General features: G+C 60.3%; 53 protein-coding genes and 1 CRISPR repeat array (2 of these 54 cut by a window edge). Of the genes, 18 read left to right on the top strand and 35 right to left on the bottom strand.

Annotation, left to right across the window (positions count from 1 at the left end; translation table 11 throughout):
• Both Thiofri_RS10960 and Thiofri_RS10955 read left to right on the top strand, forming a co-directional pair.
• Positions 1-74: the 3' end of a DUF294 nucleotidyltransferase-like domain-containing protein gene (locus Thiofri_RS10960; RefSeq protein ID WP_009151442.1), read on the top strand. 1,831 nt of this gene lie to the left of the window's left edge; the window shows 74 of its 1,905 coding nt (coding positions 1,832-1,905); its start codon lies off the left edge, out of view; its stop codon occupies positions 72-74.
• A 5-nt stretch (positions 75-79) separates the two neighbouring features.
• A complete protein-coding gene (locus Thiofri_RS10955; protein ID WP_009151441.1) occupies positions 80-802 on the top strand; it encodes a 3'-5' exonuclease in 723 nt (240 codons plus the stop codon).
• Positions 803-836: 34 nt separating this feature from the next.
• Here Thiofri_RS10955 and Thiofri_RS10950 read toward each other — a convergent pair whose 3' ends face one another.
• Both Thiofri_RS10950 and Thiofri_RS10945 read right to left on the bottom strand, forming a co-directional pair.
• Positions 837-2,534, bottom strand: a complete 1,698-nt coding sequence (locus Thiofri_RS10950) for a BCCT family transporter (protein WP_009151440.1) — start codon at positions 2,532-2,534, stop codon at positions 837-839.
• 64 nt (positions 2,535-2,598) lie between these two features.
• Complete coding sequence (locus tag Thiofri_RS10945; RefSeq protein ID WP_009151439.1) at positions 2,599-3,030, bottom strand: universal stress protein; 432 nt, start codon at positions 3,028-3,030, stop codon at positions 2,599-2,601.
• A gap of 492 nt (positions 3,031-3,522) precedes the next feature.
• Here Thiofri_RS10945 and Thiofri_RS10940 point away from each other — a divergent pair, with 492 nt between their 5' ends.
• Both Thiofri_RS10940 and Thiofri_RS10935 read left to right on the top strand, forming a co-directional pair.
• Positions 3,523-4,422 (top strand): DUF2887 domain-containing protein, encoded by a 900-nt coding sequence (locus Thiofri_RS10940; protein ID WP_323706139.1) that lies wholly within the window; start codon positions 3,523-3,525, stop codon positions 4,420-4,422.
• A gap of 193 nt (positions 4,423-4,615) precedes the next feature.
• Complete coding sequence (locus Thiofri_RS10935; protein ID WP_009146704.1) at positions 4,616-6,130, top strand: ISKra4-like element ISThio1 family transposase; 1,515 nt, start codon at positions 4,616-4,618, stop codon at positions 6,128-6,130.
• Here the strand turns inward: Thiofri_RS10935 and Thiofri_RS10930 are convergent.
• Positions 6,020-6,751, bottom strand: a complete 732-nt coding sequence (locus Thiofri_RS10930) for a hypothetical protein (RefSeq protein WP_323706137.1) — start codon at positions 6,749-6,751, stop codon at positions 6,020-6,022. The two genes, Thiofri_RS10935 and Thiofri_RS10930, sit on opposite strands and share 111 nt — an antisense overlap.
• A 416-nt stretch (positions 6,752-7,167) precedes the next feature.
• Between Thiofri_RS10930 and Thiofri_RS10925 the strand changes: the two genes are divergently transcribed.
• Positions 7,168-8,043, top strand: a complete 876-nt coding sequence (locus Thiofri_RS10925; RefSeq protein WP_009151438.1) for a DUF2887 domain-containing protein — start codon at positions 7,168-7,170, stop codon at positions 8,041-8,043.
• 37 nt (positions 8,044-8,080) lie between these two features.
• On the opposite strand, the gene Thiofri_RS10920 is transcribed toward Thiofri_RS10925, so the two are convergent.
• The 3 genes from Thiofri_RS10920 to Thiofri_RS10910 all read right to left on the bottom strand — a co-directional run bounded on the left by Thiofri_RS10920 (position 8,081) and on the right by Thiofri_RS10910 (position 11,641).
• Complete coding sequence (locus Thiofri_RS10920; RefSeq protein ID WP_009151437.1) at positions 8,081-8,608, bottom strand: hypothetical protein; 528 nt, start codon at positions 8,606-8,608, stop codon at positions 8,081-8,083.
• Positions 8,609-9,181: 573 nt separating this feature from the next.
• The gene (locus tag Thiofri_RS10915; RefSeq protein ID WP_009151435.1) at positions 9,182-10,612 is read right to left on the bottom strand and encodes a metal-dependent hydrolase family protein; all 1,431 of its coding nucleotides are present in this window, start codon (positions 10,610-10,612) and stop codon (positions 9,182-9,184) included.
• Between the two features lie 663 nt (positions 10,613-11,275).
• Positions 11,276-11,641 (bottom strand): hypothetical protein, encoded by a 366-nt coding sequence (locus tag Thiofri_RS10910; RefSeq protein ID WP_009151433.1) that lies wholly within the window; start codon positions 11,639-11,641, stop codon positions 11,276-11,278.
• A 702-nt stretch (positions 11,642-12,343) separates the two neighbouring features.
• Between Thiofri_RS10910 and idi the strand changes: the two genes are divergently transcribed.
• Both idi and ubiT read left to right on the top strand, forming a co-directional pair.
• On the top strand, positions 12,344-12,970 hold the full coding sequence (gene idi, locus Thiofri_RS10905; protein WP_051024000.1) for an isopentenyl-diphosphate Delta-isomerase: 627 nt from the start codon (positions 12,344-12,346) through the stop codon (positions 12,968-12,970).
• A gap of 38 nt (positions 12,971-13,008) precedes the next feature.
• Positions 13,009-13,503: a ubiquinone anaerobic biosynthesis accessory factor UbiT gene (gene ubiT, locus Thiofri_RS10900; protein ID WP_009151431.1), complete on the top strand. Its 495-nt coding sequence runs from the start codon at positions 13,009-13,011 to the stop codon at positions 13,501-13,503.
• A 63-nt stretch (positions 13,504-13,566) separates the two neighbouring features.
• Here ubiT and ubiV read toward each other — a convergent pair whose 3' ends face one another.
• From ubiV to Thiofri_RS10885, 3 genes are all read right to left on the bottom strand, one after another.
• Positions 13,567-14,496 (bottom strand): ubiquinone anaerobic biosynthesis protein UbiV, encoded by a 930-nt coding sequence (ubiV, locus tag Thiofri_RS10895; protein ID WP_009151430.1) that lies wholly within the window; start codon positions 14,494-14,496, stop codon positions 13,567-13,569.
• 94 nt (positions 14,497-14,590) lie between these two features.
• Entirely contained in the window at positions 14,591-15,586 is a 996-nt protein-coding gene (gene ubiU / locus Thiofri_RS10890; protein WP_009151429.1) for a ubiquinone anaerobic biosynthesis protein UbiU, read from the bottom strand.
• 194 nt (positions 15,587-15,780) lie between these two features.
• Positions 15,781-16,728 carry a TIGR01212 family radical SAM protein gene (locus Thiofri_RS10885; protein WP_009151428.1) on the bottom strand — a complete coding sequence of 316 codons (948 nt, stop codon included), beginning with the start codon at positions 16,726-16,728 and terminating at the stop codon, positions 15,781-15,783.
• A gap of 283 nt (positions 16,729-17,011) precedes the next feature.
• On the opposite strand from Thiofri_RS10885, the gene Thiofri_RS10880 reads away from it, so the two are divergent.
• On the top strand, positions 17,012-17,944 hold the full coding sequence (locus Thiofri_RS10880; protein WP_009151427.1) for a DnaJ C-terminal domain-containing protein: 933 nt from the start codon (positions 17,012-17,014) through the stop codon (positions 17,942-17,944).
• A 2-nt stretch (positions 17,945-17,946) separates the two neighbouring features.
• Positions 17,947-18,306 carry a chaperone modulator CbpM gene (locus Thiofri_RS10875; RefSeq protein ID WP_009151426.1) on the top strand — a complete coding sequence of 120 codons (360 nt, stop codon included), beginning with the start codon at positions 17,947-17,949 and terminating at the stop codon, positions 18,304-18,306.
• 99 nt (positions 18,307-18,405) lie between these two features.
• On the opposite strand, the gene nadC is transcribed toward Thiofri_RS10875, so the two are convergent.
• Positions 18,406-19,293 (bottom strand): carboxylating nicotinate-nucleotide diphosphorylase, encoded by an 888-nt coding sequence (gene nadC / locus Thiofri_RS10870; RefSeq protein WP_009151425.1) that lies wholly within the window; start codon positions 19,291-19,293, stop codon positions 18,406-18,408.
• Between the two features lie 322 nt (positions 19,294-19,615).
• On the opposite strand from nadC, the gene Thiofri_RS10865 reads away from it, so the two are divergent.
• Positions 19,616-21,481, top strand: a complete 1,866-nt coding sequence (locus Thiofri_RS10865) for a bifunctional diguanylate cyclase/phosphodiesterase (protein ID WP_009151424.1) — start codon at positions 19,616-19,618, stop codon at positions 21,479-21,481.
• A 75-nt stretch (positions 21,482-21,556) separates the two neighbouring features.
• Here Thiofri_RS10865 and Thiofri_RS10860 read toward each other — a convergent pair whose 3' ends face one another.
• From Thiofri_RS10860 to pstS, 5 genes are all read right to left on the bottom strand, one after another.
• Complete coding sequence (locus Thiofri_RS10860; RefSeq protein ID WP_009151423.1) at positions 21,557-22,216, bottom strand: hypothetical protein; 660 nt, start codon at positions 22,214-22,216, stop codon at positions 21,557-21,559.
• Between the two features lie 147 nt (positions 22,217-22,363).
• Positions 22,364-23,239 carry a phosphate ABC transporter ATP-binding protein PstB gene (pstB, locus tag Thiofri_RS10855; protein WP_453889304.1) on the bottom strand — a complete coding sequence of 292 codons (876 nt, stop codon included), beginning with the start codon at positions 23,237-23,239 and terminating at the stop codon, positions 22,364-22,366.
• A gap of 51 nt (positions 23,240-23,290) precedes the next feature.
• Positions 23,291-24,199, bottom strand: a complete 909-nt coding sequence (gene pstA / locus Thiofri_RS10850) for a phosphate ABC transporter permease PstA (RefSeq protein WP_009151421.1) — start codon at positions 24,197-24,199, stop codon at positions 23,291-23,293.
• The gene (gene pstC / locus Thiofri_RS10845; RefSeq protein WP_009151420.1) at positions 24,196-25,167 is read right to left on the bottom strand and encodes a phosphate ABC transporter permease subunit PstC; all 972 of its coding nucleotides are present in this window, start codon (positions 25,165-25,167) and stop codon (positions 24,196-24,198) included. Before pstC ends, pstA begins: the two co-directional genes overlap by 4 nt.
• Positions 25,168-25,339: 172 nt before the next feature.
• On the bottom strand, positions 25,340-26,410 hold the full coding sequence (gene pstS, locus Thiofri_RS10840) for a phosphate ABC transporter substrate-binding protein PstS (RefSeq protein WP_009151419.1): 1,071 nt from the start codon (positions 26,408-26,410) through the stop codon (positions 25,340-25,342).
• A gap of 133 nt (positions 26,411-26,543) precedes the next feature.
• Between pstS and mfd the strand changes: the two genes are divergently transcribed.
• The gene (gene mfd / locus Thiofri_RS10835; protein WP_009151418.1) at positions 26,544-30,185 is read left to right on the top strand and encodes a transcription-repair coupling factor; all 3,642 of its coding nucleotides are present in this window, start codon (positions 26,544-26,546) and stop codon (positions 30,183-30,185) included.
• A 56-nt stretch (positions 30,186-30,241) separates the two neighbouring features.
• Here mfd and Thiofri_RS10830 read toward each other — a convergent pair whose 3' ends face one another.
• The 8 genes from Thiofri_RS10830 to uvrD form a co-directional block, all read right to left on the bottom strand.
• Positions 30,242-30,502, bottom strand: coding sequence for a Txe/YoeB family addiction module toxin (locus tag Thiofri_RS10830; RefSeq protein ID WP_009151417.1), 261 nt, complete (start codon positions 30,500-30,502; stop codon positions 30,242-30,244).
• Positions 30,499-30,759, bottom strand: a complete 261-nt coding sequence (locus Thiofri_RS10825) for a type II toxin-antitoxin system Phd/YefM family antitoxin (protein WP_009151416.1) — start codon at positions 30,757-30,759, stop codon at positions 30,499-30,501. The genes Thiofri_RS10830 and Thiofri_RS10825 overlap by 4 nt, the downstream gene beginning before the upstream one ends.
• 113 nt (positions 30,760-30,872) lie before the next feature.
• Positions 30,873-31,046 carry a hypothetical protein gene (locus tag Thiofri_RS10820; RefSeq protein WP_190275877.1) on the bottom strand — a complete coding sequence of 58 codons (174 nt, stop codon included), beginning with the start codon at positions 31,044-31,046 and terminating at the stop codon, positions 30,873-30,875.
• A gap of 49 nt (positions 31,047-31,095) precedes the next feature.
• Complete coding sequence (locus Thiofri_RS10815; protein WP_009151414.1) at positions 31,096-31,482, bottom strand: type II toxin-antitoxin system VapC family toxin; 387 nt, start codon at positions 31,480-31,482, stop codon at positions 31,096-31,098.
• A complete protein-coding gene (locus Thiofri_RS10810) occupies positions 31,479-31,724 on the bottom strand; it encodes a hypothetical protein (RefSeq protein ID WP_009151413.1) in 246 nt (81 codons plus the stop codon). The genes Thiofri_RS10815 and Thiofri_RS10810 overlap by 4 nt, the downstream gene beginning before the upstream one ends.
• Positions 31,725-31,840: 116 nt before the next feature.
• Positions 31,841-33,067 carry a radical SAM family heme chaperone HemW gene (gene hemW, locus Thiofri_RS10805; protein WP_009151412.1) on the bottom strand — a complete coding sequence of 409 codons (1,227 nt, stop codon included), beginning with the start codon at positions 33,065-33,067 and terminating at the stop codon, positions 31,841-31,843.
• Between the two features lie 7 nt (positions 33,068-33,074).
• Positions 33,075-34,163 (bottom strand): TRAP transporter substrate-binding protein, encoded by a 1,089-nt coding sequence (locus Thiofri_RS10800; protein WP_009151411.1) that lies wholly within the window; start codon positions 34,161-34,163, stop codon positions 33,075-33,077.
• A 288-nt stretch (positions 34,164-34,451) separates the two neighbouring features.
• Entirely contained in the window at positions 34,452-36,611 is a 2,160-nt protein-coding gene (gene uvrD / locus Thiofri_RS10795; protein ID WP_009151410.1) for a DNA helicase II, read from the bottom strand.
• Between the two features lie 280 nt (positions 36,612-36,891).
• Between uvrD and hemE the strand changes: the two genes are divergently transcribed.
• Positions 36,892-37,956: a uroporphyrinogen decarboxylase gene (gene hemE / locus Thiofri_RS10790; RefSeq protein ID WP_040858474.1), complete on the top strand. Its 1,065-nt coding sequence runs from the start codon at positions 36,892-36,894 to the stop codon at positions 37,954-37,956.
• Between the two features lie 133 nt (positions 37,957-38,089).
• Here hemE and Thiofri_RS10785 read toward each other — a convergent pair whose 3' ends face one another.
• The 5 genes from Thiofri_RS10785 to rpsF form a co-directional block, all read right to left on the bottom strand.
• Positions 38,090-38,389, bottom strand: a complete 300-nt coding sequence (locus Thiofri_RS10785) for a hypothetical protein (RefSeq protein WP_009151408.1) — start codon at positions 38,387-38,389, stop codon at positions 38,090-38,092.
• Between the two features lie 122 nt (positions 38,390-38,511).
• Positions 38,512-39,213: a metal-dependent hydrolase gene (locus Thiofri_RS10780; protein WP_009151407.1), complete on the bottom strand. Its 702-nt coding sequence runs from the start codon at positions 39,211-39,213 to the stop codon at positions 38,512-38,514.
• 197 nt (positions 39,214-39,410) lie between these two features.
• Entirely contained in the window at positions 39,411-39,863 is a 453-nt protein-coding gene (gene rplI, locus Thiofri_RS10775) for a 50S ribosomal protein L9 (protein WP_009151406.1), read from the bottom strand.
• A gap of 72 nt (positions 39,864-39,935) precedes the next feature.
• A complete protein-coding gene (gene rpsR, locus Thiofri_RS10770) occupies positions 39,936-40,160 on the bottom strand; it encodes a 30S ribosomal protein S18 (protein WP_009151405.1) in 225 nt (74 codons plus the stop codon).
• Between the two features lie 213 nt (positions 40,161-40,373).
• Positions 40,374-40,787: a 30S ribosomal protein S6 gene (gene rpsF / locus Thiofri_RS10765; RefSeq protein WP_009151404.1), complete on the bottom strand. Its 414-nt coding sequence runs from the start codon at positions 40,785-40,787 to the stop codon at positions 40,374-40,376.
• Positions 40,788-41,135: 348 nt separating this feature from the next.
• Here rpsF and Thiofri_RS10760 point away from each other — a divergent pair, with 348 nt between their 5' ends.
• Positions 41,136-41,639, top strand: coding sequence for a hypothetical protein (locus tag Thiofri_RS10760; protein WP_040857655.1), 504 nt, complete (start codon positions 41,136-41,138; stop codon positions 41,637-41,639).
• A gap of 34 nt (positions 41,640-41,673) precedes the next feature.
• Here the strand turns inward: Thiofri_RS10760 and Thiofri_RS10755 are convergent, their stop codons facing one another.
• The 5 genes from Thiofri_RS10755 to aroA form a co-directional block, all read right to left on the bottom strand.
• Complete coding sequence (locus Thiofri_RS10755) at positions 41,674-42,807, bottom strand: NAD(P)/FAD-dependent oxidoreductase (RefSeq protein ID WP_009151402.1); 1,134 nt, start codon at positions 42,805-42,807, stop codon at positions 41,674-41,676.
• Positions 42,808-42,831: 24 nt separating this feature from the next.
• Complete coding sequence (gene ihfB, locus Thiofri_RS10750; RefSeq protein ID WP_009151401.1) at positions 42,832-43,146, bottom strand: integration host factor subunit beta; 315 nt, start codon at positions 43,144-43,146, stop codon at positions 42,832-42,834.
• A gap of 87 nt (positions 43,147-43,233) precedes the next feature.
• On the bottom strand, positions 43,234-44,913 hold the full coding sequence (rpsA, locus tag Thiofri_RS10745) for a 30S ribosomal protein S1 (RefSeq protein ID WP_009151400.1): 1,680 nt from the start codon (positions 44,911-44,913) through the stop codon (positions 43,234-43,236).
• Positions 44,914-45,115: 202 nt separating this feature from the next.
• The gene (gene cmk / locus Thiofri_RS10740) at positions 45,116-45,808 is read right to left on the bottom strand and encodes a (d)CMP kinase (RefSeq protein WP_009151399.1); all 693 of its coding nucleotides are present in this window, start codon (positions 45,806-45,808) and stop codon (positions 45,116-45,118) included.
• The gene (gene aroA / locus Thiofri_RS10735; protein ID WP_009151398.1) at positions 45,808-47,130 is read right to left on the bottom strand and encodes a 3-phosphoshikimate 1-carboxyvinyltransferase; all 1,323 of its coding nucleotides are present in this window, start codon (positions 47,128-47,130) and stop codon (positions 45,808-45,810) included. The genes cmk and aroA overlap by 1 nt, the downstream gene beginning before the upstream one ends.
• Before the next feature lie 480 nt (positions 47,131-47,610).
• Between aroA and Thiofri_RS10730 the strand changes: the two genes are divergently transcribed.
• Positions 47,611-48,090 (top strand): hypothetical protein, encoded by a 480-nt coding sequence (locus Thiofri_RS10730; protein ID WP_009151397.1) that lies wholly within the window; start codon positions 47,611-47,613, stop codon positions 48,088-48,090.
• Between the two features lie 21 nt (positions 48,091-48,111).
• A complete protein-coding gene (gene rnt, locus Thiofri_RS10725; RefSeq protein WP_009151396.1) occupies positions 48,112-48,747 on the top strand; it encodes a ribonuclease T in 636 nt (211 codons plus the stop codon).
• A 120-nt stretch (positions 48,748-48,867) separates the two neighbouring features.
• Here rnt and grxD read toward each other — a convergent pair whose 3' ends face one another.
• The gene (grxD, locus tag Thiofri_RS10720; protein ID WP_009151395.1) at positions 48,868-49,200 is read right to left on the bottom strand and encodes a Grx4 family monothiol glutaredoxin; all 333 of its coding nucleotides are present in this window, start codon (positions 49,198-49,200) and stop codon (positions 48,868-48,870) included.
• 465 nt (positions 49,201-49,665) lie between these two features.
• On the opposite strand from grxD, the gene Thiofri_RS10715 reads away from it, so the two are divergent.
• The 3 genes from Thiofri_RS10715 to Thiofri_RS10705 all read left to right on the top strand — a co-directional run bounded on the left by Thiofri_RS10715 (position 49,666) and on the right by Thiofri_RS10705 (position 53,002).
• Positions 49,666-51,210, top strand: coding sequence for a tetratricopeptide repeat protein (locus Thiofri_RS10715; protein WP_223296844.1), 1,545 nt, complete (start codon positions 49,666-49,668; stop codon positions 51,208-51,210).
• A gap of 94 nt (positions 51,211-51,304) precedes the next feature.
• Positions 51,305-52,315 (top strand): hypothetical protein, encoded by a 1,011-nt coding sequence (locus Thiofri_RS10710; RefSeq protein WP_009151393.1) that lies wholly within the window; start codon positions 51,305-51,307, stop codon positions 52,313-52,315.
• Positions 52,316-52,381: 66 nt separating this feature from the next.
• On the top strand, positions 52,382-53,002 hold the full coding sequence (locus Thiofri_RS10705) for a hypothetical protein (RefSeq protein ID WP_009151392.1): 621 nt from the start codon (positions 52,382-52,384) through the stop codon (positions 53,000-53,002).
• Between the two features lie 205 nt (positions 53,003-53,207).
• Positions 53,208-56,955: a CRISPR direct-repeat array (repeat unit 28 nt; unit sequence CTTCTAAACCGCCTACCCGGCGGAATAC).
• A gap of 97 nt (positions 56,956-57,052) precedes the next feature.
• Here the strand turns inward: Thiofri_RS10705 and cas1f are convergent.
• Positions 57,053-57,090, bottom strand: partial view of a type I-F CRISPR-associated endonuclease Cas1f gene (gene cas1f, locus Thiofri_RS10700; protein WP_009151391.1) — the 3' portion only. Its footprint extends 922 nt past the window's final position; only the last 38 of its 960 coding nucleotides appear in the window; the start codon falls outside the window, past its right edge; the stop codon is at positions 57,053-57,055.

Here is a 57,090-nt window from a genome sequence, read left to right as displayed (position 1 = left end):
TCAAGGAAGCGTTTCAGATCCTGAGCAACGCCCAAAGCTTCCTGCGCTTCCGCTACCCCAGCCCGGGCCGCTGATCGCCGTGTTGTTAAGGAGAAAAACGCGCCAGGCCGCCCCAAGTTGGGCGGACTATTTCGCCCGCCAGACTCAAGCCTGCAAGACCCCGGCGCTCAAGCACTTGTATGCGGCGGGGCTGCCAACGGAGGATAGCCCGATCGGAGAGGTTCCGCTGGTGGCCTTGGATTTCGAGACCACGGGTCTGAACCCCCGCGAGCACGCCATTGTCAGCATTGGCCTGGTGCCCTTCGACCTGCGGGTCATCCGCCCGGCGGCGGGTCGTTACTGGGTGGTTAAGCCGCCCCGGCCACTACGGGCGGAGTCCATCGCCATCCATCGCATCACCCACTCGGAAGTGGAGCACGCGCCCCCCATCACCGCGATCCTCGACGAGCTGCTGGCCGCGCTCGCCGGCCGCCTGGTGGTGGTTCACTACCGCAACATCGAGCGCCCCTTCCTCGAGGCCGCCGTGCTGGCCAATCGCGGTGAACGCTGCCTGTTTCCCGTCATCGACACCATGGAGCTGGAGGCGCGCTGGGAGCGCCAGGGGCGCCTGGCGGGGCTCAAGCGCCTGTTCGGCCGCCAGCCGCCCTCCATCCGGCTAGCCGCCAGCCGCGCCCGCTACGGCCTGCCCCATTATTCGTCGCATCACGCCAAGGTGGATGCCATCGCCACGGCCGAGCTGTTCCAGGCCCAGATGGCCCGGCACTTCCGGCCGGACACACCGGTTTCAGATCTTTGGATCTAGGCGCTGAATGATCAAGGAATAACCGCAGCCGCCATCAAGCAGCCGCCGGTTTCACCGGTTTGGCGGGCTTGGCGATGCGGGGCTCGCTCAGCAGTCCTCTGACGATCGCGTAACAGCCCGCCAGCAGCAGGAAGGTAAAGGGCAGACCAGCGGACACCGCCACCGCCTGCAGGGCGGCCAGCCCCCCCCCCAAGAGCAGCGCGATGGCGACAGCCCCCTCGGTGATGCCCCAGAACACCCGCTGAGGCTTGGGCGCATCGATCTTGCCGCCGGCGGCGATGGTGTCGATCACCAGGGAGCCGGAGTCTGATGAGGTAATGAAGAACACGAGCACCAGCACGATACCGATGAACGAGGTGATGTCGGTCAGCGGCAGCTCGCTCAGCATCATGAACAGCTGTAACGGCAGCTCTGCCGAGACCGCGCCATCAAAGCCGTTTCGCACCTGATCAATGGCCGTGGTGCCGAAGGCGGTAAACCAGAAGATCGATACCGTGGTGGGAATGAGCAGCACGGAGATCAGGAACTCCCGCACCGAGCGCCCCCGGCTCACCCGCGCGATGAACATGCCCACGAAGGGCGACCAGCTGATCCACCAGCCCCAATAGAAGGTGGTCCAGCCCTGACTGTAGTTGACATCCTTGCGCGCGAAGGGGTTGGACAGGAAGGGCAGCTCACCCAGGTAGCTGACAATATTCTGGAAAAAGCTTTTAAAGATCAGCAGGCTCGGCCCCACCACCACCACAAACATCAGCAGCAGGAATGCCAGGACCATGTTGACCTCGGACAGGCGCTTCACGCCCTTGTCCACACCGGCCACGATGGACCCCAGGGCCACCGCCGTAATGCCGGTGATCAGCAGCACCAGGGTCACATCCCCGTCACCGAACCCGAACAGATAGTGCAGCCCCGAGGCCGCCTGCTCAGCACCAAACCCAAGCGACGTGGCCAGCCCGAACAGGGTGGCGAACACCGCCAGGATATCGACGATATGACCCGGCCAGCCCCAGATGCGCTCACCCAGAATCGGATAGAAGATGGACCGCACCGTCATGGGCAGGCCCTTGTTGTAGGAGAAGATCGCCAAGGCTAAAGCCACGATGGCGTACATCGCCCAGGGATGCAGGCTCCAGTGGAGCAAGGTTGCGGCCATACCCAGGCGGGTGGCGGCCGCCTCATCGCCGCCAGCTCCCCGGAGAGGCGCCCAGTCCGTGCGCACGCCGTCCTCCCCAACGGCGATGCCTTCCAGAGAGGTGCCGTAGTGAGTCAAGGGCTCGGCCACGCCATAGAACATCAGACCGATGCCCATTCCCGCCGCGAACAGCATGGCGAACCAGGAGATCCGCGAGAAATCCGGCGTCGCATCGGCGCCACCGATGCGAACGCGTCCCAGGGGCGAGACGATCAGGCCGAGACACAGCAACACAAAGACATTGGCCGACAGCAAGTAGAACCAGGTCGCATTGGCGTTGATCCAGTTCTTCGCCCCGTTAAAGATGGCGGTGGCCTGCTCGGGCAGGGCCAGGGTTAGCACCACGAAGCCAAGGATCATCAGAGCCGACACGGCAAAGACGGAGCTGTGGATGTCTATACTCACCCCGAGAGGACTGGCCTGGTAGTTGTCCTGACCGATCTGGTAATCGGTATCGATCAGATTGGCCGCTCCCTGCGGGGCCGGTATGCCGACCGACTCGAGCGGGATGTCCGGCGCTTGTGCAGGTTTTTCTTCCATGGGATTCTCCCTTGACTGCCTGAATTCGAATGGGGGGCTTGCGCGGTGGTCGTGAAGCGCCGTTTTATTCGGCGGAAAGATCCCGCCGCACGAGAAACACGGATGCCTTGGTGTGCTGGGCGATCTTGGCCCCGTTGGCGGGCATGATGGCATCGAGATGGGTGGGCAGATGCGTCGCCATGACCACCAGGTCGGCACCGACATCAGCAGTGGCCTGGACGAGGATTTTGTCCAGGTCGGCAGCCGGATCATGGCTGTTATAGACGCGCGCCGTCGGCTCATGGCCGCTGTCGGGGGCATGTTCCTCGGCAAAAGCCCTGAGCTTGACCTCATACTCCTCGGGCGTGCGGGCCACCGCACTGGGCTGGGAAGTGGTCACGCCGACGTAGCACAGAGCCGCCCCGTAGTGGAGCGAGAGATCCGCCGCCACCGTCAGAGCCTTCTCCAGCGCACCCAAGTGCGCAAGGTCTACCGGCACCATAATCGTCTTAAACATAACACTGTGCCTCCTAGGATTAGGCGGGGATTAGGTGGGATTAGGTGGGATTAGGCGGGGATTAGGCGAGCAGGTGCCGCGAGGAATCATCCTGCACGGTGGGTTGGCACTCTAACCATGACAACCTCAAGGAACCATGACAACCTCAAGGATAATCCGTCACTTTGACCCAGGAAGGTCTCACCCCAAGTGAAGCAGATGCGATGGACAGCGCCGCCGCGCGGCGCGAGAATTGACGCCGCTAGAAAGATCTTCGGTCGCTTGGTCGGGGAAGAATCCGATCACCGCGATAGCTTAACATGAGCTTCGCACCGATCCCCGCCGAAGGCGGTTTAGTTCAACGCCAGCATCGGGCGGCGCGCTATTCGCGCGCTCGGCTGCATGCCATCGTTTGGCAATCTAGTAGGTTTAATTGCATTCCTGACAATTAAATCTGGTCGCCAAGCGGCTAAACTTCCCTCATCGCCAACCGGCAAACGCTCTCCCGCCGCCATGAAAACCGATCATCCGATCTACCTGTACCTACGCAGCGGCTCCGAAGCCTTCCGGGTTCTCTCGGGTGGCTTGGTGCTGGAAGGCCCCTACAAAGCCTGCTCGCTGACCATCAAAGACATCGAGCGCCGACTCGATGGCTTGGTCGAACCCGACGGTCATTCAGGTCCGACCTTTGTGCTTGAATTCCAGGCCCAGCCGTCGGCCAAGTCGCTGTACAATCTCAACACCAAGGTCGGCCTCTACGGAGAGGAACACCCGGATCGGGAGGTGCTGGGCATTGCGGTGTTTCTGCGCGCGGTCGATATTCCCGAGCGCCCAAGCTGGGTCCATCAGAATGGCTCGCCAATTCGTTGCGTGGCGCTGGAACCCGTATTGCAGGAGCTGCTCGCGCGCGAGCCGGACAACCCCTTCGTTGCGGTCTTTGCACCGCTGATCATTGCCAGCGATGCCGAGTTGAGTGAACGCGCCCCGGCGCTATGGCAGAGCATCCAACAAGCGCCGCTTGCACAAGACATCCGCGAGACGCTGTCGAATGTGCTGGAATTTTGGTTGTTTGAACGCTACAAAGACAAGACCGAAGAGGAGATTTGGGCCATGTTAAATCTGGTGACTCCAATCCAAGAGACGAAGGCGTATCAGTCGATTTATGCTAAGGGTGAGGCAGCAGGTGAGGCAAGGGGCGAGGCAAGGGGCGAAGCAAGGGGCGAAGCAAGGGGCGAAACAAGGGGTAAAGTGATCACCCTGCACCGCCAGCTCACCCGCCGCTTTGGCCCATTGCCCCCTTGGGCCGAGCAGCGCATTGCCGCCGCACCCAAGGCGCAGCTTGAGACCTGGCTAGACGGTATTTTCGATGCCACGAGCGTTGAGGATTTACTCGGGGGCGAAGAGCGGCACTGACAACAAATTAAGAAATTAAGAATCAAAGGGGCTCGAATTAATTTGGGTGCGGCTCCTTTAGAACGACGCTCAGCGACTAGAAAACAACAGCTTAACCAGCTAGAAACCTGAGGACAGGGAAGACAGGGCCTCCACTCGGGTGCGAAACTGAAGGGACGAAACTTTTGTCACGGACCCTGAGGAGACCCTGTCGATGCCATGCTACACGATTTCTTTGCCAAGCCTCGATTGCTACGAGGGGGCGATCGCGCAGTTCGTCCAACTGCTTGAGACGCTGAGCGGGGAGCAAGCCCAACATGCCACGCACGGGGAAATCGAAGCGCTGGTGCAACAGGGCGGCATGAAGCTGCTGTGTGAGATGGTCCAGTCGCACCTGGAACAAAGAGCGCGAGAGGAACCGCGGTATGCGTCCGTGATTGGCGCCGATGGTTATCCCCGGACCCATCATCGCGCCGGCTGTACCCGACTTCTGGAGACCCGCTTTGGGGAAGTGACCGTCACGCGCCGGGGCTACGGTGCGCGGGGACTCCAGAGCGTCTTCCCCTTGGATGCTGAGCTGAATCTGCCCCCGGGCAGGTATTCCCATGGCCTGTGCGAGGTGCTGGCCGGTGAGGTCGTGAACAACTCCTTCGACGCCGCGCTTGCGGCACTCGAACAAGCCGGCGGCGGGACGCTGGCCAAGCGCCAAGCCGAGGAGGTGGCCGTGCATCTGAGCCAGGACTTCGACGCCTTCTACGCCCAACCCTTTGTCCCCCAGGAGCCGAATGAAGCGAGCGAACGCCTCCTGATCATCAGTGCTGACGGCAAGGGCATCGTGATGCGCCCCAGCGATTTGCGCGAGGCCACCCGCAAGGCGCGCGAGCGCCAAGCGCACAAGCAACAGACCCGGCTGAGTCCTGGGGAGAAAAAGCAGCGCAAACGCATGGCCACCGTCGCCTCGGTCTATGAGGTCGAGCCCTACCCACGCACCCCAGAGCAGATCCTTGATCCCAAACAAGCCCCCGCGGGCAAACGTCCCGAAGTCCAGAACAAACGCACCTGGGCACGCGTGGAGGCCGATCAGCGCACCGTCATCGAGCAGGCGTTTGAGGAGGCCATGCGCCGCGACCCGGATCAGCACCGCCGCTGGGTGGTGCTCTGTGACGGTCAGGAAGATCTGCTGCGCCAAGTCACAGCCGCGGCCGAGCGCTACAAGGTCGAGGTGGTGGTGATCCAGGACTTCATCCATGTGCTGGAATATCTGTGGAAAGCCGCGCATGCGCTCTTTCCCGAGACCCCCGCGGAGCGCGAGCAGTGGGTGATGGAGCGCGCCATGGCCATCCTCGAAGGTCGCGCCCACGACGTGGCCGTGGGACTGCGCCGCGCGGCAACGCGCAAGCAACTCGGCGAGACGGCGCGCAAACCCATCGATAAGGCGGCCGACTATATCGACAACAACCGCGAGCGCCTCGAATACGACCAAGCGCTTGCGCTGGGGCTGCCAATCGCCACTGGTGTGATCGAAGGCGCCTGTCGCCATCTCGTCAAAGATCGCATGGATCTCACCGGGGCGCGTTGGGGGCTGGCCCGCGCCGAGGCGATCCTGAAACTGCGCTCACTAAAGATCAGTGGGGACTTGCCGGCCTATCTTGCGTTTCACTTCGACGCTGAGCACCGACGCCACTATCCAGGACCACCGATCCCGCTGGACTTGCCCGTGGCGGCATGATGTCTCACTTGCGCCATCACCATCGACCGGAAACGTCGCCCGCAACCGCTGGATTCTGCGGCGCTTGGCGTCGTTCCAAAAGAGCCGCACCCAATTAATTTCGAGTCCCCCCGGGCAAGGACGCCCAACCCCTGACTGACCGCTCGGCTGCGGATAGACCGATTGGTTCTCCTCCGTGTCAGCCATGGTCATGGTCGCACCATCGACCAGGCGCACCGGGTGATTCCACGTATGCCACCAGTTCGGTGTGCCCGCACCGATCATGCCTCCCACCTGGCGCACCAGCGTCGAGACCACCTCTGCCGGCAAGCGTGCGCGCGCCTGGCAGTAAGCACTGGTGCTCGCCGCGCAGCGCGGCAGACCGCCAATGATGCGCTTGATCGCCGCGTCGTCGACCGCCTGCTGGCAGCTGCCATCGTCGGCGAGTACCTGCGCCAGAAACATCGACAATGTCTCCGTCGGCGAAAACACGCGTTCGCGATGCGCTGGCAAGAGTGCCTCGACTCCGTCGAGCAGTTGCGAACTGGTCAACAGGTTGAAGAACGCGTAGGAGTCGGTCTCCTCGGCGCGACGCTGAATCTGTTTCTGTTGCTCCAAGCCCGGGCGATGGTTAGCATGCATGAAGGCTGGCTCCTCGGGTGGTTGGTTTGATTTGGCGATTTCACCGTATCACCCTAGCTGCTAGCCTTCCCCAATTGTTTTCAAGCCCTTGCGCTTATCTTAGTGCCATTCGACCCAGGCCCGTTTTATCACTTGGAATTAAATCGAACCTGCCCCGTTTGGTTTCACCACCCCAACACAGTACCAACGCCAGCAGCAGCTGAGGTTGTCGCGCCGCCATGGAGCCAGCAGTGCATCGCCTCCCCTGGCGCCGAGCCCGACTAAAGATAGCCCCAGAGGGTGAGCTTCGAGGGAAGGACGGTGAAACCTGAGATCAGGTCGAATAGGTAAGGTAACTGGGCGCCATTGGTCGGCTGGCTCGAAAATTAATTCGAGCACGGCCCCTTTTATTAACCGGCAAACGCTCTCCCGCCGCCATGAAAACCGATCATCCGATCTACCTGTACCTACGCAGCGGCTCCGAAGCCTTCCGGGTTCTCTCGGGTGGCTTGGTGCTGGAAGGCCCCTACAAAGCCTGCTCGCTGACCATCAAAGACATCGAGCGCCGACTCGATGGCTTGGTCGAACCCGACGGTCATTCAGGTCCGACCTTTGTGCTTGAATTCCAGGCCCAGCCGTCGGCCAAGTCGCTGTACAATCTCAACACCAAGGTCGGCCTCTACGGAGAGGAACACCCGGATCGGGAGGTGCTGGGCATTGCGGTGTTTCTGCGCGCGGTCGATATTCCCGAGCGCCCAAGCTGGGTCCATCAGAATGGCTCGCCAATTCGTTGCGTGGCGCTGGAACCCGTATTGCAGGAGCTGCTCGCGCGCGAGCCGGACAACCCCTTCGTTGCGGTCTTTGCACCGCTGATCATTGCCAGCGATGCCGAGTTGAGTGAACGCGCCCCGGCGCTATGGCAGAGCATCCAACAAGCGCCGCTTGCACAAGACATCCGCGAGACGCTGTCGAATGTGCTGGAATTTTGGTTGTTTGAACGCTACAAAGACAAGACCGAAGAGGAGATTTGGGCCATGTTAAATCTGGTGACTCCAATCCAAGAGACGAAGGCGTATCAGTCGATTTATGCTAAGGGTGAGGCAGCAGGTGAGGCAAGGGGCGAGGCAAGGGGCGAAGCAAGGGGTAAAGTGATCACCCTGCACCGCCAGCTCACCCGCCGCTTTGGCCCATTGCCCCCTTGGGCCGAGCAGCGCATTGCCGCCGCACCCAAGGCGCAGCTTGAGACCTGGCTAGACGGTATTTTCGATGCCACGAGCGTTGAGGATTTACTCGGGGGCGAAGAGCGGCACTGACAACAAATTAAGAAATCAAGAATCAAAGGGGCTCGAATTAATTTTCGAGTCCCCCCAGGCAAGGACGCCCAACCCCTGACTGACTGCTCGGCTGCGGATAGACCGCTTGGTTCTCCTCCGTGTCAGCCATGGTCATGGTCGCACCATCGACCAGGCGCACCGGGCGATTCCACGTATGCCACCAGTTCGGTGTGCCCGCACCGATCATGCCTCCCACCTGGCGCACCAGCGTCGAGACCACCTCTGCCGGCAAGCGTGCGCGCGCCTGGCAGTAAGCACTGGTGCTCGCCGCGCAGCGCGGCAGACCGCCAATGATGCGCTTGATCGCCGCGTCGTCGACCGCCTGCTGGCAACTGCCATCGTCGGCGAGTACCTGCGCCAGAAACATCGACAATGTCTCCGTCGGCGGAAACACCCGTTCGCGATGCGCTGGCAAGAGTGCCTCGACTCCGTCGAGCAGTTGCAAACTGGTCAACAGGTTGAAGAACGCGTAGGAGTCGGTCTCCTCGGCGCGACGCTGAATCTGTTTCTGTTGCTCCAAGCCCGGGCGATGGTTAGCATGCATGAAGGCTGGCTCCTCGGGTGGTTGGTTTGATTTGGCGATTTCACCGTATCACCCTAGCTGCCAGCCTTCCTCAATTGTTTTCAAGCCCTTGCGCTTATCTTAGTGCCATTCGAGCGAGGCCCGTTTTATCACTTGGAATTAAATCGAACCTGCCCCGTTTGGTTTCACCACCCCAACACACTACCAACGCCAGCAGCAGCTGGGGCTTGTCGCGCCGCCATGGGGCCAGCAGTGCATCGCCTCCCGTGGCGCCGAGCCCGACTAAAGATAGCCCCAGAGGGTGAGCTTCGAGGGAAGGACGGTGAAACCTGAGATCAGGTCGAATAGGTAAGGTAACTGGACGCCATTGGTCGGCTGGCTCGAAAATTAATTCGAGCACGGCCCCTTTTATTTCAGGTCTGGCTGCCAGCCTGTTTGCCGGTGTCCTTACCCTCGAGCACGAAACAGCCGCGCCGGTAAAGATCGAGCGCGCGGGGTGGTGCTGCCATCGGGAAGGCGCTCGGTGACGGAGCGCTCGAAGACGTAGGCATTGCGGCTGGTGTCCGCGCTCGGCGGCCCACGGTCGGCCAGTGGCTAGTCTGCGGCCAGGCTGTTTTTGTAGATCTGGCCGTCCTTCATGATCACCAGAAAGTTGTTGGCCGCGTCGGCCACCAGGGAGAGATCCTCCAGTGGATTGCCGTCGACCAGCAGCAGATCGGCCAGCGCGCCGGTCTCGACCACGCCAAGCGGTCCTTGGTAGGGACTGCGCGGCCCTGAGAGCGCGAGCAGCTCGGCGTTGCCCGAGGTGGCCATGCGCAATGCCTCGGCCGGGGTGAACCAGCGCTCCATCACCGCCAGTTTGTGACCCTGGCGGGGTGCGTTCTTGGCGCTGAACAGAATGTCGGTGCCCCAGGCGGTCTTGATGTCGAACTGCTTGGCCAGCCGGTAGGCGCGATCCGTGCCGGCGTACATCGCCAGTTGCTTGACGCGGTTGGCGGACCCTTCCGGATAAGGCGAGGGCTGATCGTCGATGAAGGGCTGCAGGCTCCACCAGAGATCATGCTCCGCGATCAAGCGCGCGGTGTCCTCGTCGAGCAGCTGACCATGGTCGATGCATTGCACGCCGGCCTCGATCGCCTGGCGCACGGCGCGAGGGGTGTAGGCATGCACGGTCACATAGGTCCCCCAGTTCTCCGCCGCCTCGACCGCCGCGCGCAGCTCCGCGACTGTGTATTGGGTGACATCCAGCGGGTCGTAGATGGAGGCCACACCGCCGCCGGCCATGAGCTTGATTTGCGAAGCGCCGAGCGCCAATTGCTCGCGGGCGCGCTTGCGCACGGCGTCCGGGCTGTCCGCAATGACGGCGGCGCCGACCTTCTCGCTGTAGGAGAAGGCACTGGGCGCGGCGGGTAGCTCGTTCGGCAGCCGGAAGTCGCCGTGGCCACCGCTCTGGGAGATGAAGGCTCCAGCCGGCCAGATGCGGGGCCCTAGGACCAGCCCGGCGTCGATCCCGCGCTTGAGCCCGAACACCGGGCCGCCGAGATCGCGAATGCTGGTGAAGCCACGCATCAGCATGTCGTAAGCCGCGCGCGTGGCCGCGATATTGAGAAAGCCGATGTCGCTGGTGAGCAATGTTTGCTGCGACAGGGTGGCGTACATCACATGGGTGTGGGCATCGATCAGCCCAGGCATTAGGGTGCGGCCCTCGCCGTCGATGCGCGTCAGGGCAGCGCCTTCCGGCGGTTCCAGCGGCGCTTTCGAGATCGCCTCGATGCGATTGCCGACCACAAGGATCCACATCGGCTCGGTGAGTTGCTCGGCGCGCCCATCGAAAATGCGTACCTGCTCGAAAAGCACAGCCTTGGACGGTTCTGCCTTTGACGGTGATTGGGGCTGAGCGGTCGCGGGGGATTGGGCCGCAGGCTGGGTCGGAGTTTGGTCTGGGGTCTCGGCTGGAGTCATCATGGGTGCGGCTAGCAAGTTGAGCGCGAGGAGCGACTTGAGAATACGGGGAAACATGGGCATGGCTTGGTCAGCGACGTGAAATTATTAAATTGGGCATCGCCCCCGTGATCGGACGGGTGCTCTAGCGTTCTTTGGCCTGGCGACACGCTTCTGTTGTGAGACCGGAACTCTTCAGGCTCAGGGGGCGGGGCTCGGGTCCGTCTTGAGTATCGCCACTGTTTGACCCGAGGCATCAACCAACTCGAGCGCGGTGCCGCGCAAGCGCATGGATCGGATTTCCTGCAGGGCGAGCATCACTGCAAGCCAATCTGTGCCCAATCAGACCTTAGAAGCGCTCGATCTCTTGTTTCAGGGCCTGCGCGACGCGATCCACATCGCGCGCGGTCTCCGCGGTGGCGTCGCTGGTGGTGTTGGTCTGCTCGATCATCAAGGCGATCTGCTGAACCCGCTTGGAAATCGCAGTGCTGGCAAGGCTTTGCGCAGTTGCAGGGACAGGAGCAGGATGCGGCGCGCCGCCGTCAGGAGCTCTCGCAGTTGCGCATTGAGCTGCAAAAACCAGCAACGCCGCGCAGCCAATCTGCGTCGCGACTATGAGCGCGATGCCCGGGTAGAGGCGAAAACAGCAGGTGCCTGGCTGAAATCAAATCCAACCCTTTTCACTATTGAGCCTTTTCACTTTTGTGGAGATACCTCAGCCCTGGACCATTTTTCACTGCAGCTTGCTCAGAACGACAACCAAACCAGGGCGTCATCCTTGGATGTGAAGCACTGAATGCGAATCCCGCGATTGCTGCCGGTGATGTGAAGAAACTGCTCGGGCTCGCCCACGCACGCAAAAAGAACGGCGAATTTTGCCGCACTGAGCACCTCATTAGCAGCAACCTGCTCATTGTGCTCCTGAATTAGGACCAGCCCGGGAAAGGACGGAAGTGCCGAGGCATCGATCAGCACCCTCGACCTGTTGGTGCTGGAGATTGCATTGGCTACGTCTTCCCTATCCCGCGCCCATTCCCAGTCGCCAATGGCCTCGGCCCCGTAAACGACTTCAAGAATGTTGTTCTCCGCGGGCGCTGATATGCGGATGGCCATGCCGTCTTCTCCCGCCAAAACCTGGGCTTAAGGTGATGTTGCCATATTCATCCCGCCGATGCCAATAATGCAAGCCCTGGAAGGAACTTCCTGTCACATTTCGCCAGATCTTGAGCCTTGAGGATGTCGATCCTAGGAAACAATTGTCCAATATCTTTAATTCTGCCTAGCACCGTAAGGCAGCCTTGCACAGCGCAATCTTGCCCACTCCAAACCCTATGACACTGCTTACCGCCCATTTCGCCACACCGTATCCCGGCAGGAAATAGACGGAAGCTGTCACCGGCAACGTCCCCGCCTTCTCAACAAGCCAGCCGGGAGCCTTGGGTTTTGGGTCGGGTGACGGGCGCGGGGGTCTCGGCGGCAGGACGCCGCCGTGAAGCCTCCAGGGATGGATTTACGGCGTCCCCCGCGCCCGTCACCCGACCCAAAACAGCCCCAGAACTCGAAGCGCTAACCATCCCCACCAACACGCTGTCCATGCTTACGAAGTTTAGTACATGAGCAGTGGTTTCGTCCACAGTCAATTCGACTCGGGATACAATTTGCGGATACTGGATATCGCATCAAACCCAACGACCCTTCCTGTGGTTCAGTACCCTCGGCGGTGCGGCGCTGGAATCGAGATGTTCGGCGCCGGCGGACCGCTCGGCCCGGAAATGATCCGGACAGTCCTCCCGTTCGCCGCGATCATGCGGCATAATGACCAGCCGTCGCGGTCTTGATGAGGAGATGACATCCTTGAGCACCCATGCCACTGTGTCCTTCGACGATGAGCCACTGATTCTGGTGGACTCGGACGACACCGTCACCGGCTACCAGAACAAAGCCCAGGCGCATGAGGGCGGCGGCGTCCTGCATCGCGCATTTTCGATTTTTCTGTTCAACCCGCGCGGGGAAGTGCTGCTGCAACAGCGCAGCGGCGAGAAACCCCTATGGCCGTTGTTCTGGTCCAACAGCTGCTGCAGCCATCCGCGCCGGGGCGAGAGTTATCAGGAGGCCACCCATCGCCGCCTGAGAGAAGAGCTTGCCGTGGATACCGAGCTTGATTTCATTTATCGCTTCGAGTACCACGCACCATTCCAAGACATCGGCTCGGAACGCGAGCTTTGTTCCGTCTATATTGGCCGCCTGGATGACACCCAGGCCATCGACGTCAACCCAAGCGAGATCGCCGACTGGCGCTGGCTGAGCCTGACCGATACCGACGCCCTGGTCGCCACCCACGGGCAGGCCGAGCCACCGGAGCGGATCACACCCTGGTTTGTAATGGAATGGCAGCGCCTGCGCAGTGATTTCCCCGAGCGCATCGTACAGCTTGCGCTTTAGCGACCAATTTTTGATTCCCAATCCACCAAGACACAAAGATGCCTCTACCCGTGCAAGTCAACTCGCCTAAAAAAACCCCCACCATCCCGCGCCTGTTCACCTGGCCCTTGGGCTTCGTCCCCGCGAAGCTGCAAACCGGCGCGCTGACGCAAATTCTCAACCGCGTCTTCGCCCCAGAGCTGAGCGACGGCGAGCTGGATTTTCTTGACGAGAAAGTTATGCGCATTCGGGTCGAGGATGTCGGCCTCGAATACCGGCTGACGCTGACCAACGGCAAGCTCCGGGCCGCCCAACCCGGACAGGCCGAAGACCTGAGCATCGAAGGCAACGCTTACGAATTTCTGCTGCTCGCCACCCGTCAGGAAGACCCGGACACACTGTTCTTCAACCGCCGCCTGCGCCTCGGCGGCAGCACCGAGCTGGGCCTTTATGTGAAGAACTTTCTCGACGGGCTGGAGCTTGAGCCGCGCCTAGGGCCACTACTTCCGGTGATGAAAGGCGCCACGTCCCTGATGGGCCGCCTGGCGCGCTAGCGGTAAGCGCGACTTACCTTAAAACAGCCGCTTCTCCTCCGAGGTGGTGCCTCACCAGGAGCCTTAGGCCGCTCCCTGGAGCGCCATGCCTGCACCACCATGCCAATAGCCATCGCAAGCGCCCGAGGGCGTTAGCTCCGTTGCTTTGGCGCCGGCATCGGCCGGGGTCAGTTCCCCGCGCAAGGCCTGGTCGAACAGCCGGATGATCTCATCGGTATGCTCCGCCTGCGGGCTGATGCGCAGAATATCGACATTGAGTTCCCGCATGCGTGGCAGTTCGGCCAGCAGATTGGCTGTGCGGGCGGACAGGGTCTGAATGCCATTGAGCGCCAGAAAGCTCTGATCATCCTGGGTCGCGACCACCAGGCCGTCGGGATAATCGATACAACAATATTGGCAGTCGTCCTTGGGCAAATTGCGCGCGCGCGCGGTGAAGCAGCGCGCCGAATACGCCAAGGGCAAGCGCCCGTAGGCCAGCACCTCGGTTTCCACCCCGTTTGGGCGCTGGCGCTGCATGTCGGCCAGGGTCTCGGCGGTTAGCTCCACCGGTAACACCCAGCGTTTGAGCCCTTGCCGAGCCAGCAGCGCCAGGCTGCGGTCGTTGTAAATGTTGACGCTGTGCCCAACCACAAAAGGCTTGCCCTGGAGCAAATTTACCGCGCCCATGTCGTTGGCCTCGACCAGAAAGCGACCGTTGTCGCAGATGGAACGCAGGCGAATGAGTTCTGACTCAGCCTCCAGCAGGCTGAGCGTGGACAGCACCACTTCCTTGCCCGACTCGACTAGGCGCTCGCCAATGGCTAGCCAGTCCTCAAACTTCAGCTCCTTGTGCTTGGAGCAGAGGGTTTCGCCGAGGTAGACGATATCCACCGGGAGTTGCGCCACCTGGGCATAGAAGGCGTCGACCGTCTCTTTTGGCCAGTAATAACCAATCGGGCCAAGTGACAGGCGCGGGCCGGGACGAGAAGCAGCTTGTGTTTCAGCTGGGGTCATAGTTGTCTCAATCTCTGGGAATCAATCATGCACGGCGTGCCAGCCTGAGGGGCCTTGGCGCAGCTTGCCGAGCTTTGGGGACTTGGGTGGAAACTTACTGCCATGGCCGATGATAAGCACCCAGGGTGGTCTGCGCCCCCTCGGACACCTTGCCAAGCTCAGCGGTCCATTCCGGTCGGGGCGTGAAGTGCTCGGGGTCGCGCGCGAAGGCATCGAGCGCCTGGCGCCACACCTTGGTGACCTGCCCGACATAGACCGGACTGCGCTGCCGTCCCTCGATCTTGACCGCCTTAACACCAGCCGCAGCCAGCTCCGGCAGCAGTTCCATGGCATTGAGACTGGTGGGTTCTTCAATTGCATGATAGGTGTGGTCACCCACCCGGAAGGTACCCTTACACAAAGTTGGGTAGCCGACGTTCTCCCCCTTGGGGTGGCGCTGAATGAGCACGCCGCCTAGGCGCGTATCGAGCCCCTCGGGCGTTTCAATCCACTCCACATGACTGGCCGGAGAGCAGGCGCCGTAGGTGTTGGGTGAACGTCCAGTGGCGTAAGAGGACAGAATGCAACGCCCCTCGACCATCACGCACAAGCTGCCAAAGGCGAAGACTTCAATTTCCAGCGGGCTGTTCTCCACCACATGGCGAATCTGGCTCATCGACAGCACCCGCGGCAGCACCGCGCGGCGCACGCCGAAGTGCTCGTGATAAAAGCGCAGCGCCTCGTAATTGGTCGCCGAACCCTGCACCGACAGATGCAAGGCCAGCTCGGGATGCTTAGAGCTTGCGTAATCCAACACCCCAAGATCCGCCGCGATGAGTGCGTCCACGCCAAGATCGGCTGCGCGGTCCACCGCCTCTTGCCAGCGACTGAAGCCATCGGGTCGCGGATAGGTATTGAGCGCAATAAACACCCGCACCCCACGCCGGCGGGCATACTCCACCCCCTCGGCCATCTTGTTGGGCGCAAAATTCAGCCCGGCGAAATGCCGTGCGTTGGTATCGTCGCGAAAGCCAAAATAAACCGCGTTTGCGCCATGATCGACAGCGGTTTTTAGCGACGGCAGATTGCCAGCGGGACAGACCAGTTCCATGAGAACATCCGGAGGTTTATAAGGTTGGAAGTAAGACGTTAAACTTGTTGGTTTTCAGCGCTCAGCTAGCGCGGGCCGATGATTGAAGACCGGCTGCCAACCTGGCGCTCATGGTCCCGGCCACCCCGGAGAATGCATCCATGAGATTCAGGCTAACGACCATTGCACGCTTCATTTCACACGTCAGGCTTCAATCAAGCCGCGTCAAGTGCATCTGCCAGTGGCTCTCCCAGGCGCGCGCCCTGTTGGGTTCCACGCCGATGCAATGCCTGCTCGATGCCGTTCAACACCGCCCACTTTTTGCTGCACCACTCGGGTGCCAGCAAAATATCGCGCGAGGCCGTGCCCGTCACGCGATGAAAAACCACCTCTGGCGGCGTGCGTTCGATCAGATCCGCCGCGATGTCAATGTAAGCACCCAGCGTCAGTGGATGATAATCGCCTCGCCGCCAGTGATTGGCCATATCTGTGTTTCGCACCACGTGCAGCGGGTGCAGCTTGAGCCCGTCTACACCCTGCTCCAGCACGCGTTCCAGGGATGCGAGCGCGTGCTCACGCCCCTCTCCCGGCAACCCGATGATCAGATGCGTGCAGACCGGTAGCCCCCGCAGTTGCGCCTGCTCGAGTGCACGGCAATAGTCGCCGAACCCATGCCCACGATTCACCCGCGCCAGGGTTGCATCGAAGGCCGATTGCAGCCCCAGCTCAAGCCAAACCTCATGCCCCTGATCGCGCAACTCGGCAAGTAGATCGAGCACCGGCGCCGGCACCGCATCGGGGCGGGTGCCGACCGACAGCCCGATGACGTCAGGCTCGGCCAGCGCCGCGCGGTAGAGCGCTTCTAGCCGCTCCGCATCCGCGTAGGTGTTGGTATAGGCCTGAAAATAAGCGAGAAATCGCACCGCGCCAGTGCGCTTGCGCAGCACCGCGCGACCTGCCGCAATCTGCTCCGCGACGCCCGGCTCGCGCTGCGAATGCGGGCTGAAGGAGGCATTATTGCAGAAGGTGCAACCGCCCCGCCCCTTGCTGCCATCCCGATTGGGGCAGGTAAAGCCCGCATGAATCGCAACTTTGTGCACCCGCGTCCCGTAGCGGCGCAAGAGGTCAGTCCCGAAAGTGTGAACAACATCAGATAGCGCCATGCGCCCGCCCAAAATTCATCGTCCCCGCCCGCCAGCCCGGAGCCTAAAGCTGTTGTTGCAAGCTAGCATTCCCGCAAAGGCCAGAGACGGCAAACCTTAGAGAGTCCCACAAAGCTCCACTCACGGCAATGACGCCAGTCAAGGCGACCCTGCCCGTGAGCGTTAGGCGAAGGGACGATTTTCTATTAAAGTAAGCGGCAACCTTGTCAAGTCCGCACGATTCCCTCACTTCAGCCAGGTAATGCAGCTAACCAACCGGGCATAGACCACCAACCACAGCACCATGGAATACAAGGACTACTACAAAATCCTTGGGCTCCCGCGGGATGCCACTCAGGATCAGATCAAGAGCGCCTACCGCAAGCTCGCGCGCAAGTACCATCCGGACGTGAGCAAGGAGCCTCAGGCCGAACAGCGCTTCAAGGAGGTCAACGAGGCCAATGAAGTTCTGAAAGACCCGGACAAACGCGCCGCCTACGATGCCCTCGGCAACAACTGGCACGCCGGGCAGGACTTCCGCCCGCCACCAGGCGGTGCGGGTGGTTTCGACGGCTTCAAGCGCGAATTTAACGCCGAGGACATTGATCAGTTCAGCGACTTTTTCGCCAGCGTTTTCGGCAGCGGCTTTCGCCGCGAACGCCCCCAGCCACGGCAGCGCGGTATGGACCAGAACACCCGCATCCAGATTTCGCTAGAAGACGCCCACCAGGGCACAACCAAAAAGATCCGCATTGACGAACCGCGCCAGCGCCCAGATGTCGGCGGGGTCCCCAACAGCCGCACGCTCAATGTGCGCATTCCGGCCGGGGTCACCCAGGGCCAGCAGATTCGCCTCGCCGGCCAGGGCTCGCCCGGCTCCGGCGGCAATGGCGACCTGTTTCTGGAAGTCGACTTCGCCCCGCACCCCATTTACCGCGCCGAGGGCAAAGACATCCACCTCAACCTGCCTATCGCGCCCTGGGAGGCGGCACTGGGAGCCACAGTGCCAATTCCCACCCTGGGCGGCACCGTCAGCCTGCGCATCCCGCCCGGCTCGCAGAGCAATCAGCGTCTGCGTCTGAAGGGCCGAGGTCTGCCCGGCAAGACAGCGGGCGACGCCTTCGTGCAGCTTGAAATTGTCAACCCATCTGCGGACAGCGACAAGGCCCAGAAAGCCTATCGCAAGCTCGCTGAACACTTTGGCGACTTCAACCCGCGCGCCAAATTGGGGGTGTGATCATGGCACAGAGAGCAACAGGCACGCAGACAACCCTCAGCATTGAAGGCACTGTGCTCGACGAAGGCACAGTGGTGACAGTGACCGAGTTGACCGAGGTCTGCCATCTGAGCTTCGCCCAGATCGAAAAGATGGTTGGGGAGGGCATGCTGCAACCGCAGGGCAGCCGCCCCGAGCAGTGGTCATTCACCGGCCTGGAGATTCAGCGCGCACGGCGAGCACTGCGCCTGCAGCGCGATCTGGAGCTAAACCTCGCCGGCGCTGCCCTAGCGCTGGATCTGCTTGAAGAAATCGAATACCTGCGCAACCGTGTGCGACGACTGGAGCATCACCTGGGCCGACCGACAGATGGGGAGCACTGAAGACTCCGCTCATGACGTAATTTCGGCCCGGTGACTCATCCGCTGCGTGAGTGCCCCCGGGACGGACAGGTCGGGCTGAAATCTGAAGCCAAGTCTGCCCTATCCCGAAGGACTCAGGCGCAAGGATAAATCCACTGCCTCGACACTCTTGGTCAGATCGCCAACTGATATATCATCCACGCCCGTTTCGGCAATAGCGCGCAGCGCATTCAGGGAGATGCCACCGGATGCCTCCAAGCGCGCGCGCCCGTCGGTGAGCCTGACAGCATCGCGCAACAGGTGCAGGCCAAAATTATCCAGCAGCACGCGCTCGGCACCAGCGGCCAACGCCTGCCCGAGTTCGTCAAGATTCTCGACTTCCACCTCCACCCTCACACCGGCTGCGGTCTCGCGTGCCGCCGCTACCGCCGCCGTTATCGAGCCCGCCGCCATAATGTGATTTTCTTTAATCAAAATCGCATCAAACAGCCCCATGCGGTGATTATCGCAACCGCCGCACAGCACCGCGTATTTCTGTGGCACACGCAAACCGGGCAAGGTTTTGCGCGTATCGAGAATGCGCGTCGATAAACCGGCCACCGCATCGGCATAGCGGCGCGCGCGGGTCGCGGTACCAGACAGAGTCTGAAGAAAATTCATTGCCGTGCGCTCGCCGCTCAGCAGCTCGCGCAGCTTGCCCTCAAGCACACACAGGCGCTGACCGGCCACCAAACGCTCACCATCGTTCGCCTGCCACTCAGCGGTATAACTGGGGTCGAGTTCCCGGAACACCCCATCGAACCAGGCACGCCCGCACAGCACCGCCGCCTCCCGGGTGATCAACTCGGCGCGCCCGCGTTGCCCGGCGGGCAGCAGGGCCGCAGTGATGTCCCCGCCGCCCAGATCCTCATTCAGGGCCAGCCGCACATCGGCCGTGATCGCCTCCGCAGTCGGCAAATGCCTGGCAAGAACAATCGGATCAGGGATTGTGGTATCCATTGGTGACATCGGGTTTCTCTGTAAACAGATTGCTCTCTAATCAGATGGCTCCGGATTCAGATTGCTAGATTGCTAGATTGCTCTGGGGGGGGGCAGATTTCCGAATCCATCTTCGTGCCAACAGGGAACGGTAGCGCACGGAGCTTGCCGCGGCAAGCGCAATCAAGTTGTCACTGAATCGTCACCCTTCTTTGATCAGCCAGCGTTATAGTCCGACCTGATCAGACGAGCTTTAGCGCACACAGAAAATACCGGAAGTCTGATCGAACTGCACTGCCTCAGTTCGCGTGCCCGCAGCGGTGCCGGACCCACAGATAGGAGGACCGCGCGCGTGACCTTCGAGATTGCACCTTCATCGCCAATTCAAGTGTCGCATTCCCCCGACTGCAGTTTTGGCCTGAACGGCTTTTCCGTCGCCAACTTGTGCGAGAGACTGGACTACGCATTTCAACCCATCGTAAACATCCATACCGGCGCGGTCTTTGGCTTCGAGGCCCTGCTGCGCGGCCTGGATAACCTCGGTTTTCGGACGGTCGATGGTCTCTTTTCCGCCGCCGATGGTGAGGGCGTCTTGCTGGAACTGGAAAGTGCGTTGCGCGACAAAGCCATTGCCAGTTTTGCGCGCATTCCCGATGTCCGCCACGCGCGTTTGCTGTTCAACCTCGACTCGCGCAGTTTGATCAACGAACCGCGCTGGGGCCACTTGACCGATGCAAGCCTCAAGCGTCACGGTCTTGCCCCCGCCACCCTGTGCTTCGAGCTAACCGAACTGCACGACCTAACCGCCCATCCCGAAGCCCAGCGCGCAGTGGAAGGCTTGCGCCAACAGCGCTTTCTGTTCGCCATTGATGACTTTGGCACAGGCTATTCGGGCCTGAAACTGCTGTATGAATTTCCGCCCGATTTGGTCAAAATCGACCGCTTCTTTATTTCATCCATCTCGCGCGATCACAAACGGCGTCTGTTCGTCGAGAACGCTGTTCACCTTGCCCATACGCTTGGCGTGCAGGTGGTCGCCGAGGGTGTGGAAACAGCCGACGAACTCACCGCCTGTCGGGACATCGGCTGCGACCTCGCGCAGGGGTTTTTCATCGCGCGGCCAAGCACCGACATCCCAGGCTTGAGCACAAGCTATCCGATCGTGCCAAAAACCGTCGGCCCATCGCGGCGCCAGTCGGACAGCGACTCAACCCTGATTCGCAGCCGCATCGAGCAACTCCCGGCCTTAACTGAAGACAGCGAAATGCGCGAGGTCTTTGATCTGTTCAAACGCCATAGCGAGTACAGTTTCTTCCCGGTGCTCGACAAAACCGGAAAACCCCTTGGTCTTGTTTGCGAAAAAGCACTCAAGCGCTACATCTACTCGAGCTATGGGCGCGAACTGCTCGCAAACAGCGCCTATCGCAAGCAGCTTCTGGACTTCCTGTCGCCCTGCCCCAGCCTCGACATCAACAACCCTGTCGAGCGACTGCTTGAGGCTTACACCGCCGCCAACAGCCCGCCGGGCATGATCATGACCGAGAACTTTGGCTACGCCGGCTTCATCTCCCAGGCCGCGCTGCTGCAGATTCTTGATAGCAAAAATCTGGCCGCTGCGCGCGACCAGAATCCACTCACCCGCCTGCCCGGCAACAACAGCATCATCGATTATGTCCAGCAGGTCCTTGAGGATGCTCGCCAGGATTATTGCCTAGTGTATTTCGACTTCGACAACTTCAAGCCTTTCAACGACACCTACGGCTTTCGCATCGGCGACCGTGCCATTGCCCTATTTGCCGACCTGCTGCGCAAAATGTTACCAACGCATAGCTGCTTTATCGGCCATGTCGGCGGAGACGATTTCTTTGCTGGATTCCGCGAGCCAGACCGCAAGGTAGTCAAGGGCCATGTCAGCGCAGTGCTCGCGCAGTTCAAGCACGAGGCGCTCAGCCTGTATGACAGCGCCACGCGCGAGCGCGGTTACATTGAGGCCCTGACCCGGGAAGGTCAGCCCGCACGTTTGCCGCTGCTCGCCTGCAGCGCGGCTCTGCTGTGGATTTCTGGAACTGTGCGGGACGGGACTCTCGATGATGTGTCCAGAGTCATCGCCAAGCAAAAAAAAGCCGCCAAGGCGTCGCCAGACGGACTGGCAGAGGCAAGGCTCCAAGCAGCAGCAACGCCGACGCCTACCTGCAAAGAGGCGATGGTCAGCACTTAGCCGGAACGCACGCCACTGCACCGAGGCAAGAGCCCGCAGCCGACTTGCGCATCCCATAGCATGCCACTACCCGGATCAATGTCGCAGATGTCGGGCGTCAGCGGAATCTCGCACCAACGCGGCGAAACGCTTGGCCAGCTTAGGCCGTTCCAGCAGCATGCGCAGGCTATGCTTGCGGGCGTTCTTGACCAGGGTGGAAGGCTCGAAATAGGCCTTGGCATTGTCGACCGAGAGCACGAAGGGCGGTTTGCCCGCGCGCACCAGGATGTAGCTCATCACCAGAGAACCGGTGCGATGGTTGCCCTCCTGATAGAGCTGGGGCTGACTGAGTATCTGAATATAGACCCGCGCGGCGCGCTTCCACACCGGCTGACCGGCCATGGATTGATGGCAAACAATCAGCTCGCCGATGCCGCCGTCGCCATTGGCATAGAACTGCTCTTCGGTCGCCAGGCGCTGGCGCCGGGCATCCTCGCTGCCAGGTTCGGCCTCGCCCCAGAGCACTAGGCCATTCAGGGCCAGTAGTTCGCGCGTCTGCCCAAGCTCGAACAGATCAATGCCCTTGGCCAGGCAGCGGTCAATCTCCCCGTAGCCAGCCAGGAGTTGATTCAACACCCGGTCGCTCAGCGGGTCGCGAGGGGTCGATAAGGTCTGGTTAATGCGGTCGAAGTCATCCTGAACCCGTCTCAGAGAGGTCTCAATGGCCGGCAGGTTCAGTCGCTCGGATTTCGCCATCAGCTAATGCGCGCACGAAAACGCCCCAGGCGGGGAGCCAGGAGCGAGGGGTGAGTAGCAACAGGATTGAGGCAAGGGCGAGCGGTTAGAGACTCAGCGGATAAAGCCGTTTTGCTAGGCGCTCGCCCTTTAGTCAAAGCCGCTGGATCAACTAAACTCGCCAGCGATGTACTCGCGGGTCAGTTTCTCACGCGGGTCTTCGAAGATCTGCTGGGTGTCGCCCATTTCGACCAGATAGCCGGTGCGCCCGCCCTCGGAGATATCGACCGAGAAAAACGCCGTGGTATCGGCCACGCGCGTGGCCTGCTGCATGTTGTGGGTGACCAGCGCGACTGTGTAGTTTTCCTTCAGCTCCAGCATTAACTCCTCGACCTGACGGGTGGCGATGGGGTCGAGCGCCGAGCAGGGCTCATCCATCAGCAGCACATCGGGTTCAGTCGCCACCGCGCGGGCAATGCACAGACGCTGCTGCTGACCGCCGGAGAGCGACAAGCCGCTGTTCTTGAGCTTGTCCTTGACTTCATTCCAGAGTGCGGCGCTGCGCAGGGCCTTTTCCACCCGCTCGTTCATGTCCCCTTTGAAGCGATTGAGCCGCAAGCCAAAGGCGACGTTGTCGTAGATGCTCATGGAAAAGGGATTGGGCTGCTGGAACACCATGCCGATGTAACGCCGCACCAGGACAGGATCAATGGTTTTGTCGTAGATGTCCTGGCCATGATAGGTGACCGAACCTTCAAAGCGGAACACCGGGATGAGGTCGTTCATGCGGTTTAAGCTGCGCAGCACGGTCGATTTGCCGCAGCCCGAGGGGCCGATAAAGCCGGTGATTTTGTTCTTCTCGATGGGCACTGTGCTGTTACGCACGGCGAGAAAATCCCCATAGAAGATTTTGTCCAAGCGGCAGTCCATGACCGTCTGCTTGGGATCGACGTGCCAAGCGGCAGCCTCTGTGATAGACCCCGTGGCAGTGTCGCTTTTACTGCTGCTGCCAGTGTCTGTTTCCAATAACCTGCTCTCAATCATGCTCGCCTCTGCGGTCGCATTCATGTCTTCAATACCTCAAACAATGGTCTGTTAGAATTTTTGCCGACCCAGAACGCGGGCAAGGATGTTAAACACCAGAATGATGAGCACCAGCACCAGGGACGCCGCCCAGGCCAGCTCGAGCTGATTGTCATAAGGCATGCCGGAGAAGTTGTAGATCAGTATCGACAGCGAGGCGGTCGGCTGTCCCAGCCCCTCCAGACCGTTGACGTAGTAGGTGCTGAACAGGGCGGTGAACAGCAGCGGCGCCGATTCGCCAGCCGCGCCCGCCACCGCCAGCAGCACACCGGTGATCACGCCCGGCATGCCGGTGGGCAGGGTCACGGCGGCAATCACCTGCGCGCGGGTGCAGCCCATGCCATAGGCGGCGTCTTTCATCTTCTGCGGTACCTGCTTGAGCGCTTCTTCCGCTGTCAGGATGATGGTCGGCAGCATCAGCACCGCGAGTGCAATACCACCGGCCCAGGCGGAGTAGGACTTCATGGTGACGACCAGCACGGCATAAACGAAAACACCGGCGAGGATGGACGGAAAGCCGGTCAGCACCTTGGCCAGAAAGCGTGCCGTCTCGGCCAGCTTGCTGTAAGGATCGACCTCGGCCAGATAAATGGCGGCGAGAATGCCGATGGGGATGCTGATGAGCGAGCCGATGCCGACCATGATGCCCGTACCCACAATGGCCGGGCCAATGCCGCCGCCGAACTCAAAGGCCGCGGGTGGCAGTGCGGTCAGGGTCTCCCAGTTGATGCGCGCGCCGCCCTTGGCGATCAGCATGTAGATCACTGAGAACAGCGGCAGCGAGGCGAGAATGGCCAGGCCCCAGGTGATGCCGGTGAAAATTCGGCTCTGAAGACCGCGCCCTTCAAGTAGCGAGCCCTTCAGTTGTTTCATCGAGGCCAAATCCTGCTCAAGCAGGGCCTCGCTAGCGACTCTGGTCATGCCTTGCCCTCGAATTTGCGTGTGGCGGCCTTCATGATCCACAGACCAAGCACGTTAACGATGAGTGTGATCGCGAGCAGCGCCAGGGCCGCATACATCAGCGCCTGCACCTCGACCGGGCCGGCTTCCGGGAAGCTCGACGCCAGCAGTGATGCCAGCGTATTGGCCGGTGCGAACAGCGACAGGCTGATCTGGTTGGAGTTGCCGATGAGCATCGCCAGCGCCATGGTCTCGCCCAGTGCACGGCCAAAGCCCAGCACCAGTGCAGCGAGAATGCCGCTGGAGGCAGTTGGCAGCATCACTTTCATGATCGCCTCCCAGCGCGTTGTGCCCATGCCATAGGCGGCTTCTTTCACCTTGTAGGGCACGCGGCGGAAGGCATCGACTGAGATGGCCGCCACCGTCGGCAGAATCATCACCGCCAGTACCAGGGCTGCCGGGGCCATGCCGGGGCCGGCCAGATCGGTTCCGAACAATGGGAACCAGCCGAAAGTCTCGTGCAACCATTCGGCACCCGGTCGAATCAGCGGAATCAGCACATAGATACCCCAGAGGCCATAGACCACCGAGGGAATAGCTGCCAGCATCTCGACGATGGTACGAAACACGTTCGATAGGCGATGATCGAGGAAATCCTGGGTCAAGAAGATGGCAATGGCCACGCCAAAGATGCCGCCAATAAAGAGGGCCAGCAACGAACTGTAGAGCGTGCCCCAGATCTCGGGCAGGATGCCGAAGACCTTTTCCTGCACATTCCAATCGGTTCCGATCAGAAAACCCGGACCAAAGCTCAGCATGGCAGGCAGTGCCTGACGGCCAAGCTCGAAAATGATGTAGGCCACCAGCAGCAAAATGACGGCAGCGGCACCCTGCACAATCATCCGCAACGCCTTGTCGACGGCGTAGTCGCTCGCCGAGGGCGGCCCGGAGAATTTGGTTGCAACATGAGCAAAGGGATTGGAAACCATAACGCGACACGAACGACTTGATTGGCGATCAGAAAGGGGGTGATTGCTTCAAAAGCGGATCTCATCCAACGGCAAACACGCGGTGGATCGCTTTCGGCGACCCGCCGCGTGTTCCATTATTGAGAGGCTTTGCTTAAGGAGCTTTACTTGATGAGCTGTACTTAGGGGAGCTTTACTTGGCGCCGCCAACCAGCTTCAGAGCTTCCTCAACCTTGGCCTTGACGTTGGCCGGAAGCGGGATGTAGCCCATCTTGGGGGCAGATTTCTGGCCCTCATTCAAGCCGTACTCGACGAAATCGCGCAGTACCTTGGCTTTTTCCTCATCCTGATGCTGGTACATCAGCATCCAGGTAAAGGTGGCGATGGGATAAGCCTCTTTGCCCTCAGGATCACACACCCAGACGCGCAGATCTGGGGTGCCCTCGTAACCCGGGAGATCGCCGCTCGGGAACTCAGCCGAGGCCAGCGCGGCCTGACCGGATGCCTCACCTGGCTTGACGAACTCGCCGGCCTTGTTCTGCAAGGTGGCCATCGGCTGACCGGTCGCCTCGGCATAGCCGTACTCGATGTAGCCGATCGCGCCCGGAGTCTGCTTGATCATGGCCGCAACACCGTCGTTCTTGGGTGCGCCGACAAAGCTCTTCGGCCAGTCCACACTCTTGCCATGACCCACGTCTTTCTTGAACTCATCGCTCGCGCAGGCCAGATGACCGGTGAAAACATAGGTGGTGCCGGATGAATCGGAACGGCGCACCACAGTGATGTCATCATCGGGGAACTTCACGCCCGGGTTCGCCTTCTGCAGGCGCTCGTCCTGCCAGGTGGTCAGCTTGCCGAGGAAAATGTCGTTCATCACATCGCGCGGTAGCTTGAGTTCCGGGTTGCCCGGCAGGTTGTAAGACAGCACCACCTCGCCAGCGGTCATCGGCAGCAGCACCACGCCCTTCTCAGCGGGCACCTTGGCGATTTCCTCATCGTTCATGGCCGCATCGGATGCAGCGAAATCCACGGTTTCAGCGATGAATGCACGGATGCCAGCACCCGAGCCAACTGCCTGGTACTGAACCTGGATGTCTTTGTTCTTCTTGCTGAAATCCTTGGCCCATTTGGCGTAAAGCGGGAAAGGGAAACTCGCGCCCGAGCCGGTCAGCTGGGTCTCTTCAGCATGGGCGAGTGGCGCGAACGCCAGAGCGGACAACGTGCAGGCCGCGAGGGTGCGGCGGGTGAAGTTGGCAAGAGCCATGGGGACACCTCCAAATTGGACTGACAAAAGCATCAGTAAAAAACCAGGCTTGCATTGTCCAAATCTAGACACCCTTGTCTGTGAATATTTGGTTACTTCCGTCGCGGATAGGACTCGCGCGGATGGTCGTTTCATGCAGGGACAACCCGGCTGTGCGAAAATGCCGCGCTCAAAACTAGCCCGTCTGCCATCGCTCATGCCTGCTGCCCTGTCCGACCTTTCAGATTCCAGCGGGGACCTTGCCTTAGAGGAATCCCCTGCCGCGTCGCCGCTCAGACCACCTTTGCCGCGCCCGCCGGTGGAGCGGCTCCTGTGGGGCCGGCTTTATGGCGCGGCTGCGGCCTTGTCCATTGCCTCCACCGCAAGCCAGAGCGATGGCCCGTTGCTGGTGGTGGTGCCGGACATGACGACCGCCAACCGGCTGCATGCCGAGCTGCCATTTTTCCTTGGGCAACAGGCCGAGCAGCTGCCGGTGTGGCGTTTCCCGGACTGGGAAACCCTGCCCTATGATCTGTTCTCGCCGCTGCCGGAGCTGGTTTCCGAGCGGCTGCTGACGCTTTATCGCCTGCCGCAGCTTGAACGCGGCGTGCTGCTGGCACCAGTCGGCACCCTGATGCAGCGCCTGCCGCCGCGCCATTATGTCGAGAGCCAGGCATTGGTGCTGGCCATCGGCGACCGGCTCGATCTCGACCAGACCCGACAGCGGCTGACCGATGCCGGCTATCAGTGCGTGTCGCAGGTCATCGCCCATGGCGAATTCGCGGTGCGCGGTGCTTTGCTTGATATTTTCCCGATGGGCCAGACCGAGCCGCTGCGCATCGATCTGTTCGACGATGAGATCGAGTCCATTCGCACCTTCGATCCAGACAGCCAGCGTTCTATCGCCAAGCTTGAGTCGGTGCGCATGCTGCCGGCGCGGGAGTTCCCCTTCACCGAGGAGGCCATCAGCGCCTTTCGCCAAAGATATCGCGCCAGCATCGATAGCGACCCGCGCGCCAGCATGATCTACCGCGAGGTCTCCGAGGGACGGCTGCCGGGTGGCATCGAGTATTACCTGCCGCTGTTTTTCGATGAGACCGCGACCCTGTTTGACTACCTGCCCGAGCACACGCTTGCCTTTGAGAGCGCCGAGGTGCGCGAGAGTGCGGCAACCTTCATCGACACCATCGCCGCGCGCTACGAGCAGCGCTGCCACGATGTCGAGCGCCCAATTCTGCCGCCACGGCAGCTGTATCTGGATGCCGACGAACTCGCCGGCAAGCTCAATGCCATGCCCGGCGTGTGCTGGCAAACCACGGAGGTGGCGCAGCGACGCAAAGGCTATTCGCAGGTGGTGAACTTTGCCACCGCCGGGCTGCCGCCACTGCAGATTCAGGCCCGCGCGGCCGAGCCGGCAGCGGCGCTCAAGGCCTTTGTGAACGAGCCCGGGCGCCGGGTGCTCTTCGTCGCCGAGAGCGGCGGCCGGCGCGAGCTGCTGCGCGATCATCTGCACGGCTTTGGCATCCAGCCGGCGGCGGTCGGCGACTGGGCGGCTTTCGTCAGTGGCCAAGGCCCCATCGCCATCACAGTCGCGCCCATCGAGCAGCCGCTACTGCTTGAGGCCGTGCCTGACGGCGGCCTGCCCGCAGGAGACGCGCAGCAGAGCCACCGCCTCGCGCTCATCACCGAGACCCAGCTCTATGGCGAGCGCGTGCGCCAGGAGCGCCGTCGACGCAAACAAGGGCCGGACGGCGATGCGGTGGTGCGCAATCTGACCGAATTGCATCCCGGCGCACCCGTCGTCCACGAGGATCATGGTGTTGGGCGCTTTCTCGGCCTGCAAACCCTGGAGTTCGGCGGCAACAAGGCCGAGTTCCTCGCGCTCGAATACTCAGGCGGCGACAAGCTCTATGTGCCGGTCAGCTCCTTGCATCTGATCGCGCGCTACACCGGCAGCTCGCCCGAGAGCGCGCCCCTGCACAAGCTCGGCAGCGACCACTGGGATCGCGTCAAGCGCAAGGCGGCACAGAAAGCACGCGATGTCGCCGCCGAGCTGCTCGACATCTACGCCCGCCGCGCCGCGCGCTTAGGCCATGCCTTTGGTAATCCGAGCGCCGAGTACCGCGACTTTGCCGCTGCCTTTGAGTTCGAGGAAACGCCGGATCAGGAACGCGCCATTGAGTCCATTCTCGCCGACATGGCCGATCCCAAGCCGATGGACCGCGTAGTCTGCGGCGATGTCGGCTTCGGCAAGACCGAGGTGGCCATGCGCGCGGCCTTCGTCGCTGCCAATGGCGGGCGTCAGGTCGCGGTGCTGGTGCCGACCACCCTGCTCGCCCAGCAGCACTATCAGAACTTCGCTGACCGCTTCGCCGACTGGCCAATCCGCGTCGAGAGCTTGTCGCGGTTCCGCAGCGCGAAGGAGGTCAAAACGATCATCGACGGCCTCGCCGCTGGCACCGTCGACATCGTCGTCGGCACCCACAAGCTGTTGCAGCCGTCGATCAAGTTCAAGAATCTTGGGCTGGCCATCATCGACGAGGAGCATCGCTTTGGGGTGCGTCACAAGGAGCAGCTCAAAAGCCTGCGCGCCGAGGTGGATATTCTCACCCTCACCGCCACCCCCATCCCGCGCACGCTGAACATGTCCATGGCTGGCCTGCGCGATCTGTCCATCATCGCCACCCCGCCGGTTGAGCGCCATCCGATCAAGACCTTTACCTCGGCCTGGAACGACAGCCTGATCCAGGAGGCCTGTCAGCGCGAGATCAATCGCGGCGGGCAGATTTACTTTCTGCACAATGAGGTCGAGACCATCGAGAACATGGCGCAGAAAATCGAGGCCCTGGTGCCCGACGCCCGGGTGCAGGTCGCCCACGGCCAGATGCGCGAGAAAGAGTTGGAGCGCGTCATGCGCGACTTCTATCACCGCCGCTTCAACCTGCTGGTGTGCACGACCATTATCGAGTCCGGCATCGACGTACCCAGCGCCAACACCATCCTGATTAACCGCGCCGACAAGCTCGGGCTGGCGCAACTGCATCAGCTCCGAGGTCGCGTCGGGCGCTCCCATCATCGCGCCTATGCCTACCTGATCACCCCGCCGGCCAAGACCATGACGGCGGATGCCAAAAAGCGTCTGGAGGCGATTGAATCATTGGAAGACCTGGGCGCCGGCTTCACACTCGCCACCCACGATCTGGAAATTCGCGGTGCCGGCGAGCTGCTCGGCGAGGAGCAATCCGGCCAGATCCACGAGGTCGGCTTTACCCTATACATGGACCTACTCGAACGCGCCGTGCAGGCGCTCAAGGCCGGGCGCACGCCGGAGCTGGACCGCCCGCTCGATCATGGCGCCGAGATCGATCTTGGCCTCCCTGCCCTGCTACCAGACGACTACCTGCCCGACATCCACACCCGGCTCATCACCTACAAACGCATCGCCAGCGCTGCCGATACGAATGAATTAAAAGAGCTGAAAGTCGAAATGATCGACCGCTTCGGCCTGCTGCCCGAGCCGGCCAAGAACTTGTTCACAATCACCGAGCTAAAACTCAAGGTCCAGCCCCACGGCATCCGCAAGATCGAAGCCGGCCCCAAGGGCGGGCGCATTCTGTTCGGCGAGGAACCCAAGATCGACCACATGCGCTTGGTGCAACTGATTCAAAGCCGACCGAAGGAATTCAAGCTCGACCAAGCCGCCGGGGCGCTGCGCTTCTATCGCGACATGCCCGAGGGCGACAAGCGCGCGGCGCAGGTCGATTCCATTTTGGGGCAGCTGACCGGGAAAAGTTGATTGCCATATCGCATGCATCCACCGACGGTCGAAAAGATCTGGCACATATCGAGGTATTACGGGCGTTCGTAATGATAACGACACTGAATAATGATCAACTCGTCATCCTGAAAGGTATAAACGAGACGGTGCTCATCATTAATCCGGCGCGACCAGAATCCGGTTAAGTGATGTTTTAGCGGTTCCGGCTTACCCAGACCGGAAAAAGGGTCGCGCTGGATATCCTTAATCAGCAAGTTGATGCGTTTCAGTATCTGTTTGTCGATTTGCTGCCAGTACAGATAATCCGACCATGCCCGATCCCGGAAACAGATCATGGCGTTTCGATCAATGCATAATGTCCAAGATTCTTGCGGGCGCGAAGCTCCTCCACCGCAAGCCGCAGATCCTCGGCATTGGCCGGGGAACGGGTCAGGTATTCGGTTTCCTGCCAGGCATTGAAGTCATCTAGGCTGATGAGAACGACTGACTTCTTGTTGTCTCGCGTCACCACCAGAGGCTCATGATCATCATGAACTCTATCCATGACGGCCGATAAATTCGCGGTGATTTCATTGAATGGCATGGCTTGCATATGTTCTCTCCATCTTATCCTAGACGTTGATGCCAGTTCCCCAAAACAAGGTTGACCAACATGATTGCCGGAGCGAATAGCCATAGCGTTAGCATGGCTCGTCAGGGGTTCGATTAATCAGTCATCGAACAAGTCTCGCTGTCTTGTACCTTCGGCTTTTGACATGCGCCAATGCCCCGGAACAGGCGCTGGCGCACAATGGCATAGGGTTCATCCTTGCTGTTGTCCACCGGCGCGCGATGGTCTGCCAGCTCATCGAGCAGGATCAAAGCCAAGCGCTTTTTCAAGGCATCGCGCCGATGATGCGCGGATTGAAATTGGCTGGGTGGCTTCCAGTTACCAGAGGATGGCGACGTCATAGGGGGCTAGCGCCGTGTCTGCGGTGATCAATGTCATACCCTCGATCTGTGCTTGTGCGACCAGCATTCGGTCGAAGGGGTCGCGGTGGTGCATCGGCAGTTGGGCGAGCTGTTCGACATGCACGAGGCTAATGGGCAATAGGTTGATATTGTTGCGATCCAGGTTCGCGCGCACCAGTTGGTCGTTGATCGGATCGTAGCTGAGCTTCCCGAGTTGGCGCTTGATCTGCATCTCCCATGGCGAAACCAAGCTTAGATAAAAACGATCAGTCCCTTGTTCGCAGTGCCCTCGAACTCTGGCGGAAAGCTTTTCCGGAGAGCTGTTCAGCCAGATGAACGCGTGGGTATCGAGCAAGAATTTCATGGGTTGCCACTCAGCCAGAGCTCGTCTGGTAGCGGTGCGTCAAAGTCGTCGCTCATCTGGACTTGGCCACGAAACAAGCCGAGTTTGAGAGGCTGAGCGTCCTGCATCTGCGTGCCGTTTTCATTTGCAGCCAGGTTGTACAGAACGACCACTCTCGCTTTGACGGCTTTAACGTCCTCAGGCAACTTGAGATGTATCTCGTGGTTCTCGTCGATCTCGGTTTCCAGCTCGATAGCTTGCATGGCTTTATCTCCTTTGGTTATGGGCTAAACCTGTCTTGCGCTAGCGGCACTCGCTCTGTTGGCTGCCGAAGCTCTGAACAATATCCAGCAAGCCCATCACCCCCTGCTCTTAATTTTCACGCAAAATCGCTCATGAAGCACTCAAGAAGAGAATTCAGGAATCGCTGACCCTGTGCAGTCGGGCGCAAGCAGGTGGCGCTGTGCCCAAGCAAACCCAAATCCTCTGCGCGCGCGCGTGCATCAGCGAGCCGATTTGCCGCAAGGCCGGTTCGCGCTTCAAATAGCTTGAGTGAAACACCCTGTTGCAGACGCAGGGCGTTGAGCGCGAATTCCAGCTTCAGGTCCTGATCGCCAAGCTCGCTGGCTTCGGCCACAAAGGCAGCGGGCGCCGTCTGGCCTGGCTGAGCAGCGGCCAGATAGCGCGCCGGATCAGACCATTTTACGCGACGCACCACCCTCCCCAGCGTCACATCGGTTCGCTTGCCATGCGCGCCCGCGCCGATGCCAAGATAATCGCCAAATGTCCAATAATTCAAATTGTGGCGACAACTCCTGTCGGGCTGCGCATGGGCGGAGATTTCATAGTGCTCATAGCCAAAATCTGCCAGCAACTGGTGCCCCTGGTCCGACATGTCGGCGAGCAGATCGTCTTCGGGCAAAGCTGGCGGCGCGCGCGCGAAGGCCGTTTCGGGCTCCAGGGTGAGCTGATAGTAGGACAGATGATCCGGCTCTAATGCCAGCGCGGCTTGCAGATCGGTGCGCGCCTCAGCCAGGCTCTGTCCCGGCAAGCCGAACATCAGATCAATATTGAGATTGCCGCAACCGGCCTGCCTTGCCTCGAAAACGGCTTGTCGCGCCTGACGCGCATCATGCATGCGGCCGATGGCATTGAGCCTGAGATCGGACAGGGATTGCACCCCGAGCGATAGCCGATTGACACCGGCCTCCAGCGCGTGCGCAAGGCATGCGGCATCGGCGGCGCCTGGATTGGCCTCGAGGGTCACCTCGGCATCCGGGGTCAGACTGAGACGGTCGCGAATACCGGCGATCAGCCGCGTTAGCTCGGCTGGCTGGATCAGGCTGGGTGTGCCACCTCCGATAAAGAGCGACTCGAGCGTTTGCTCCACTGGCTGCATGGCCAGTTCGCTGTCGAGATCGGCCAAGAGCGCATCGATATAGGCTGCCTGAGGCAGCTTGCCGGGCGTTGGATGCGAATTGAAGTCGCAATAAGGGCATTTGCGCAAGCACCAAGGCCAATGCACATAGAGTGCGACAGGCGGCGGACCAGCATCAAAATGTCGCTGATCCGCCGCCTGCCGAGATGGCAGCGCCTGCCCGGACAAGGCAAGATCAGGCGTGGTCGCGCGCGTTCAGGTAGGCGTATTCCGAGATCTTGCTCCAAGCCTGGGACTGCTTGAGGAACTTCTGGTAGGAGGCATAGACGCGCTTGGAGAATTCGTCCTTTTCGGCGATCTCAGCGACCACCTCGCCCGAGAGTTCACGCAGCCTGGCCAGCACATCCGGCGGGAATGAGCGCACGTCGACGCCGTGCTCATCGACCAGGGTGGTGAGCGCGCTCGGGTTGCGCGCCATGTACTCCGAGAGCATGTCGATATTAACCACCTTGGCGGCCGCCATCACGATGGCTTGCAGGTCGTCCGGGAGCTTATCGAAGGTGGGCTTGTGGATCATGGCCTCGAGCATGGTGCCAGGCTCGTGCCAGCCGGGGTAGTAGTAGTATTTCGCCGCCTTGTAGAGACCAAAGGCGAGATCGTTGTAGGGGCCAATCCATTCGGTCGCGTCGATGGCGCCCGATTGCAGCGAGGTAAAAATCTCCCCGCCCGGCAGATTGACAGGCGTGCCGCCTGCGCGCTTGAGCACTTCGCCGCCGAGACCGGGGATGCGCATTTTGATGCCTTTCAGGTCCTCAAGCGAGTTGATCTCCTTGTTGAACCAGCCGCCCATCTGCACGCCCGTGTTACCGGCCGCGGCCGGGACCAGGTCGAACTTGGCGTAGAGTTCCTGCCACAATTCCATGCCGCCGCCATAGTAAAGCCAGCCGTTCATTTCTTGCGCGGTCAGGCCGAAGGGGACGGTGGTGAAAAACTGCGCGGCCTCGCTCTTGCCCTTCCAGTAGTAGGCGGCGCCATGGCCCATCTCGGCAGTGCCGGCGGAGACGGCGTCGAAGATCTCGAAGGCGGGCACCAGTTCGCCGGCGCCATAGACCTTGACCTCAATGCGCCCGCCGCTCATCTGGCCGATCAGCTCGGCGAGATGATTGGCACCGGTGCCCAGCCCCGGAAAGTTCTTTGGCCAGGTCGTGACCATCTTCCAGGAGTATTCCGGCTTGTCCTTGGCATAGGCCTGCCCGGCCTGGGTGCTCGCACCAGCCGTGATTGCGGCGGCTCCGGCAGCTTTGATGAAGTCTCTGCGTTGCATCGATTACGTCCTCGTGCTGATCGGGTGAGTCTAAGAAAGCAGTCGCTGTTCAGTGGTCGGAGGTGAGCAATGATTGGCGACTGGTGGGTGATATACCGAAACCCTTTGAGATTTTTGCTCGTTTTGGGCCGGGTGACGGCCACGGGGGACGCCATGAATACTTCCTTATAGGCTTCCCGGCGGCGTCCTGCCGCCGAGACCCCGTGACCGTCACCCGACCAAATACCAAAAAACCATTCGTTTGCGATTGGGGTCGTTGCTTGGCACACCTAAGTTGGGCACGGCCGATTATGCGCTGACACGCTCAAGACGGGCGTAGGCCAGCACCAGCCATTTGGCTCCAACCGCCTCGAAGTTGACCTGAATACGCGCGCTGGCGCCGGTTCCCTCGCTGTTTAGCACCACGCCGGAGCCGAACTTGGGGTGCATGACCTGTTCGCCGAGTTGAAAACCGCCGCTAGCGGGCGCGCTGCTAAACACTGGCCCCGAGCGCCGCTGGCCACCATGGGCGCGCACTTCCTCAATCAACGCCACCGGCACCTCGCGCAGAAAACGCGAGGGCATGGGATATTCCTCGCGCCCATGCAGGCGACGGCTTTCGGCGTGGGTGAGATAAAGCTGCTGCATGGCGCGGGTCATGCCGACATAGCACAGGCGACGTTCTTCTTCGAGCCGGTCGGGGTCATCCGCCGACATGCTGTGCGGAAACAGCCCCTCCTCCACTCCGGTGACGAACACCAGCGGAAACTCCAGCCCCTTGGCGCTGTGCAGAGTCATCAACTGCACTGCATCCTCATGGCCGTCGGCCTGACCCTCACCGGCTTCGAGCGCGGCATGTGCCAGAAAGCTACCGAGCGGATCGGCCTCTTCGTCTTCGAGTTCGGCCTCGAAGCGGCGCGCAGCCTCGACCAGCTGCTCGAGGTTCTCGAGCCGGTCGATGCCGCGACCGTCCTTGGCCTTCTCATAATGGGCCGGCAGACCGCTGTCGTCGATGGTCTGCAGGGTGAGATCAGCGAGCGACTGATCCTTGAGACCCTGCTGCATGAGCTCGATTAGCTCAACAAACTGACGCAGCGCGCCGGTTGCCCTCGCCGACAGCAGGCTGCCGCCGAGGGCATTGTGCGCCGCCTGCCACAGCGAAGTACGTGCCTCCCTGGCATGGCCACGCAGCACCTCGACCGTGCGGGTGCCGATGCCGCGCGTCGGTACGTTGAGCACCCGCTCGCAGGCGGCATCGTCATCGGGGTTAGCAAGCAGGCGCAAATAGGCGAGCGCGTCTTTGATCTCGACACGCTCAAAGAACTTCTGCCCACCATAGACGCGAAACGGCAGCCCGATCTGCATCAGGGCTTCTTCAAACAAGCGCGACTGCGCCGTGGTGCGATAGAGAATGGCGCATTCCGAACGCCGCATGCCCTCCTCCGTACAGCCTCGGCGCACCCGCTCGGCGACAAAACGCGCCTCGTCAATTTCGTTAAAGGCCGAATACAGGCGTACCGGCTCGCCGGCGCTGTCCTCGGTCCAGAGTTCCTTGCCCAAGCGGGTGGGATTATTGGCGATGAGCGCGTTGGCAGCGGCCAGGATATTGCCGCTGGAGCGATAGTTCTGCTCCAGGCGCACCACCTGGGTGTTGGGATAATCGTGCTGAAAGCTCTGAATATTCTCCACCCGCGCGCCGCGCCAGCCATAGATGGACTGATCATCGTCGCCAACCAGAAAGAGATTGTCCTGATCGCCTGTTAGCAGCCGCAGCCAGGCGTACTGAATGGCGTTGGTGTCCTGGAACTCATCGACCAACAAGGCGCGAAAGCGGGTGCGATAGTGGTGCAGAATGTCCGGGCGCTCGCGCAGCAGCTCATGGGTGCGCAGCAGCAGGTCGGCAAAGTCGAGCAAACCCCCGCGCGCGCAGGCATCTTCATACTCGCGATACACGCGAATGAGCTGCTGCTCGTAAAAATCCCCGCCATCATCGAGATGACCAGCGCGACGCCCCTCGTCCTTGTGCTTGTTGATGTAGCTTTGAATCTGTCTGGGCGGCCAACGCGCCTCGTCCAGTTCCAGAGTTTTGATGATGCGCTTGACCAGCCGGAACTGATCGTCTGAGTCCAGAATTTGAAACTGCTGCGGCAGGTTGGCATCTTGCCAGTGCGCGCGCAGAAAACGGTGCGCCAGGCCATGAAAGGTGCCGACCCACATGCCGCCAACGGGTTGCTCGAGCATCTCCTCAATGCGCGAGCGCATCTCCCGCGCCGCCTTGTTGGTGAAGGTGACAGCCAGCACTGCCCAGGGCTGCAAGCCTTCCACCCGCAAAAGCCAGGCGATGCGATGCACCAGCACCCGCGTCTTGCCCGAGCCAGCACCGGCCAAAACCAACACATTGCCGCCGCTCGCGGAAACCGCCTCACGCTGGGCGGGATTTAGGGGATCGAGAATTCGTGAAACATCCATGCGCGCATTCTAGCGCAGAACACCGAATACAGAATCGGACGCCGTGAACTTCTGAAGTTTCTTGATCACCTGCGCTACACTCAAAGGCCAGGATGCGGTCTAGCCATGATTTCGCGCGCCTCCCTCGCCCGCGCTTCTCCAGTAGAATTCGTCGAACTCCGCGAGGAATTTCGGGTCATCCTGCCGCTTTGAGCCTCGCTGTAGTATGCTCCCGCAGGTAGGCTGCGAACTCCGCGAGAGCCCCACCAAAAAATTTGCTACCAAAACGGATCGAGAAAACGTGACTGAGCTCAAGAACGATGTCTTCCTGCGCGCTCTGCTGCGCGAACCTGTCGATTACACCCCGGTCTGGATGATGCGCCAGGCTGGGCGCTACCTGCCCGAGTACCGCGAAACCCGCGCGAAAGCCGGCAGCTTCATGGACCTGTGCCGCAATCCAGAGCTAGCCTGCGAGGTGACCTTGCAGCCGCTGGAGCGCTTCCCGCTCGACGCGGCCATTTTGTTCTCCGACATCCTCACCATCCCCGACGCCATGGGCCTGGGGCTCTACTTCAGCGAGGGCGAGGGACCGGGCTTCGAACGGCCGGTGCGAAACAAGGAGGACATCGAGCGCATCAAGGTGCCCGACCCGGAACAAGAACTGCGCTATGTAATGGATGCCGTGGCCGTGATCCGCCGCGAGTTGAACGGACGAGTGCCGCTGATCGGCTTCTCGGGCGCGCCCTGGACTCTGGCGACCTACATGGTCGAGGGCGGCAGCACCAAGAACTTTGCACTCACCAAGGCGATGATGTTCGACCGTCCGGAGTTGATGCACGCCCTGCTCGGTAAGATCGCCGACACTGTGACGCTCTATCTCAACGCCCAGATCGCTCGCGGTGCCCAGGCGGTGATGATCTTCGACACCTGGGGTGGCGTGCTGAGCCCAGCGGATTTCCGCGAGTTCTCGCTGCGGTACATGGAGCGCATCGTTGAGGGGCTAACGCGCGAGGCCGATGGGCGCCGAGTGCCGGTGGTACTCTTCGCCAAGGGCGGCGGTCAGTGGCTGGACCGCATGGCCGAAACCGGCTGCGATGCCTTGGGCGTCGACTGGACCATGGATCTTGCCGACGCCCGCCGCCTGGTCAAGGACAAGGTCGCGCTGCAGGGCAATCTCGACCCTTGCACGCTGTATGCCTCGCCCGAGCGCATCGAGCGCGAAGTCGGCCGGGTGCTGGCGAGCTACGGCAGCGGCTCAGGGCATGTGTTTAACCTTGGCCACGGCATCCATCCGGATGTGAATCCCGAGCATGCCGCCGCCATGGTGAGCGCCGTGCATCAGCTCAGCCGGGCTTATCACGCCTGACGTTCATCCTTTGGGCACCACCCTAGCGGATGAAGCAGTTGTTTCACGGCAAATGACGGTCATCCGGGTGACATCTGGGGTTGGTGCGCTGACAACAGCGCACCAACCCCTAAAATTTTAGGCTCCTAAGCTATCAGGCGGCCAGATTGCCAATCACAACAATACCGGCATAAATGGCAAACAGCGGCAAGGCCAGTGCCAATGCTGCAAAACTGGCAATTCGTCCCGCAGATGGTTTTGTCACCGACAATGCGGCAAGAATTAGGGCAATGGCGCCAACAGCAAAGCCTGAGAAAAACAGCCCCTGGATACAGCCAGTTTGGCAGGCCCGGTCTTCAATCGGGATTCCTGACAGCAAAGTATTTCCGATAAAAACAGTGAGGGCCCAGCCGGCAACAGCCAGCACCAGAGCAGTGGGGGCGGCAACTTTCATTCGCGAGTATCCTCCTTATGGTGCGCGTATTTGAATGGCAGGCGAGCGCGTCAGTCTGAATGGTCACCGGCAGCGATGACGAGGCCCCGAGACCCGATCCGCCAGAGCCGGCCATGCGCATTTTAGCCAAAACTTGCGGGCAGCATCTCCGGCAACCTCTCAAAGATACCAGGAAGTTGCAGAAATTGGACCAGAGGGGCAGGATCAGGCACGAGCAAAGCCCCGACCCCAATTAGGCCGAGTAGCAGCAGAGACAGCGGCCAGGCGCGCAGACTGAGCGGTTTAATGGCGGTTCCAAACGAGCGCTTGACGCGATTGCCGAGCAGATCGACGCTGGCAATCTCATCCAGCACCAGGTGGGTGAGGTATCCGAGCAGAACGAAACCACCAACCAGCCAACTAAATGCAGGCTCGAAGGCAAACCAGCGATCTGCGCCGATTACCACGAACAGCGCGATGGCAAGGGCCATCAGCAAGGAATGAAAGCTGCCGCGATGGACGGTCAGTCGGGCAAAAAACAGCCGCAGCGGAAAATTGACCAAGAGCCAGACGCCCGCCCAGACCAGCGCGAGCTCCAACAGGCGGAAATGGTCTCTTAGACGGCTTGCAATGACAAAGCCAAGCACCAGCCCCAAGAGCCCAAAAAAGGCGCGCACTGGACGCGAGTCGTCCGCGTCAATGTCGGGCAGCAGACTGGCCGCTACACCCAAGGCCAACAACCATTGTGTCTGACTAAAATCCGCCAGCCCCTGGGTGTGAATGGCAAGCGCAGCGGTGCCCACCACGGCTGTGCCCACCCCAAGGTGCGTCTGAAAATTCGCCATCGGCCGCTCGGGCGCGGTTGCTTGAAAAAACCCGCGATCAGCCCGGATTACTAGCCAAATCCAGCCCCTGCCCGCGCGCGCCTGTTCACATTAGAATATTGCATACACTGGCGGCCCTGCGTCACTAACGCCCAGGTTAGCAGCCACCGCCAGGGATGAAACCCTCATTTCACGGAAAAGCGCTTTCCTGACGGGCGTCAATCTGCGGCAACAACCTCAATGACCACGTCACAGTCCAGATCCGCGTGCAGGCGCAAATTCACACTGAACTCACCGACTGCGCGCAGGGGGCCGTCGGGGAGACGCACCTCGCTGCGCAAGACCTCGATCTTGGCTGCCTCGCTCACCGCCTCGGCAATATCGGCCGTACCCACCGAGCCGAACAGTCGACCCTCCTCACCCGCTTTACGCCCGATGGTCACGCGCAGACTATCGAGCTTGGCCTTGCGCGACTCTGCCGCCGCCAGCGCCTCGGCTGCTTCGCGCTCAAGCTCGGCACGACGTTCCTCGAAGGCTTTGAGATTGTCTGCGGTCGCTGAGACAGCAAAACCACCCGGCAGCAGGTAATTGCGCCCGTACCCGGATCGCACGGAAACCTTATCGCCAAGCGCACCTAGGCCAGCGACTTTTTTGAGCAAAATGACATCCACAACAGATTCCTCTTGAATGAACAGAGCCAATGGGACGCGGCGCGAATGCAGCCGGCGCCCTCCGGCGCCTGATCAATGGCTATCGGTGTAAGGCAGCAGGGCCAGGTATCGGGCGCGCTTGACCGCGACAGCGAGCTGACGCTGATAACGAGCCGAGGTTCCGGTAATGCGACTGGGAACGATCTTGCCCGATTCGCTGATGAAAGACTTGAGCAGGTTCAGGTCTTTGTAGTCGATCTCGGTAATTCCCTCGGCAGTGAACCGACAATAGCGCTTGCGACGAAAAAAACGGGACATAATAGAATCCTCGTGACCAATGGGGTTCGCGATCACTGGCTGATCGCAACAAAAATAAAATCAGGGTATTTCAGATGAAGTTTGCAGTGCAGGCTGAAAAGAGCGTTAGCGCGGCGAACGAAGGTCGCGCCAGCTGGTCAATCTTCTCTGGTCGATCTTCCGTAAGGTTCGATCTCCAGCGTTCAATCTCCAGTGCCACGCTCTACTCCAGTGTCACTCTTCCTCTTCTTCCTCGCCTTCTTCATCCGATGAATCGTCGTGGCGGGGACGGCGCTCCGAGCGCTCGTCGCCCTGGTCAGAAGAGTCTTCATTGCCCTTGGCCAGCGGTGAAACCTCGGTCACGGGGCCATCGCGTTTGACAACCATATTCCGCAGGACTGCATCGTTAAAGCGGAAGGTGTTCACGAGTTCATCGAGCGCTTCCTGATCGCACTCGATATTCATCAGCACATAGTGCGCTTTATGCACCTTGTTGATCGGGTAGGCGAGCTGGCGCCTGCCCCAATCCTCCAACCGATGGATCTGGCCGCCGCGGCTTTCGATACCGCCGCGATAACGTTCGATCATGGCCGGTACCTGTTCGCTCTGGCTTGGATGAACCAGAAAAATTACTTCATAATGTCGCATGGAAGCTCCTTACGGATAGAAAGCCTCCCGATTCGATGGGTCTGGCAGAATGCGGCACCCAAGCTGGATCGGTGAGGCAAGGAGTGGTATGGGAAATTCAGCAAAGCCGTGCATTATCGCTGCTTTCCGCCGCGCTGTAAATCAGGATTTTTGCTGCGAGCGCGACAGTGGATCGCACGACAAGGGACGGCAGATCGTCAGAGCACACCAAGGCACTGCCGGAGTATCATTGGCCAACAGCAAGCCCCGGCATGGAGATGCAATCGCCTGACCGCCAACAGCGTCAGGCACCAGATGCCTGGGCTCTGCATCCATAGCGCACAACCCTCGGACCCTAGCCTTCAACCCATGTTCAAAGCCCTGTTCACTGCAACGGCGAGCCTATTGCTCGGCGGCTGCCTGGCCTCCTCCTCGCCCCAGATCGATTCACATGAGACTTACAGCGGCCCCTTAATCGCCGCCATCACGCCCATCGGCGGCCAAGTCGATCAGGTGAACGGATGGGTCTTGCGCCATAAGCTCGAGCAAGCATTGGCGGCACAGATTCGCGACGCCGGAATTTTTTCCGCAGTAGAGGAAATCCCCTCGGCGACGGCACCGAACGAGGCAGAAATCATCATCGAACCAAGTTTTTTTCAGCAGCCCGGTCTGGCCCGAGATACCGGGGCTGAACTCGCCTTACACCTTAGCGTGCGCAGCAAAACCAGCGGTGGCGTGACGCTTGATCGCGATTATCGCGTTCCCTGCGCCTCATGCGCACTCGGCACCTTGGACCCCAAGGCCATGCAGGCACTGGCCAAGGCCATCAATGGAGATCTAAAGCAGAAGTTCGGGACGCGCCGGGCAAGTTAGCCATGAGCGCACCCAAGGGTTTGAGCGGAGAAACTCAACGGTATTTGCGCAGGTAGTTCCACTCGTAGAAGCGCTTCATCCAGTGAAAAAGGCGCGAACTTGGCAACACCAGATTGTGCTTCTCGTTGCGCGCCACCAGCATAGCCTGGTCGTTGGCGTCGAGAATGCACAGCAGCTCAACCTTAAAGCCCGCCCTGGGTGACTCGCCACGCAGCTCGGCGGCAAGATTGCGCGCAGCGGCCCGAGCCTGGAGATCGGCCATATGAGCCTGCTTGGGCATCCAGTCCGGCCCTGGAAAGCTGCCGGAGTCGCCCGCGACATAGACCCGCTCGACGCCAGGTACCCGGCAATGCGAATCGGCTTGTAGCAGTCCGCCAGGGGAACGCGGCAGCGAGCTGTTGTCGAACCAGGCATTGCCTGTCATACCAGGCATGAAGACGATCAGATCGGCATCAAAGCTGCCGCCCTCGGTCGTGACCTGGTGCTCATTGAAACCCTTAAGCGCTTGGCCCAGGTGGGTTTCAATGCCAACACGCGCCATCTCCGCGAGCAGTTTGTCCACCGCCTTGGGCCCAAGCCGATTACCAGGCCGGGGCGCGGGCGTGAAAAACACCAGCTTGAAGCGATCCCGCCGTCCCTCGGCCCGTAATTGGCGGTCGAGCCCAAACAGGAACTCAAAAATCGGCCCGCCGCGCATGGACGAGGGCTCTTTGGGGTTTCCGGAAAAGCCCATCGCCACGGTGCCGCCGTCCATGGATTTGAGCCGGTCGCGGATTTTCTCCGCTGCGGCAATCCCCTCACAGGGAGTGATGGCATGCTCAATGCCAGGCAGCTTCTTGATAAAGCGCCCACCGCTGGCGATGATCAGGCCGTCGTTCTCGACTGGGCCAGCGGTGGTTTCGAGTACCCGGCCGTTGTCGCTCAGCCCGGTGGCCTCGGCTGCATGGTGAGACACGCGCATGCGCTTGAAAAAAGGCCCCAGATCAATGCGCAGTTGCTCGGCGCTACGCAGTCCGGACGGAATCCAGATCAACCCGGGCAGATAGACGAACTCGGGCCGCGGGCTTACCAGGGTAATCTCAGCATCGACCGCTGATTTACGCAGCCATTGCGTGGCTGTTAGTGCGCCAAAGCCAGAACCAACGATAGTGATGCGCTGGGCTGCCATGGTGGCCTCCTGTCAGTCAGGGGTTCAGTTGTCAGCCAGCCTCGAAAGCTCAACCTCGAAGGCCTCGTTGACACGATCACGCAACTCTTTGCCGGGTTTGAAGTGCGGCACATGCTTGCCCGAGAGCGCCACCGAGTCGCCGGTCTTGGGATTGCGCCCGACGCGCGGTGGCCGATAATGCAGGGAAAAGCTGCCGAAGCCGCGAATTTCAATACGCTCGCCAGTGGCTAGGGCGGTACTCATGCACTCGAGGATGCAACGCACTGCGAGCTCTACATCCTTGTAGGCCAGATGGCTCTGTCCATCGGACAGTGCCTCGATCAGCTCGGATTTCATCATAGCGGATAATCTTCCATCCTTGGCGGGGCGACTGGACTCCAGCGCCCGCCATAATCGCTGAATCAGGGATTGAGGGTCACAGAAGCGTCAATCCCTCTGGGCTTCCTCCATCTGCTGTTTCAGAATGTCGCCAAGAGTCGCGGTGCCGGCCTGCGCCTCGCTGGCGTAGCCTTTAATGGCTGCCTGCTCGTCGGCGCTATCCTTAGCCTTGATCGACAGCGAAATGGTGCGATTCTTGCGATCCACACCGACGAACTTGGCCTCGACTTCCTCATCGGGCTTAAGCACTGAACGCGCATCCTCGACGCGATCACGGGAAATCTCAGAGGCGCGCAGATAGCCCTCGACACCCTCGGTCAGCGCGATGGTTGCGCCCTTGGCATCGACCTCAATGACCGTGCCTTTGACGATGCTGCCTTTTTCATGCAGTCCGACAAAACTGGAGAAAGGATCTTTATCAAGCTGCTTCACGCCAAGGGAAATGCGCTCGCGTTCCGGATCGACCGAGAGCACGACCGTCTCGAGTACATCGCCCTTCTTGTAGTTGCGCAGCGAGTCCTCGCCGGTCTCGTCCCAGGAGATGTCCGACAGATGCACCAGACCATCGATACCGCCGTCGAGCCCGATGAAGATGCCGAAGTCGGTAATGGACTTGATCTGACCGCTGACGTGATCGCCCTTCTTGTGGGTAGCCGAGAACTCGTCCCAGGGATTGGTCTGACACTGCTTGACGCCAAGGGAGATGCGGCGGCGCTCCTCGTCGATGTCGAGCACCATGACCTCGACCTCGTCGCCCAGTGATACCACCTTGCTCGGATGGATGTTCTTGTTGGTCCAGTCCATCTCGGAGACGTGCACCAAGCCTTCCACGCCCTCTTCGATCTCGACGAAGCAGCCATAGTCGGCGATGTTGGTGACCTTGCCGAATACGCGAGTGCTTTCCGGGTAGCGACGCGCAATATTGACCCAAGGGTCCTCGCCCATCTGCTTGAGGCCCAGGGAGACGCGCTGGCGGTCGCGGTCGAACTTGAGCACCTTGACCATCACCTCTTGGCCAATCTCGACCACCTCGGACGGGTGCTTGACCCGACGCCAGGCCATATCGGTAATGTGCAACAAGCCGTCGATGCCGCCGAGATCCAGGAAGGCGCCATAGTCAGTCAGGTTCTTGACCACGCCCATCAGCTCGACGCCTTCCTCGAGCTTATCAAGCAGCGCATCGCGCTCGGCGCTGTATTCTTCCTCAACCACTGCGCGGCGCGAGACCACGACGTTGTTGCGCCGCCGGTCGAGCTTAATGACCTTGAACTCGAGATCTTTGCCTTCCAGATAAGCGGTATCGCGCACCGGGCGCACATCGACCAGGGAGCCGGGCAGAAATGCACGCACGCTGCCAAGCTCGACCGTGAATCCGCCCTTAACCTTGCCGTTGATCATGCCAGTGACAGTCGCGCCATCGTCAAAGGCCGTTTCAAGCGTATCCCAAGCGGCGAAGCGCTTGGCCTTCTCGCGCGACAGACGGGTGACACCGAAGCCGTCCTCGACTGCGTCGAGCGCGACCTGGACATCGTCGCCAATGGCCACCTCGAGTTCGCCCTCGGGGGACAGGAACTGGCTGCGAGGGATGATGCCCTCGGACTTGAGGCCGGCATTGACAATCACCGCATCTCCGGTGATGTCGACGACCTGCCCGGTAATGATGGTGCCGGGCTGGAGTTGGGTGTTAGTCAGGCTCTCTTCAAAGAGGTCGGCAAAGCTTTCGGTCATGAGCGTGGAAGTTCCCGGCGTTCTCGCCTCGCTCCGGCGGTTGATGGCTATTCGTGCGCACCAACACGTTCACGGAGGGTTAGGTTAAAAAAACTAGCCGGCGGGCACAGCCGCCGGCGACGATACAATCCTTATGGGCTATCAAAACGCAAAATAGCGCGCACCCGCGTGGCATTGGCGCCAGCGGAACGCGCCGAGCGCATCAGCACAGCGAAGGCAGGGAGCGGCGCACCGCATCCATTACTTGAGCGAAGACGGCATCAACGGACATCGTCGTCGTATCGATGACAATCGCATCGCCCGCAGCGGCCAGCGGACTCAGCGCCCGCTGCTGATCCCGCCCATCGCGCTCGCGCAGGTCATCGACCAAGTCGGCAAGGTTAGCATCCACACCTTTGTCATTCAACTGTTTATAGCGCCGGTTCGCGCGTTCGTTCAGGCTCGCGTCCAGATAAAACTTCAGCGCGGCCGTCGCAAAGACCACTGTGCCCATGTCACGACCGTCCGCCACCAGCCCCGGCGGTCGCGCGGCATCGCGCTGCCAGCCAAGCATGGCGGCGCGCACTCGCGCATGGCGCGCGACCCGCGAGGCGGCCGCAGCGACAGTTTCGGTGCGAATATCAGCGGAAATATCGCTGCCCTCAAGCAGCAGGCGCTGCCCGGAGAAGGTTAGATCAAGCCCTTGCGCGAGCCGACCCAGCGCCTCCCCATCATCAAGATCGACCCCAGCGGACGCGGCGGCAAAACCAAGCCCCCGGTACAGCGCGCCACTGTCGAGCAAATGCCAACCCAGGCGCTCGGCCAGCATGGCGGCGATGGTGCCCTTGCCGCAACCGGAGGGTCCATCAATGGTGATCACCGGAGCTTGGCGCCCAGCCCCCAACTGCGCAGACATCAGCCGTAACGCTCGACAATGCCAAGCCCGGCGCTGGCCGCCAGACTGGCGAAGCCGGGAAAGGACGTATTCACATTGGCACAGTCGCGCACCTCAATGGGGGCGCTCGCGCGCAGCGCCGCCATTGCAAAAGCCATGGCCACGCGATGATCGCCATGACTGTCGACACTGCCGCCCTGCAAGGCTCCGCCTTGAATGCGCAGCCCGTCAGGCAGCGCCTCGGCCTCAATCCCGAGCACCCGCAGCCCGTCAGCCATCGTCTGAATGCGGTCGCTCTCCTTCACCCGCAACTCCTCTGCGCCGCGTAGCAGAGTCTCACCCTGAGCGCAGGCGGCAGCGACAAAAATGGCCGGGAATTCATCAATGGCCAGGGGCACCAGATCGGACGGAATGCGAATACCCTTCAGCTCGGCTGAGCGCACTCGCAGGTCCGCCACCGGCTCGCCCCCCTGGTCGCGCGCATCAACGAGCGTGATATCGGCACCCATCGCCTTGAGAATGTCGATGACACCGGTGCGGGTTGGATTCACGCCAACACCAGTCAATGTCAGCTCGCTGTTGGCGGCGATACTGGCTCCGACTAGAAAAAACGCCGCTGAGGAGATATCACCCGGTACAGCAATGGCCGTGCCGGTCAGACGCTGCCCGCCCCGCACGCGAATGCAGGCACCATCCTGATCCACCGCGCAGCCCAGCGCGCCCAGCATTCGCTCGGTATGATCGCGAGTGGGCGCCGGCTCGATCACAGAGGTCTCCCCGCTGGCGTAGAGACCGGCCAGCAGAAGACTTGATTTCACCTGCGCGCTGGCCACCGGCATGGCGTAACGGATGCCGGTGAGCCCCACGGCCGGTTGAATGTGCAGCGGCGCAGTTCCCTCGGGGCTGGTCGCGATGCGCGCTCCCATTTGAATAAGCGGATCGGTCACGCGCCGCATGGGTCGCCTGGTCAGAGAGGCATCGCCGATCAGTTCGCTCGCGAAATACTGCCCACTGAGCAGCCCCGTCAGCAGCCGCATGGAGGTGCCAGAGTTGCCCATGTCAAGCGGCGTCCGCGATGGCCGCAGACCATGCAGGCCAACACCCTGCACCTGCAAACACCCCTGGTCCGGCCCCTCAATCTCGACTCCAAGCTGGCGCAGCGCCTTGAGCGTGGCAAGACTGTCGGCCCCTTCAAGAAACCCGGAGATGCGGCTTTCACCATCGGCGATGGCGCCCAACATCACCGCCCGGTGAGAAATCGATTTATCCCCAGGCACAGCAAAGCAACCGCCAAGCTTCCCGCCCGGGGCCAGATCAAAGCGCAGTTCATGCTGAGCCGTCACCGGGATCGCGCTCCTGAAAAAAATGACGAAACCGCCTGATGCCGTGCCGGATGCCACGGAAAGACATTGCCGATGGATGTCCCCGCCGCAAGGCCCGATACCAGAGGCTCATAGACTGGTAATGACCGCACGCGCATGGTCCCGCTCACCCCGAAAAGTGATGCCGTTGTCTCTCGGTAAAGCCCATTCACGCTCATAGTCCAGACCACCCCGTGCGAATGAATCCATGTGATTCAGGTCAACCCGATAAAAATAGCGGATTACCCCGCTCCTGTAAACGCGCGACGCGGCAGCAGCCGCCCACAGGCCACCTCCAGCGCGCGGAAGGAGCAGCCCAAGCCATTCCTGATAAGATGCCACAAAACCAAGCGATGACAGATTGCTGACCGGCTGGCCTGGGTCAAACCTGCCCAGCGGACAGCCCCGGACGCATCGATTGGACCTTCATCAAACCCGACCGGAAATCACCACAGGATCACGATGTTCAGAATCTCCGCCCAAAACCGCCCGTTTATGCTTGCGTTAGCGGCCAGCTTGCTGGTTTTGCAGCCCACAGCTTTCGCCACCGAAGCACCACCCGCGCCAACGCGCATTAGCTTAAGTTGCGTTGAACAGCCCACGCGGCAGGTCAGCTTCGATGGGCAAGGCCAGGTCAGCTATACCGAGGTCGCAGCGGAAAACCAAGAACCCATCACCCTGACAATCATCAAAACCAGCCCGGGAGAGGCTTACAACATCGAGCCCGCCCGCATCGAGAGCAGTGCCGCCTGGCTGAATCGCGCCGAGGCGGTATGGTCACGGGAAACCCAGGTCGACGCCGATAACGGTCGCCTGCGCATCGATCTTAGCAATAACCAACTCTATATCACTGAGGCCGAGGCCGACGGCAACGCACATTTTCGCCGCTTCCACTGCGAACCGGTGGTCGCGGATGAAGCGACTGGCACAACTGCTCAGTAACAGCGATCCCCACCCTGACCAATGGATTCCGAAAACCAGAGTCAAAGCCTGATCGCCCGCCGCTTTCGCGGTTTTTTGCCGGTGGTGGTCGATTTAGAAACGGCCGGCTTCGACCCCCAGCGCCACGCACTGCTCGAAATTGCGGCAATTGTTATCAACATGGATCACGCGGGTTGGCTCGAGCCCGGGCCAACCATCGCCTGTCACGTTTCGCCCTTCGTGGGGGCCGAACTCGACCCGCGGGCGCTCGCCTTTAATAAGATCGACCCCTACCACCCCTTCCGCGCTGCCATTGCCGAAAGCGATGCGATCAAACAGGTCTTGAACCCGGTGCGCAAGGCAGTCAAGTCAAGCGCCTGCAACCGCGCCATTCTGGTCGGTCACAACGCACATTTCGACCTCGGGTTTTTGAAAGCCGCCATCGAGCGTACCGGCTTCAAGCGCAACCCCTTCCATGCCTTCAGTGTGCTCGACACTGTCTCCCTGGCGGGGCTGACATACGGCCAGACCGTGCTTGCCAAAGCGGCACGCGCCGCCGGACTCGACTGGGACGACAGCGAAGCACACTCGGCCATTTACGACGCCGAACAAACCGCCCGGCTGTTCTGCCGCATCGTCAACCAATGCCGCGAACGCGGTTTGCCCGAAGGTGCATAGTCCCGGCCACCCCGGACAATGAATCCATGTCATTCACGCGAAGGTTCCCAGCTCACAGGTTCACAGTCCCAACCAAGAGACTTCAATGAAAACGCTTGAGCGAGCCAACCCCTCGCGCGTTCAGCCAGCCTCGGGTTGTTTCGCTGCCGCCGCTTCCATCATCGATTTCAGCTCACCCGACTGATGCAGCTCGAGCGTGATGTCGCAGCCACCGATCAGCTCACCAGCAACATAAATCTGCGGGAAGGTCGGCCAGTCCGCGTAGCGCGGCAGATTCTCGAAAATCTCCGGATCTTGCAACACATTCACAAAGGCAAAAGGCACGCTGCAATCCGATAGCGCCTGAGCCGCACGCATCGAAAAACCACACTGCGGAAATTGCGGCGTCCCCTTCATATAGATCACTACCGGGTTACCCTTCACTTGCTGGTCGATTCGTTCAAGAACATCCATCCGGATTACCTCATTGCGATTTATCACCGCTTCTCAGATCGGGCCAAGGGCCGGATGAATCAAGCGGCGTAGCAGCCGCGAAACGGATGTGCCACCAGCCCCCATGCCCAAGCACGGCGCGATTTCGATGCGTGATAAGGATGTAGCGAAATCTCTGCCACTTGACGATCCACAGATACGCAAGCATAAAAACATCCCTCGCGATCCCCCGCAAGAGCCGAAATGTTATGATTTCGCGCTAAAGGTATCAACAACCATCGCAAAGAGGTTTGCTCCATGAACGTCGGTCGAACCGCCCTGCACTCTTGCGTTTCGATCCTTTTCGCGCTCTTCTCCATAAGCGCGATTGCCGAGAACGACTATCCACGCCCAGAGAAGTATCTCGATCAAGGTGATCCCGCTGGCTATACCCTGGCCGCCCGGAATTTTCTGGAAAAGCAGCCGAATTCCGGCCTGGCGCCGCGCGTGGCCTTTGATCTGTTGATGGTCGCAACGGTATTCCAAAACCAACCACAAGTCGAAAAGATGCAAGAATTGTTGGCTTTGGATTACCCCCAAAGCCTTCAAGCACGCTATTTTCGCTCCACATTTGCCAACGCCAGCGACTATCGCCAATTGCTCTCCGGATTGATTGACGAATTCTCTCGGGAGCAAAGCCCCACATTTCCGGAACACTTTACCCAGGGTATGGGGGCCGCCATGGATGACTTTGGCGATCAGCTCCTCGACGATCCCGATTTTCTGCTGAAATCGGTGTACCTGCTCGAAGCCGCCGGGGAAGTTAGGGAAAAGAAGGATCTCTTGGCGCGCCTCAAGCCCATGCTTGATCAGCTTGATCAGGACGATGATCTGGCCCAAATCGCTGCGCTCGCCGCAGATAGCCAACAAAGTAAGTCGAAAAAAGCCATCGCGCTGCACGATTTCTCTCATAACCAGGCGGCGCAATTTCTGCGCGACCTGCTTCTTTTTCAGATGACAGAGGATGAACGGGAAGAGCCGGCCATCCGCCAGATTTCCGCAGAAGCGTCCATTCAGGACAAGAAATTCGCCGACGCCCTCGCCCTTCTCGAGCGGCAGCCTCTCTCCGAAGACGGGGACAAGATCATCTTTCAGCGCGCCTGGTCCCATGCCGCCCTTGGCCAGCCCGATAACGCCCGGGAACTTCTCGCTCAACTCGAAGCGGGCTATCCAGACAGCCCATGGCTTGCACCGGCGCGAGAGCTACAGGAGGCCATGGAGCAATACGACTCCCGACTGGAAGTCTTTACCGACGCGCTGATCGGCGCTGCGGGGGCCCTTGCGGAGCTGGAGGCGCTCGAAGGAACGCTGCTTTACACTCGGGCGCCAACCAATACCCCCATCACCGCCTATGTGGCCATGGACATCGGGGGAAACTCCTTTGAGACGCAACTGCGTCGCTCGGAGGAACTGGAGTTGGCCTACAGAACAGCTCCGGAGGGAGCCATCCTGTACACCAAAGGCGAAAAAGTACTTCGTCGCACCTCGGAACCGGGCCCCGTGCCCTCGTTCAAGGTGGATTTGCAGCCCAGCCCCGAGGGCGGGTTCAGCTTTAGCCTTTCTGCAAATCTGGTCAATGACGTCGACGACCTTGTCCGGAACAACCGCTCACTGCTGGAGTCACCATTTCTCACCACCCGCGAGGGCGCTGCCGAATTGCTGAACTACTTGCAACAATCCGGATTTCTGCTCGGCAAGGTGGGGCAAAGGGACGGCCAAACCACCCTGAAGCTGCTGCTTCCCGACGCCCGCGATCCGGAGGCCATGACCTCAGAAATCTTCCACATCAACGCGACCGGGCAACTTGTCGGACTTGCCATCGGTGATATCGAAGTCCGGAACATGCACTACGGCGAATCTGAATCCATGACCTTTTCCCCACCTGAATGGCCGCCGCTGGATACTGTCATGACCAAGGAATTCAGCGCCGGATTATTCTTCAGCATCATCGAGAACATGGCGCAACTGTTCATGGCGCCGAGCGAGAACTGAGGCAAATTCCGAGATTGGACGGGGCGCCATGCTGAACGGATGGCCGCTACCCGAACTTGAACCGCCTATCCATCCATCGATCTGAGGAATCACTATGAGACTCTTTCGCTTCCTTCTCGTTATCCACGTTATTGCAGCCATGCCGGTACAGGCCGATGACCAAGCCATCGGCGAGATCCGCAGTTATTACAACAAGATCAGCTCGGAGATCACGCGCTGTAACCACAGTGCCAAGTTGAGCGAACAACAGGATTCCACGGCTTGCCGTCTCTACCTGATCGAGATCTCGGAAAACCAGCTCAACGCACCCGTAGCCGTGGTCGGCATCTATCAGCGGACGATTCGGCGCTGGTACGACCTTTCCGGCTCCTCGGGAACCGAAGGCAATAGCTACGAACCCAATGCGCAAACCTTGGTGCGTGTCGAGATCAAAGGCGAGCGCTCGGCTGTCAACTGGTACGAGGAGTATCTCTACAAGGGTGGCAAGCCCCTGTTTTATTTCCGCAAGAGCGACTTCGGCGAGTATCGCTATTATTTTGACAACGATGCGCTTGTCCAATTCACGGAAAAGGGCCGTCCCGAAGCCTTCGAGGACGACCGCTACAGCATGCAACAGGAGGACTGGCGGCAGGTTCTGAACGACGCCCGGTGTCAGCAGCAAAGTGATCTGTCTGCTGAGGCTTGCTCGAACTCAAATCAACAAACTGCCACCGTCCAAGAGCCTGGGACTAATCTCTGTGATTCCGCCAACTCCGCCGTACCCGAAGATCTCAAAATGCCGGAGACGGAGCACTCCCTCGACAAGGCCCTGGCCGCCACAGATTTTCTTCAGCGCGAAATCCTCGGTCATCTGACAGACTTTGAACTAGGCAATACCCCCAAGAGCTGCCAGCCACCTGATTGTATTGCAGGGATTCCATGGGAGATGCTCAACATCGGCGCCCCAAACGCCATAATGACGCTACGAGGCACCTTGCTGAAGCTCCAGGCACGCTATCTCTCAGAGCGCTCTCGCAACAACCCGGACGAGATACCCGAGGAAGCCGCGCAGCGGGCTGTGGAGACGTATTGCACCTTCTTGAATAAAGGCCCCTTTGCGGATTGAACCAAGGCCCCAACCGGGCCTCATTCATCAGCGATTCACCAACTTTCTGTCGTTGAGTCCGAGCCCATGAAACCACTGACTCTATGCGCGATCTGCGTCTGCATTGGCCTCAGCATCCATTCCGCCGCAGCACAGGGCCCGACCAAAAGGCTCGACATTGTCGACTGCTTTGAGCTAATGCCGCAGTGGATCTTCGCCGACTGGTGGCACCCCTTCGCGAAGATCGACGAACTCAAGACCGAGATCCGCAGGGCCGCGACACACCCGGCCAGTCACTTCACCCTCGACGTGCCGAACGGCTACCTCCACTACCCGGCGGATGACGGCGGAGAACGCTGCGAGATGACGACCGCCCTCTTCCGGCAACCCGATGGCGGCGCCCTGATCGCCATGGAGTGCAGGGAGACATGGGAAGTGCTGGAGCAGGACATTCTCCCCACGCACCCAGAGCTGCGAAACGCGACCGGCGACCCCTACGCCACCGACACCCTGCGCTGGTTCGCCGTCGACGAGACGGGCTGGACCGAGGTGACGGACAGCATCATGCCCGAGCCCCAAGGCAAGGACCTGCGCTACACACTGCCGAGGCACGGAACGACCATTCTGCTCTTTCGTCGCGGCGAGACACAACCATTCCGCAAGTGGGAACGAAGCGGGAGCGGATTCCGCGCTCTGGCAATCCAATAAAGGAAAACAGTCCACCACAAACGAGCGATCTGCGAACCGCCCCCATCTGCGGGGAGCGGGACGCTTGATAAAGAATCGGGGCGAAACGGAATGGACTTCAGTTTCCTTCACGCATGCCTAATAGACATGGCTTTTGAGCTGTTTTGGGCCGGCCAGCGCGAGCCGGAGTTCGAGTTCGGTCAACGCGTCGCTCGGTAGCTACTACCTTCTAAACCGCCTACCCGGCGGAATACCTAGCCTCCTGTTGTGCCAGATCGGCCTCGACCTTCTAAACCGCCTACCCGGCGGAATACGTCAACGGCAGCGGCGTCGCCCTGGTGTTCCGCTTCTAAACCGCCTACCCGGCGGAATACATCGGCAAAAGCCTGATGGACGGATTGGTGTCCTTCTAAACCGCCTACCCGGCGGAATACGCACGGGGTGGGCGCCAAGTCTGTGTTGCGTTCTTCTAAACCGCCTACCCGGCGGAATACGGACCGCTGCCGGTATCGAGCGCGGCGGTGGTCTTCTAAACCGCCTACCCGGCGGAATACATGACGGCATCGAGGGCGGCGCGCAGGGTGGCCTTCTAAACCGCCTACCCGGCGGAATACATGCGCTGGTGTTGCAGGCGGTGGCCGTCGGTCTTCTAAACCGCCTACCCGGCGGAATACGTCGCCGCTACCCTGCTTAATGTTCCCGGTAGCTTCTAAACCGCCTACCCGGCGGAATACGCCTGCTTGTGCAAGTGCGCTCGGCTTTGTTCCTTCTAAACCGCCTACCCGGCGGAATACGTGATCTTCCGTCAATCTGAACTGACGTGTAACTTCTAAACCGCCTACCCGGCGGAATACTTCCTCCATCTGGGCGCGCCTCTCTGGGCTCACTTCTAAACCGCCTACCCGGCGGAATACGAGTGCAGACTAAATCCCGATGCGCGCTTGACCTTCTAAACCGCCTACCCGGCGGAATACCAAAGTCAATAAGAAAAACTCAACGCCTGTCGCTTCTAAACCGCCTACCCGGCGGAATACATGGTGAGTTCGCGCATCTTGATAAGCTCACCCTTCTAAACCGCCTACCCGGCGGAATACTCTTTGACGATTGTTGCGTCGGCCGGCTCGTACTTCTAAACCGCCTACCCGGCGGAATACGCCGACAAACAATTCCGTGTGCCAGACTAGCACTTCTAAACCGCCTACCCGGCGGAATACGTCATCCCATATGGGCATTGCCGCGTCGAAGTCTTCTAAACCGCCTACCCGGCGGAATACAGGGTTGCGCCGAAGGTGCTGATGCCGTGCGCCTTCTAAACCGCCTACCCGGCGGAATACATGTGCGAGTCATCCGCTCGCACTACCTTGACCTTCTAAACCGCCTACCCGGCGGAATACTTGCTGGCGACGCTCGTTTTGGGCGTGGCCTTCTTCTAAACCGCCTACCCGGCGGAATACTTAAGGTACTTCCATGGAGTGTTTGTACTGGGCTTCTAAACCGCCTACCCGGCGGAATACACATAAGGCGTGCCTTGTGCGGCGTATGTGACCTTCTAAACCGCCTACCCGGCGGAATACGTTGGCGCGACCATTGAAGTGGTATTCAGCTCCTTCTAAACCGCCTACCCGGCGGAATACAGCACCAAAGTCATTCGATTGAATAACAGCCTCTTCTAAACCGCCTACCCGGCGGAATACATAGGCTGGCACGCCCGCACCGATCAGCGCACCTTCTAAACCGCCTACCCGGCGGAATACGTGTCAGTATCCATGCGCGTGTTTTGCGCGATCTTCTAAACCGCCTACCCGGCGGAATACGATAGCGCGTAGATCATGGATCGTGCGCTTACCTTCTAAACCGCCTACCCGGCGGAATACGCGATAACGCTCAATCGCCTCAATCCCATCGCCTTCTAAACCGCCTACCCGGCGGAATACGAACGCCCATCACCCACGCCGGTGGAGCCCCACTTCTAAACCGCCTACCCGGCGGAATACGCATTCGGTGAGCGGAATCCCGTCCGCGTTCACTTCTAAACCGCCTACCCGGCGGAATACCCAAGGCTCAATGATGCGCATTGCATCGGAGTCTTCTAAACCGCCTACCCGGCGGAATACGGGCTATCAGTGCATCAACGGCTTGTTCTGGTCTTCTAAACCGCCTACCCGGCGGAATACGCACCATTAGCCGCATTCAGCGCATCTTGATACTTCTAAACCGCCTACCCGGCGGAATACTCTATGATCAGGTGTCTCCAATGATTTCTATACTTCTAAACCGCCTACCCGGCGGAATACGCACCGAAAGCCGCTGTCGGAGAGCAGCGCGACTTCTAAACCGCCTACCCGGCGGAATACGACATGCCTGGCGCCGATGTTCCAGAGATGGGCTTCTAAACCGCCTACCCGGCGGAATACGACAACTGGCGCTGGCCGATCTCTTGGGCTGTCTTCTAAACCGCCTACCCGGCGGAATACGTCTTGTTCTGGAGCTTCCAGACGTTGTAGATCTTCTAAACCGCCTACCCGGCGGAATACCTCGGCTTTTGCGGTATCCGGGTCGACTGTGTCTTCTAAACCGCCTACCCGGCGGAATACTCGGGCCACAACTGCCGGAGGATTGCGAGTGACTTCTAAACCGCCTACCCGGCGGAATACGACGGCATCGACGCCCTGGCCGAAACCGCGACCTTCTAAACCGCCTACCCGGCGGAATACGCTCGCCAGGGGTCAGCAGACTGTCGATCAGCCTTCTAAACCGCCTACCCGGCGGAATACACTTCTCGAAAAGAGAGCGCTGACTGCTTGTACTTCTAAACCGCCTACCCGGCGGAATACGCTGTCATTATCCTGACAACGATTCTGGGGGTCTTCTAAACCGCCTACCCGGCGGAATACGTGCTTGACGAGGTGTGGCGTCTGTGGCCTGCCTTCTAAACCGCCTACCCGGCGGAATACCTCAGAAACAAACCCAGGCCCGTAGTCATCCGCTTCTAAACCGCCTACCCGGCGGAATACGATGTCTCCGGGCAGCTTAGGCGGGTGCCAGGCTTCTAAACCGCCTACCCGGCGGAATACAAATGCGCGGTCAATGAACTGCGAGAGAGCCTCTTCTAAACCGCCTACCCGGCGGAATACGTCTCCTAGTGCGTAATGGATGCGGCGATCATCTTCTAAACCGCCTACCCGGCGGAATACTTTCCGTGAAGTTGATTTAACGGCTCTCCCCTCTTCTAAACCGCCTACCCGGCGGAATACGATTGATGCGCCGCCATGCAACGCGCATCCATCTTCTAAACCGCCTACCCGGCGGAATACGCGCGCTTCCCGCAGTCGCGCACCGATGCCCTCTTCTAAACCGCCTACCCGGCGGAATACAATGGGAGCGGCACAGAATCGGTGCCGTTCGGCTTCTAAACCGCCTACCCGGCGGAATACTCGCTAAACTCTTTTTTCTTTACCCCCTTATACTTCTAAACCGCCTACCCGGCGGAATACGGTTTGTTTCGGATGTTGTTCAACCGAATCATCTTCTAAACCGCCTACCCGGCGGAATACTTGTAGTGGTTGGCGGTGCCCTGGCTGTAGCTCTTCTAAACCGCCTACCCGGCGGAATACTGGTGGCGCCGGGGCTGGCCGATGCACCGACACTTCTAAACCGCCTACCCGGCGGAATACGCCCTGGAGCTGGACGCGCTGGCCGCCCACCTCTTCTAAACCGCCTACCCGGCGGAATACTCAGGTCCAGGTCGTCACTCGGGAAGATGACACTTCTAAACCGCCTACCCGGCGGAATACGCTCAGCGAATACAGCGCCAGAAGATGGAACACTTCTAAACCGCCTACCCGGCGGAATACAACGGCAAAGCGCCGCAGGCTTTAGACCAGCGCTTCTAAACCGCCTACCCGGCGGAATACAGGGGCTCCGCTGTCGTGGGTCTTGGGCGTTCCTTCTAAACCGCCTACCCGGCGGAATACTCGACAAAAATACTCCTGAAACACTGCAAGATCAGCACTTTACCGAATCACAGCGGAACAACCCTTCGTTTCGAGTCGCCCGCGTAATCCATTGATTCTATGAGGGCTCTAGCGCAAGAGACTTGACGAAGCTGA

Source organism: Thiorhodovibrio frisius, assembly GCF_033954835.1.
GTDB lineage: Bacteria > Pseudomonadota > Gammaproteobacteria > Chromatiales > Chromatiaceae > Thiorhodovibrio > Thiorhodovibrio frisius.
The sequence above is the reverse complement of the archived record's forward strand: the minus strand, read 5'-3'. Positions and strand labels throughout refer to the sequence as shown.

Coding starts and splice junctions, on each gene's coding strand:
- Thiofri_RS10950 (WP_009151440.1), bottom strand. CDS start 2,534: ATGGAAGAAAAACCTGCACAAGCGCCGGACATCCCGCTCGAGTCGGTC.
- Thiofri_RS10945 (WP_009151439.1), bottom strand. CDS start 3,030: ATGTTTAAGACGATTATGGTGCCGGTAGACCTTGCGCACTTGGGTGCG.
- Thiofri_RS10940 (WP_323706139.1), top strand. CDS start 3,523: ATGAAAACCGATCATCCGATCTACCTGTACCTACGCAGCGGCTCCGAA.
- Thiofri_RS10935 (WP_009146704.1), top strand. CDS start 4,616: ATGCCATGCTACACGATTTCTTTGCCAAGCCTCGATTGCTACGAGGGG.
- Thiofri_RS10930 (WP_323706137.1), bottom strand. CDS start 6,751: ATGCATGCTAACCATCGCCCGGGCTTGGAGCAACAGAAACAGATTCAG.
- Thiofri_RS10925 (WP_009151438.1), top strand. CDS start 7,168: ATGAAAACCGATCATCCGATCTACCTGTACCTACGCAGCGGCTCCGAA.
- Thiofri_RS10920 (WP_009151437.1), bottom strand. CDS start 8,608: ATGCATGCTAACCATCGCCCGGGCTTGGAGCAACAGAAACAGATTCAG.
- Thiofri_RS10915 (WP_009151435.1), bottom strand. CDS start 10,612: ATGCCCATGTTTCCCCGTATTCTCAAGTCGCTCCTCGCGCTCAACTTG.
- Thiofri_RS10910 (WP_009151433.1), bottom strand. CDS start 11,641: ATGGCCATCCGCATATCAGCGCCCGCGGAGAACAACATTCTTGAAGTC.
- idi (WP_051024000.1), top strand. CDS start 12,344: ATGACCAGCCGTCGCGGTCTTGATGAGGAGATGACATCCTTGAGCACC.
- ubiT (WP_009151431.1), top strand. CDS start 13,009: ATGCCTCTACCCGTGCAAGTCAACTCGCCTAAAAAAACCCCCACCATC.
- ubiV (WP_009151430.1), bottom strand. CDS start 14,496: ATGACCCCAGCTGAAACACAAGCTGCTTCTCGTCCCGGCCCGCGCCTG.
- ubiU (WP_009151429.1), bottom strand. CDS start 15,586: ATGGAACTGGTCTGTCCCGCTGGCAATCTGCCGTCGCTAAAAACCGCT.
- Thiofri_RS10885 (WP_009151428.1), bottom strand. CDS start 16,728: ATGGCGCTATCTGATGTTGTTCACACTTTCGGGACTGACCTCTTGCGC.
- Thiofri_RS10880 (WP_009151427.1), top strand. CDS start 17,012: ATGGAATACAAGGACTACTACAAAATCCTTGGGCTCCCGCGGGATGCC.
- Thiofri_RS10875 (WP_009151426.1), top strand. CDS start 17,947: ATGGCACAGAGAGCAACAGGCACGCAGACAACCCTCAGCATTGAAGGC.
- nadC (WP_009151425.1), bottom strand. CDS start 19,293: ATGTCACCAATGGATACCACAATCCCTGATCCGATTGTTCTTGCCAGG.
- Thiofri_RS10860 (WP_009151423.1), bottom strand. CDS start 22,216: ATGGCGAAATCCGAGCGACTGAACCTGCCGGCCATTGAGACCTCTCTG.
- pstB (WP_453889304.1), bottom strand. CDS start 23,239: ATGATTGAGAGCAGGTTATTGGAAACAGACACTGGCAGCAGCAGTAAA.
- pstA (WP_009151421.1), bottom strand. CDS start 24,199: ATGACCAGAGTCGCTAGCGAGGCCCTGCTTGAGCAGGATTTGGCCTCG.
- pstC (WP_009151420.1), bottom strand. CDS start 25,167: ATGGTTTCCAATCCCTTTGCTCATGTTGCAACCAAATTCTCCGGGCCG.
- pstS (WP_009151419.1), bottom strand. CDS start 26,410: ATGGCTCTTGCCAACTTCACCCGCCGCACCCTCGCGGCCTGCACGTTG.
- mfd (WP_009151418.1), top strand. CDS start 26,544: ATGCAGGGACAACCCGGCTGTGCGAAAATGCCGCGCTCAAAACTAGCC.
- Thiofri_RS10830 (WP_009151417.1), bottom strand. CDS start 30,502: ATGATCTGTTTCCGGGATCGGGCATGGTCGGATTATCTGTACTGGCAG.
- Thiofri_RS10825 (WP_009151416.1), bottom strand. CDS start 30,759: ATGCAAGCCATGCCATTCAATGAAATCACCGCGAATTTATCGGCCGTC.
- Thiofri_RS10815 (WP_009151414.1), bottom strand. CDS start 31,482: ATGAAATTCTTGCTCGATACCCACGCGTTCATCTGGCTGAACAGCTCT.
- Thiofri_RS10810 (WP_009151413.1), bottom strand. CDS start 31,724: ATGCAAGCTATCGAGCTGGAAACCGAGATCGACGAGAACCACGAGATA.
- Thiofri_RS10800 (WP_009151411.1), bottom strand. CDS start 34,163: ATGCAACGCAGAGACTTCATCAAAGCTGCCGGAGCCGCCGCAATCACG.
- uvrD (WP_009151410.1), bottom strand. CDS start 36,611: ATGGATGTTTCACGAATTCTCGATCCCCTAAATCCCGCCCAGCGTGAG.
- Thiofri_RS10785 (WP_009151408.1), bottom strand. CDS start 38,389: ATGAAAGTTGCCGCCCCCACTGCTCTGGTGCTGGCTGTTGCCGGCTGG.
- Thiofri_RS10780 (WP_009151407.1), bottom strand. CDS start 39,213: ATGGCGAATTTTCAGACGCACCTTGGGGTGGGCACAGCCGTGGTGGGC.
- rpsR (WP_009151405.1), bottom strand. CDS start 40,160: ATGTCCCGTTTTTTTCGTCGCAAGCGCTATTGTCGGTTCACTGCCGAG.
- rpsF (WP_009151404.1), bottom strand. CDS start 40,787: ATGCGACATTATGAAGTAATTTTTCTGGTTCATCCAAGCCAGAGCGAA.
- Thiofri_RS10760 (WP_040857655.1), top strand. CDS start 41,136: ATGTTCAAAGCCCTGTTCACTGCAACGGCGAGCCTATTGCTCGGCGGC.
- Thiofri_RS10755 (WP_009151402.1), bottom strand. CDS start 42,807: ATGGCAGCCCAGCGCATCACTATCGTTGGTTCTGGCTTTGGCGCACTA.
- ihfB (WP_009151401.1), bottom strand. CDS start 43,146: ATGATGAAATCCGAGCTGATCGAGGCACTGTCCGATGGACAGAGCCAT.
- rpsA (WP_009151400.1), bottom strand. CDS start 44,913: ATGACCGAAAGCTTTGCCGACCTCTTTGAAGAGAGCCTGACTAACACC.
- cmk (WP_009151399.1), bottom strand. CDS start 45,808: ATGTCTGCGCAGTTGGGGGCTGGGCGCCAAGCTCCGGTGATCACCATT.
- Thiofri_RS10730 (WP_009151397.1), top strand. CDS start 47,611: ATGTTCAGAATCTCCGCCCAAAACCGCCCGTTTATGCTTGCGTTAGCG.
- rnt (WP_009151396.1), top strand. CDS start 48,112: ATGGATTCCGAAAACCAGAGTCAAAGCCTGATCGCCCGCCGCTTTCGC.
- grxD (WP_009151395.1), bottom strand. CDS start 49,200: ATGGATGTTCTTGAACGAATCGACCAGCAAGTGAAGGGTAACCCGGTA.
- Thiofri_RS10710 (WP_009151393.1), top strand. CDS start 51,305: ATGAGACTCTTTCGCTTCCTTCTCGTTATCCACGTTATTGCAGCCATG.
- Thiofri_RS10705 (WP_009151392.1), top strand. CDS start 52,382: ATGAAACCACTGACTCTATGCGCGATCTGCGTCTGCATTGGCCTCAGC.